60 protein-coding genes, 2 tRNA genes and 1 pseudogene (1 of these 63 only partly in view) are annotated in these 55,236 nt (G+C 59.7%); 23 read left to right on the forward strand and 40 right to left on the reverse strand.

Annotated features, from left to right (window positions below):
• From BFR47_RS08720 to metK, 9 genes are all read right to left on the reverse strand, one after another.
• Positions 1 to 263: IS110 family transposase (locus tag BFR47_RS08720; protein WP_139215138.1), on the reverse strand; the 263-nt coding region annotated here is incomplete at its 3' end.
• Between the two features lie 322 nt (positions 264 to 585).
• Positions 586 to 1,017, reverse strand: a complete 432-nt coding sequence (gene ruvX, locus BFR47_RS08725) for a Holliday junction resolvase RuvX (RefSeq protein ID WP_071472704.1) — start codon at positions 1,015 to 1,017, stop codon at positions 586 to 588.
• Complete coding sequence (locus BFR47_RS08730; protein ID WP_071472705.1) at positions 1,014 to 1,568, reverse strand: YqgE/AlgH family protein; 555 nt, start codon at positions 1,566 to 1,568, stop codon at positions 1,014 to 1,016. Before BFR47_RS08730 ends, ruvX begins: the two co-directional genes overlap by 4 nt.
• A gap of 69 nt (positions 1,569 to 1,637) precedes the next feature.
• A complete protein-coding gene (gene gshB / locus BFR47_RS08735) occupies positions 1,638 to 2,585 on the reverse strand; it encodes a glutathione synthase (protein ID WP_071472706.1) in 948 nt (315 codons plus the stop codon).
• Positions 2,582 to 3,313: a 16S rRNA (uracil(1498)-N(3))-methyltransferase gene (gene rsmE / locus BFR47_RS08740; protein ID WP_071472707.1), complete on the reverse strand. Its 732-nt coding sequence runs from the start codon at positions 3,311 to 3,313 to the stop codon at positions 2,582 to 2,584. Before rsmE ends, gshB begins: the two co-directional genes overlap by 4 nt.
• Complete coding sequence (locus BFR47_RS08745; protein ID WP_071472708.1) at positions 3,291 to 3,995, reverse strand: endonuclease; 705 nt, start codon at positions 3,993 to 3,995, stop codon at positions 3,291 to 3,293. The genes rsmE and BFR47_RS08745 overlap by 23 nt, the downstream gene beginning before the upstream one ends.
• 111 nt (positions 3,996 to 4,106) lie before the next feature.
• On the reverse strand, positions 4,107 to 4,577 hold the full coding sequence (locus tag BFR47_RS08750) for a peroxiredoxin (RefSeq protein ID WP_071472709.1): 471 nt from the start codon (positions 4,575 to 4,577) through the stop codon (positions 4,107 to 4,109).
• Between the two features lie 202 nt (positions 4,578 to 4,779).
• Positions 4,780 to 5,274 (reverse strand): SprT family zinc-dependent metalloprotease, encoded by a 495-nt coding sequence (locus tag BFR47_RS08755; RefSeq protein WP_071472896.1) that lies wholly within the window; start codon positions 5,272 to 5,274, stop codon positions 4,780 to 4,782.
• A gap of 256 nt (positions 5,275 to 5,530) precedes the next feature.
• Complete coding sequence (metK, locus tag BFR47_RS08760; RefSeq protein WP_071472710.1) at positions 5,531 to 6,688, reverse strand: methionine adenosyltransferase; 1,158 nt, start codon at positions 6,686 to 6,688, stop codon at positions 5,531 to 5,533.
• Positions 6,689 to 6,912: 224 nt separating this feature from the next.
• On the opposite strand from metK, the gene tkt reads away from it, so the two are divergent.
• From tkt to BFR47_RS17780, 3 genes are all read left to right on the forward strand, one after another.
• Positions 6,913 to 8,913 carry a transketolase gene (tkt, locus tag BFR47_RS08765; RefSeq protein ID WP_071472711.1) on the forward strand — a complete coding sequence of 667 codons (2,001 nt, stop codon included), beginning with the start codon at positions 6,913 to 6,915 and terminating at the stop codon, positions 8,911 to 8,913.
• 678 nt (positions 8,914 to 9,591) lie between these two features.
• Positions 9,592 to 10,188, forward strand: coding sequence for a Shedu anti-phage system protein SduA domain-containing protein (locus BFR47_RS08770; RefSeq protein ID WP_071472712.1), 597 nt, complete (start codon positions 9,592 to 9,594; stop codon positions 10,186 to 10,188).
• On the forward strand, positions 10,173 to 10,775 hold the full coding sequence (locus BFR47_RS17780) for a hypothetical protein (RefSeq protein WP_139215139.1): 603 nt from the start codon (positions 10,173 to 10,175) through the stop codon (positions 10,773 to 10,775). The genes BFR47_RS08770 and BFR47_RS17780 overlap by 16 nt, the downstream gene beginning before the upstream one ends.
• Before the next feature lie 291 nt (positions 10,776 to 11,066).
• Here the strand turns inward: BFR47_RS17780 and bamJ are convergent, their stop codons facing one another.
• Complete coding sequence (bamJ, locus tag BFR47_RS08775; protein WP_071472713.1) at positions 11,067 to 11,537, reverse strand: BamJ family beta-barrel-assembly machinery protein; 471 nt, start codon at positions 11,535 to 11,537, stop codon at positions 11,067 to 11,069.
• Between the two features lie 208 nt (positions 11,538 to 11,745).
• Here bamJ and BFR47_RS08780 point away from each other — a divergent pair, with 208 nt between their 5' ends.
• Positions 11,746 to 12,216, forward strand: a complete 471-nt coding sequence (locus BFR47_RS08780) for a GlcG/HbpS family heme-binding protein (RefSeq protein WP_071472714.1) — start codon at positions 11,746 to 11,748, stop codon at positions 12,214 to 12,216.
• A gap of 157 nt (positions 12,217 to 12,373) precedes the next feature.
• On the opposite strand, the gene BFR47_RS08785 is transcribed toward BFR47_RS08780, so the two are convergent.
• Positions 12,374 to 15,322, reverse strand: coding sequence for a bifunctional diguanylate cyclase/phosphodiesterase (locus BFR47_RS08785; RefSeq protein ID WP_071472715.1), 2,949 nt, complete (start codon positions 15,320 to 15,322; stop codon positions 12,374 to 12,376).
• A 170-nt stretch (positions 15,323 to 15,492) separates the two neighbouring features.
• On the opposite strand from BFR47_RS08785, the gene BFR47_RS08790 reads away from it, so the two are divergent.
• Entirely contained in the window at positions 15,493 to 15,912 is a 420-nt protein-coding gene (locus tag BFR47_RS08790; protein ID WP_071472716.1) for a YeeE/YedE family protein, read from the forward strand.
• Between the two features lie 2 nt (positions 15,913 to 15,914).
• Positions 15,915 to 16,334 carry a DUF6691 family protein gene (locus BFR47_RS08795; RefSeq protein WP_071472717.1) on the forward strand — a complete coding sequence of 140 codons (420 nt, stop codon included), beginning with the start codon at positions 15,915 to 15,917 and terminating at the stop codon, positions 16,332 to 16,334.
• 178 nt (positions 16,335 to 16,512) lie between these two features.
• On the opposite strand, the gene bcp is transcribed toward BFR47_RS08795, so the two are convergent.
• Positions 16,513 to 16,977 carry a thioredoxin-dependent thiol peroxidase gene (gene bcp, locus BFR47_RS08800; RefSeq protein ID WP_071472718.1) on the reverse strand — a complete coding sequence of 155 codons (465 nt, stop codon included), beginning with the start codon at positions 16,975 to 16,977 and terminating at the stop codon, positions 16,513 to 16,515.
• A 17-nt stretch (positions 16,978 to 16,994) separates the two neighbouring features.
• Entirely contained in the window at positions 16,995 to 17,522 is a 528-nt protein-coding gene (locus tag BFR47_RS08805) for a glycine cleavage system transcriptional repressor (RefSeq protein WP_071472719.1), read from the reverse strand.
• Positions 17,523 to 17,654: 132 nt separating this feature from the next.
• Here BFR47_RS08805 and dapA point away from each other — a divergent pair, with 132 nt between their 5' ends.
• The 3 genes from dapA (at position 17,655) to BFR47_RS08820 (ending at position 22,199) form a co-directional block, all read left to right on the forward strand.
• Positions 17,655 to 18,539 (forward strand): 4-hydroxy-tetrahydrodipicolinate synthase, encoded by an 885-nt coding sequence (gene dapA, locus BFR47_RS08810; RefSeq protein WP_425433999.1) that lies wholly within the window; start codon positions 17,655 to 17,657, stop codon positions 18,537 to 18,539.
• Positions 18,540 to 18,543: 4 nt separating this feature from the next.
• Complete coding sequence (gene bamC, locus BFR47_RS08815) at positions 18,544 to 19,539, forward strand: outer membrane protein assembly factor BamC (RefSeq protein ID WP_245748862.1); 996 nt, start codon at positions 18,544 to 18,546, stop codon at positions 19,537 to 19,539.
• A 311-nt stretch (positions 19,540 to 19,850) separates the two neighbouring features.
• Positions 19,851 to 22,199 carry a DNA polymerase II gene (locus BFR47_RS08820; RefSeq protein WP_071472721.1) on the forward strand — a complete coding sequence of 783 codons (2,349 nt, stop codon included), beginning with the start codon at positions 19,851 to 19,853 and terminating at the stop codon, positions 22,197 to 22,199.
• 68 nt (positions 22,200 to 22,267) lie between these two features.
• Here BFR47_RS08820 and BFR47_RS08825 read toward each other — a convergent pair whose 3' ends face one another.
• From BFR47_RS08825 to BFR47_RS08840, 4 genes are read right to left on the reverse strand one after another with little or no spacing between them, the layout of a single operon-like run.
• Positions 22,268 to 22,519, reverse strand: a complete 252-nt coding sequence (locus BFR47_RS08825) for a hypothetical protein (RefSeq protein ID WP_071472722.1) — start codon at positions 22,517 to 22,519, stop codon at positions 22,268 to 22,270.
• Between the two features lie 3 nt (positions 22,520 to 22,522).
• Entirely contained in the window at positions 22,523 to 23,197 is a 675-nt protein-coding gene (locus BFR47_RS08830) for a M15 family metallopeptidase (RefSeq protein WP_071472723.1), read from the reverse strand.
• A complete protein-coding gene (gene dapE / locus BFR47_RS08835; RefSeq protein ID WP_071472724.1) occupies positions 23,194 to 24,327 on the reverse strand; it encodes a succinyl-diaminopimelate desuccinylase in 1,134 nt (377 codons plus the stop codon). The genes BFR47_RS08830 and dapE overlap by 4 nt, the downstream gene beginning before the upstream one ends.
• A 12-nt stretch (positions 24,328 to 24,339) precedes the next feature.
• Positions 24,340 to 24,690, reverse strand: coding sequence for an ArsC family reductase (locus BFR47_RS08840; protein WP_071472725.1), 351 nt, complete (start codon positions 24,688 to 24,690; stop codon positions 24,340 to 24,342).
• Between the two features lie 270 nt (positions 24,691 to 24,960).
• Between BFR47_RS08840 and BFR47_RS08845 the strand changes: the two genes are divergently transcribed.
• The 14 genes and pseudogenes from BFR47_RS08845 (at position 24,961) to BFR47_RS17985 (ending at position 40,848) form a co-directional block, all read left to right on the forward strand.
• Entirely contained in the window at positions 24,961 to 26,046 is a 1,086-nt protein-coding gene (locus BFR47_RS08845; RefSeq protein ID WP_071472726.1) for a GGDEF domain-containing protein, read from the forward strand.
• A 117-nt stretch (positions 26,047 to 26,163) separates the two neighbouring features.
• Positions 26,164 to 27,861, forward strand: coding sequence for an NAD-dependent malic enzyme (locus BFR47_RS08850; protein WP_071472727.1), 1,698 nt, complete (start codon positions 26,164 to 26,166; stop codon positions 27,859 to 27,861).
• Positions 27,862 to 28,158: 297 nt separating this feature from the next.
• Positions 28,159 to 29,484 (forward strand): trigger factor, encoded by a 1,326-nt coding sequence (gene tig, locus BFR47_RS08855; protein ID WP_071472728.1) that lies wholly within the window; start codon positions 28,159 to 28,161, stop codon positions 29,482 to 29,484.
• A gap of 72 nt (positions 29,485 to 29,556) precedes the next feature.
• Positions 29,557 to 30,180: an ATP-dependent Clp endopeptidase proteolytic subunit ClpP gene (gene clpP, locus BFR47_RS08860; protein ID WP_071472729.1), complete on the forward strand. Its 624-nt coding sequence runs from the start codon at positions 29,557 to 29,559 to the stop codon at positions 30,178 to 30,180.
• Positions 30,181 to 30,261: 81 nt separating this feature from the next.
• The gene (gene clpX, locus BFR47_RS08865; RefSeq protein ID WP_071472730.1) at positions 30,262 to 31,542 is read left to right on the forward strand and encodes an ATP-dependent protease ATP-binding subunit ClpX; all 1,281 of its coding nucleotides are present in this window, start codon (positions 30,262 to 30,264) and stop codon (positions 31,540 to 31,542) included.
• A 136-nt stretch (positions 31,543 to 31,678) separates the two neighbouring features.
• Positions 31,679 to 34,030 (forward strand): endopeptidase La, encoded by a 2,352-nt coding sequence (gene lon, locus BFR47_RS08870; protein ID WP_071472731.1) that lies wholly within the window; start codon positions 31,679 to 31,681, stop codon positions 34,028 to 34,030.
• Positions 34,031 to 34,232: 202 nt separating this feature from the next.
• On the forward strand, positions 34,233 to 34,511 hold the full coding sequence (gene hupB, locus BFR47_RS08875) for a nucleoid-associated protein HU-beta (protein ID WP_483869863.1): 279 nt from the start codon (positions 34,233 to 34,235) through the stop codon (positions 34,509 to 34,511).
• Between the two features lie 118 nt (positions 34,512 to 34,629).
• A complete protein-coding gene (locus tag BFR47_RS08880) occupies positions 34,630 to 36,525 on the forward strand; it encodes a SurA N-terminal domain-containing protein (protein ID WP_071472733.1) in 1,896 nt (631 codons plus the stop codon).
• A gap of 252 nt (positions 36,526 to 36,777) precedes the next feature.
• The gene (gene uvrY / locus BFR47_RS08885) at positions 36,778 to 37,419 is read left to right on the forward strand and encodes a UvrY/SirA/GacA family response regulator transcription factor (RefSeq protein WP_071472897.1); all 642 of its coding nucleotides are present in this window, start codon (positions 36,778 to 36,780) and stop codon (positions 37,417 to 37,419) included.
• Positions 37,420 to 37,425: 6 nt separating this feature from the next.
• The gene (uvrC, locus tag BFR47_RS08890; RefSeq protein ID WP_071472734.1) at positions 37,426 to 39,255 is read left to right on the forward strand and encodes an excinuclease ABC subunit UvrC; all 1,830 of its coding nucleotides are present in this window, start codon (positions 37,426 to 37,428) and stop codon (positions 39,253 to 39,255) included.
• 47 nt (positions 39,256 to 39,302) lie between these two features.
• Positions 39,303 to 39,850 (forward strand): annotated as a pseudogene (gene pgsA / locus BFR47_RS08895) (CDP-diacylglycerol--glycerol-3-phosphate 3-phosphatidyltransferase).
• A gap of 195 nt (positions 39,851 to 40,045) precedes the next feature.
• Positions 40,046 to 40,119 (forward strand) — tRNA-Cys (locus tag BFR47_RS08900).
• A 23-nt stretch (positions 40,120 to 40,142) separates the two neighbouring features.
• Positions 40,143 to 40,229: transfer RNA gene (locus tag BFR47_RS08905), tRNA-Leu, on the forward strand.
• 460 nt (positions 40,230 to 40,689) lie between these two features.
• Entirely contained in the window at positions 40,690 to 40,848 is a 159-nt protein-coding gene (locus tag BFR47_RS17985; protein WP_175514084.1) for a hypothetical protein, read from the forward strand.
• Here the strand turns inward: BFR47_RS17985 and BFR47_RS08915 are convergent.
• From BFR47_RS08915 to BFR47_RS09010, 23 genes are all read right to left on the reverse strand, one after another.
• A complete protein-coding gene (locus BFR47_RS08915; RefSeq protein ID WP_071472736.1) occupies positions 40,845 to 42,545 on the reverse strand; it encodes a hypothetical protein in 1,701 nt (566 codons plus the stop codon). The two genes, BFR47_RS17985 and BFR47_RS08915, sit on opposite strands and share 4 nt — an antisense overlap.
• A complete protein-coding gene (locus tag BFR47_RS08920; RefSeq protein WP_071472737.1) occupies positions 42,532 to 43,101 on the reverse strand; it encodes a baseplate complex protein in 570 nt (189 codons plus the stop codon). The genes BFR47_RS08915 and BFR47_RS08920 overlap by 14 nt, the downstream gene beginning before the upstream one ends.
• Entirely contained in the window at positions 43,098 to 43,988 is an 891-nt protein-coding gene (locus BFR47_RS08925) for a hypothetical protein (RefSeq protein ID WP_071472738.1), read from the reverse strand. Before BFR47_RS08925 ends, BFR47_RS08920 begins: the two co-directional genes overlap by 4 nt.
• Positions 43,985 to 44,500, reverse strand: a complete 516-nt coding sequence (locus BFR47_RS08930; RefSeq protein WP_071472739.1) for a DUF4376 domain-containing protein — start codon at positions 44,498 to 44,500, stop codon at positions 43,985 to 43,987. Before BFR47_RS08930 ends, BFR47_RS08925 begins: the two co-directional genes overlap by 4 nt.
• Positions 44,500 to 44,673 (reverse strand): hypothetical protein, encoded by a 174-nt coding sequence (locus BFR47_RS17990; RefSeq protein ID WP_175514085.1) that lies wholly within the window; start codon positions 44,671 to 44,673, stop codon positions 44,500 to 44,502. Before BFR47_RS17990 ends, BFR47_RS08930 begins: the two co-directional genes overlap by 1 nt.
• A gap of 12 nt (positions 44,674 to 44,685) precedes the next feature.
• Positions 44,686 to 45,669 (reverse strand): phage tail protein, encoded by a 984-nt coding sequence (locus BFR47_RS19115; protein WP_083399079.1) that lies wholly within the window; start codon positions 45,667 to 45,669, stop codon positions 44,686 to 44,688.
• Between the two features lie 191 nt (positions 45,670 to 45,860).
• Complete coding sequence (locus BFR47_RS08940; protein ID WP_071472740.1) at positions 45,861 to 46,427, reverse strand: phage tail-collar fiber domain-containing protein; 567 nt, start codon at positions 46,425 to 46,427, stop codon at positions 45,861 to 45,863.
• Positions 46,424 to 46,990: a phage tail protein gene (locus BFR47_RS08945; RefSeq protein ID WP_071472741.1), complete on the reverse strand. Its 567-nt coding sequence runs from the start codon at positions 46,988 to 46,990 to the stop codon at positions 46,424 to 46,426. Before BFR47_RS08945 ends, BFR47_RS08940 begins: the two co-directional genes overlap by 4 nt.
• Positions 46,983 to 48,167, reverse strand: a complete 1,185-nt coding sequence (locus tag BFR47_RS08950; protein ID WP_071472742.1) for a baseplate J/gp47 family protein — start codon at positions 48,165 to 48,167, stop codon at positions 46,983 to 46,985. The genes BFR47_RS08945 and BFR47_RS08950 overlap by 8 nt, the downstream gene beginning before the upstream one ends.
• Complete coding sequence (locus BFR47_RS08955) at positions 48,164 to 48,490, reverse strand: DUF2590 family protein (protein WP_071472743.1); 327 nt, start codon at positions 48,488 to 48,490, stop codon at positions 48,164 to 48,166. Before BFR47_RS08955 ends, BFR47_RS08950 begins: the two co-directional genes overlap by 4 nt.
• Complete coding sequence (locus BFR47_RS08960; protein ID WP_245748863.1) at positions 48,480 to 50,441, reverse strand: phage tail tape measure protein; 1,962 nt, start codon at positions 50,439 to 50,441, stop codon at positions 48,480 to 48,482. The genes BFR47_RS08955 and BFR47_RS08960 overlap by 11 nt, the downstream gene beginning before the upstream one ends.
• A gap of 17 nt (positions 50,442 to 50,458) precedes the next feature.
• The gene (locus tag BFR47_RS19435) at positions 50,459 to 50,629 is read right to left on the reverse strand and encodes a DUF6890 family protein (RefSeq protein ID WP_425434001.1); all 171 of its coding nucleotides are present in this window, start codon (positions 50,627 to 50,629) and stop codon (positions 50,459 to 50,461) included.
• Between the two features lie 17 nt (positions 50,630 to 50,646).
• On the reverse strand, positions 50,647 to 50,910 hold the full coding sequence (locus BFR47_RS08965) for a putative phage tail assembly chaperone (protein ID WP_071472745.1): 264 nt from the start codon (positions 50,908 to 50,910) through the stop codon (positions 50,647 to 50,649).
• Entirely contained in the window at positions 50,907 to 51,161 is a 255-nt protein-coding gene (locus BFR47_RS08970; RefSeq protein WP_071472746.1) for a hypothetical protein, read from the reverse strand. The genes BFR47_RS08965 and BFR47_RS08970 overlap by 4 nt, the downstream gene beginning before the upstream one ends.
• Positions 51,094 to 51,699 carry a hypothetical protein gene (locus BFR47_RS08975; protein ID WP_071472747.1) on the reverse strand — a complete coding sequence of 202 codons (606 nt, stop codon included), beginning with the start codon at positions 51,697 to 51,699 and terminating at the stop codon, positions 51,094 to 51,096. Before BFR47_RS08975 ends, BFR47_RS08970 begins: the two co-directional genes overlap by 68 nt.
• 10 nt (positions 51,700 to 51,709) lie before the next feature.
• Positions 51,710 to 52,081: a D-Ala-D-Ala carboxypeptidase family metallohydrolase gene (locus tag BFR47_RS08980; protein WP_071472748.1), complete on the reverse strand. Its 372-nt coding sequence runs from the start codon at positions 52,079 to 52,081 to the stop codon at positions 51,710 to 51,712.
• Positions 52,078 to 52,281: a TraR/DksA family transcriptional regulator gene (locus BFR47_RS08985; RefSeq protein ID WP_071472749.1), complete on the reverse strand. Its 204-nt coding sequence runs from the start codon at positions 52,279 to 52,281 to the stop codon at positions 52,078 to 52,080. The genes BFR47_RS08980 and BFR47_RS08985 overlap by 4 nt, the downstream gene beginning before the upstream one ends.
• Positions 52,282 to 52,286: 5 nt before the next feature.
• A complete protein-coding gene (locus BFR47_RS08990) occupies positions 52,287 to 52,742 on the reverse strand; it encodes a phage protein (RefSeq protein ID WP_071472750.1) in 456 nt (151 codons plus the stop codon).
• The gene (locus BFR47_RS08995; protein ID WP_071472751.1) at positions 52,739 to 53,863 is read right to left on the reverse strand and encodes a DUF2586 domain-containing protein; all 1,125 of its coding nucleotides are present in this window, start codon (positions 53,861 to 53,863) and stop codon (positions 52,739 to 52,741) included. Before BFR47_RS08995 ends, BFR47_RS08990 begins: the two co-directional genes overlap by 4 nt.
• 2 nt (positions 53,864 to 53,865) lie before the next feature.
• A complete protein-coding gene (locus BFR47_RS17795) occupies positions 53,866 to 54,081 on the reverse strand; it encodes a hypothetical protein (protein WP_139215140.1) in 216 nt (71 codons plus the stop codon).
• Complete coding sequence (locus tag BFR47_RS17800) at positions 54,078 to 54,527, reverse strand: phage virion morphogenesis protein (protein ID WP_139215141.1); 450 nt, start codon at positions 54,525 to 54,527, stop codon at positions 54,078 to 54,080. Before BFR47_RS17800 ends, BFR47_RS17795 begins: the two co-directional genes overlap by 4 nt.
• Entirely contained in the window at positions 54,524 to 55,021 is a 498-nt protein-coding gene (locus BFR47_RS09005) for a phage tail protein (RefSeq protein ID WP_071472753.1), read from the reverse strand. Before BFR47_RS09005 ends, BFR47_RS17800 begins: the two co-directional genes overlap by 4 nt.
• Positions 55,018 to 55,236, reverse strand: partial view of a head completion/stabilization protein gene (locus tag BFR47_RS09010; RefSeq protein ID WP_071472754.1) — the 3' end only. Its footprint extends 240 nt past the window's final position; only the last 219 of its 459 coding nucleotides appear in the window; its start codon lies beyond the right edge, outside the window; it ends in the stop codon at positions 55,018 to 55,020. The genes BFR47_RS09005 and BFR47_RS09010 overlap by 4 nt, the downstream gene beginning before the upstream one ends.

Consider the following 55,236-nt stretch of genomic DNA (forward strand, 5'->3'; position numbering starts at 1 on the left):
TTTTTGTTACCTTTGACGAACGGCTTGACATGCTGGGGCGGTAACAGCATGACTTGATGCCCTAGCTGTTGCAGCGTTCTCCCCCAATAATTGGAGCCGCTGCAGGCTTCCATGGCGATGGGCACCTGAGGGTGCTGACTGAGCAGCTCCAGTACCTTGTGCCGGGCGACCTTGCGGTTGAACACCGCCTTGCCAGCTTGATTAATGCCACAAACCTGAATCACATTCTTTGCCAAATCGATACCAATAAGCGTAATGTTCATAGTGGACACCTTTTGTGGTTATTTGAGCTTCAACCCAAATATGGCGCATCGCGACGCCGGTTACACAAGAGGTGTCCATCTCATCATCCCTGGGGGCCCTTTGCCCTCCTTGGTTGAGCACGGAGTTGACGGTCAGTATCTGACAGGGCTGCACAGCAGCTTCACGAAGTGGCAGCGGGGATTGCCGGAGTCGACCGTCAAATGCCAAGGATGGCATTTGCTGAGCGCCCCATGGATGGGCTTGAAGCGTGTCGGCGGAGCGTAATCGCGCTGCTGCTTCGCATGACGGTCATTCTCAATGAGTTGTGACTAAAAGGCAGGCTTATGGCTTACAGCTACCCGAAGGGTCTTCCATCCAGGACTCCAGGATCAACTGGGCCGAGACCGCATCCACCGCATCTTTACCCAGCGCCTTGTAGCCACCGGCTTCAAACAGGAGGGCACGGGCATCGGTGGTGGTCAGGCGTTCGTCCTGCAGCTCGACCCTGATGCCGAAGCGACCGTGCAGGCGGTTGGCAAACTTGCGGGCACGGCGGCTGATGTCCTGCTCGGTCCCGTCCATGTTGAGCGGCAGCCCTACCACCAGCAGATCCGGTTGCCACTCTTTCAGCAAGGCCGCAATCTGATCCCAGTTGGGTACCCCTTCGTTGGCCTTCAGCGCCAGTAGGGGACGGGCCGAGGCGGTGAGCTGCTGGCCTACCGCCACCCCGATGCTTTTCATGCCGTAGTCGAAGCCCAGCAAGGTCAGGCTCATGCGTGACCCACCTGAGACGACAGATGACGGGCGTCTATGCCGAGGCGGGCGATGGCTTGCTGCCAGCGCTGGGCGAGGGGGGTATCGAAGATCAGCCCGGTGTCGGCGGGAATGGTCAGCCAGCTGTTTTCTGTCAGCTCCTGCTCCAGTTGCCCCGGAGTCCAACCCGCATAGCCGAGGGCAACCAGGTAGTGTTCGGGCGCCTGTTCGGTGCCGAGCGTCTGCAATACGTCCGGCGAGGTGGTGATCATCAGGTTATCGGCCAGCAGCTGACTGGAGCTGAACCCTTCCACCGGAGTGTGCAGTACAAAGCCCCGGTCGGCCGCGACTGGCCCGCCCTGCAGTACCGGCTTGTCCATCTCGGGCACATCGTCCGGCTGCATCTCCAGCTGATGCAACAGTTCATGCAGCGGCATATCGATGGGAATGTTGATCACCAGCCCCATGGCGCCTTCGTCGTTGTGTTCGCAGATATAGGTCACGGAGCCGGCGAAGAAGGGATCCTTGAGGCTGGGCATGGCGATAAGAAAATGATGTTGCAGTGAGTCCATGTCATCTCGTCTTGGGTCGGTAACGGCCCCGCCGGCACAGGGCTGGCGGGGGCGGTCAGGGTCCTGCTGTCAGGACAGGCGTTTTTCGATGGCGTCCATCAGCATGCCGGAGATGTTCACCGGAAAGGCCGCCTCGATTTCCCGTACACAGGTCGGGCTGGTGACATTCACCTCGGTCAGTTTATCACCGATAATATCCAGCCCTACGAAGATCAGGCCTTTTTCCTTGAGTATCGGGCCCAGGGCCTCGGCGATGCGGCGATCGCTGTCGCTCAGGGGACGGGCTTCGCCCCGGCCTCCGGCGGCCAGATTGCCGCGGGTTTCACCGCCCTGGGGAATGCGTGCCAGGCAGTAGGGAACCGGTTCGCCATCCACCACCAGCACGCGCTTGTCGCCGTCCTTGATGGCGGGCAGATAGGCCTGCACCATGCAATAGCGGCTGCCGTGTTCGGTGAGCGTTTCGATGATCACCCCCAGGTTGGGATCGTCCTCTTTCACCCGGAAAATCGAGGCGCCACCCATGCCGTCGAGCGGCTTGATGATGATATCTTTGTGCTCCTGATGAAAGGCGCGGATATCACTGGCCTTGCGGCTGACCAGGGTGGTGGGGGTGTGTTCCGAAAACCAGGCGGTATAGAGTTTCTCGTTGGCGTCCCGCAGGCTTTGGGGCTTGTTGACGATCAGGGTGCCTTCGCCCTCGGCCCGCTCCAGCAGGTAGGTGGCGTAGATATACTCGGTATCGAAGGGAGGATCCTTGCGCATCAGGATCACGTCGAGCGAGCTCAATGGCTGGCGCACGGCGTCTTCCAGGGTGAACCACTGGCTGGCGTCTTCCTTTACGGTCAGCCGGGCCATGTGGCCGAAGGCTTCCCCGTCGCGCAGGCTCAGGTCACTCATCTCCATATACCACAGCTCGTAGCCCCGGTGCTGGGCTTCCAGCAGCATGGCGAAGCTGGTGTCTTTCTTGATGTTGATGGACTGGATGGGGTCCATCACGATACCCAGTTTAATGGTCATGCAAGATCTCCAAATCGGCATTGCAGGGCGGTGATGGCGGTCAGCGCCGCGGTTTCGGTTCTCAGTACCCGGGGGCCGAGTAGTATATCAATAAAGTCGTGCTCACGGGCCCGGGTTATTTCTTCATCGGACAGACCGCCCTCTGGCCCCACCAACAGTCTGATGCCGGCTTCGGGGGCGGGCAAGGTGCCGACGCTGTATTTGGCTCTCGGATGCAGATTGAGCCTGAGATCGGTGGTTTCTTCTGCCAGCCACTGCTCCAGGGCCATGGCCGGGCGGATCTCGGGAATGCGGTTGCGGCCACATTGCTCGCAGGCGGCGATGGCGATGCTCTGCCATTGCTGCAGCTTCTTTTCCAGCCGTTCGCCGGAGAGTTTGACGCCGCAGCGGCTGGAAAACAGCGGGGTGATCACGTTGACGCCCAGCTCCACCGATTTCTGGATGGTGAATTCCATCTTGTCGCCGCGGCTGATCACCTGCCCCAGATGAAAATGCAACGGCGACTCGCTGTCGGCCGCCTCGAAGTCGCCGACCCGCACCCGGACCGATTTCTTGTCCGCCTGCAGGATTTCGGCCTGATACTGGCCGCCCTGACCGTTGAACAGCACCAGTTGCTGACCGGGCTGCATGCGCAGCACCCGGCCGACATGGTTGGCACCGTCTTCCGACAGTGCCAGCTCAAGGCCGCAAGACAGCGCGGCGGGCTCATGGATTCGGGGTATACGCATAATGTTCGCATTGCTCCTTCACAAAGGGGTTGCGGTTGCCCTGGATAGTGCCGATACGATGATCCCGTTCACACTCCCAGTCGCTGGCCGGATACTGCCGGTTCCAGACTTCAAACAGCTTGAGTTGCTGCGCGGCAATTTTCAGTTGGTATTGCTGTTGCATGTACAGGTAGGTGCGGGCGATGGCCCCCCGGCTTTCCATGGGAGGCTGCGCCTTGCGGCCCTTGAAGTCGACCAGCATCTGACAGCGACCATACTGGTTCGGCTTGCCGTTCCATTCGGAAAAACGGTAATTGGAGCGGTCGCCGTTCACCTCACCCACCGCCGGTACCAGATTATGCAGATCGCCCTCCATCTGCTTGAACAGCGTATCGTTGCGGGTGCAGTTCTTGCGGCCCCCCTGTTGCCAGCATTGGCGCTGATGACCGAACTCCCAGGCCGGGACCACGTGTTCCCATTCGACACGGCTGGCCCGTTTTTGCTGTTTGCGGACCTGGTAGCCGCAGCGTTCCAGATCCGGTATCAGCTTCTTGCCGGTGACGTCGATGGGGCAACCGCAGTAAAAGGTCACCGGGTAATCGTTGTAAATATCGGGGGCGACTTTCTTGGCCTGACGAAAGGACAAGGCGTCCCCATGGGCCAGCCAGGAGCTGAAGCCCAGAAGTAGAATGAGATAGCGCACGACTCGTTATTTATTATGGTGTAATGGCGGGGCAAGCTTATCATCCGGGACCGGGGCGGGGAAAGGGCTGGTGGCGGGAAGCGGGGACCGAAAGGGGTCCCCTGGGTACCGTTACAGCAGGGCCAGCATGGCCTCGGCGGAAGACACCTCGAACTTGCCCGGCGCTTCTACCTGCAAGGCGGTGACCACGCCATTGTCTGCCACCAGCGCAAAACGCTGGGCCCGCAGGCCACCGAATTCACCGGTGTCTTTGGCCAGCCCCAGCGCCTGGGTAAAGGTACCGGCACCGTCGGCCAGCATGGTGATGGCGCCGGCATTCTGGGCCTGCTGCCAGGCGCGCATCACGAAGGCATCGTTGACCGACAGGCAATACAGGCTCACGCCCTTGGCCTCGAACTGGTCAGCCAGCGCGACAAAACCGGGTAAATGGGCCTTGGAGCAGGTGGGCGTAAAGGCGCCGGGTACGGCGAAGATAACCACCTTCTTGCCGCCAAAGAGCGCGGTGCTGTCGGCCTCGGTCTTGCCGGCGTCGGTGATAAAGGTAAAGCTCTGTGCGGGCAATTGTTCGCCAATCTTGATCATGGGACTTTCCTTCTGGTGGTGTCGGTCACGGATAAGTCATGCAGCATAACAGACATGGTGCTGTCGTCATTCCCGCGAAGGCGGGAATCCAGGGCTTGTGGCGCAGAACGGCCAGGCTGCGAGTCGCCAGCAAAGGCACTGGACCCCCGCTTTCGCGAGGGTGACGAGAAAGACAAACCAGCCCCAGAATCCACATCGGTTATTAGATCTTACTTAACGACAACAGTGTATTGCAATGCAGGCATTGATAGCGCTGCTTGCCACGCTGAATATTATTATGACGGCGCTGGCTCAGTCGATGTTGACGACAGTCGCACTGGTAGCCGAACGTCGGCGCCACCTTGGCGGTGTCCAGTCGATGCCGGGTATGCGGCTGAAGTCCGAACACCGACTGCATGATGTGCTGCCATTCCTTGCCGTGCGGCCTGACCTTGCCGTAGCAGGCAAAAGCGACCAGATGCGCCACTTCATGGGGGATGATGTCCGTCATGAAGTCGGTCTCGTTGTCGGCCAGCAGCACCGGGTTGAAGCGCAGCTCCCAGCGTTCCAGCCAGGCCGAACCGGCGATGCGGCCGCGCTGGTTGAAGTTGACGACGGGGAACGAAAATTCGCGGTCCAGTTTTTGGCCGGTGAGGGTGAGGCAGTATTCAACACGGTCCAGTACCTGTTGGCGCAGTGTTTGGCTTGGCTGGTTCATGGATAAGATAAACAGATGACAGTTGGCTGCATGCTGTGCGGGACTTTGCACTGGAAGATGCCATTCAGTGTGAAAGGAGGACAAAGGGTGCCGCTCCAGCGACCGTCACATGCCATGGATGGCATGTGCGAGCTCACAAGGAAGTGCTTGTTGCGTGTCGCTGGAGAGGTTCCTTTGTCCGATGACATCATGAGGCTCAGCAAACAATCTGTATGAATAGGTAAAAAAAGGGGAAGCGTTTGCTTCCCCTTGATGCTTACTTCAGGCCGGCGGCGTCGCGCAGCAGTTCGGCCTTGTCGGTCGCTTCCCAGGGGAATTCGTCCCGACCGAAGTGGCCGTAGGCGGCGGTGGACTGGTAGATGGGACGGTTCAGGTCCAGCATCTGGATCAGGCCATAAGGACGCAGATCGAAGTGCTCGCGCACCAGGGCGTCGATCAGCTCCTCGGACACCTTGCCGGTGCCGAAGGTTTCCACGCTGATGGACGTCGGCTCGGCCACGCCGATGGCGTAGGACACCTGAATTTCACAGCGGTCGGCCAGACCGGCGGCGACGATGTTCTTGGCCACGTAACGGGCGGCGTAGGCGGCGGAGCGATCCACCTTGGACGGATCCTTGCCGGAGAAGGCGCCACCACCGTGACGAGCCATGCCGCCGTAGGTGTCGACGATGATCTTGCGTCCGGTCAGGCCGCAGTCACCCATGGGGCCACCGATAATGAACTGGCCGGTCGGGTTGATGAAGTACTTGGTGTTCTTGGTCAGCCACTCGGCCGGCAGCACCGGCTTGATGATCAGCTCCATCACCGCTTCGCGCAGGGTCGCCTGATCGATGTCCGGGCCGTGCTGGGTTGACAGTACCACGGCGTCGATGGCCACCGGCTTGCCGTCTTCGTAGACGAAGGTCACCTGGGACTTGGCGTCCGGACGCAGCCAGGGCAGTTCCTTGGCCTTGCGCACATGGGTCTGGCGCTTGACCAGGCGATGGGCGTAGGTGATGGGCGCGGGCATCAGCACGTCGGTTTCGTTGGACGCATAACCGAACATCAGGCCCTGATCGCCGGCACCCTGGGCATAGGGGTCGGCATCTTCCCGGTCTACGCCCATGGCGATATCCGGAGACTGTTTACCAATGGCGTTGAGCACGGCGCAGCTGTCGCCGTCGAAACCCATCTCTGAGCTGGTGTAGCCGATATCGCGCACGGTGCGACGGGCCAGCTCTTCGATATCGACCCAGGCGCTGGTGGAGATTTCACCACCCACGATCACCATGCCGGTCTTGACGTAGGTTTCGCAGGCCACGCGCGCCTTGGGATCCTGCTTGATGATGGCATCCAGCACCGCATCGGAGATCTGATCGGCAATTTTGTCCGGATGACCTTCGGATACGGACTCGGAGGTAAACAGTCTGGCCATGATTCTTTCCTAACTTTAATTAATCTGGGGTGTAATGACGCGCCATCATGGCGGTATTAACATCTGGATGGCTATTCTAGAGAGGCACCGCACCGATTGCCAGTAAAAAGTCGTCTGCACATCTTGTTTGCCCGCGGGAGATTAGATTTGCGCCATCTGGCAGTCTTTGGGACAATACCGGCGTTTCTTCACCCCTTTCAAGTTAATGTTCTCAGGAGATGTCGATGCCTTCTCGTCAAGTGCTGGCCAATGCCGTGCGTGCACTCAGTATGGATGCGGTACAGAAAGCCAATTCCGGTCACCCTGGTGCCCCCATGGGTATGGCGGATATCGCCGAGGTGTTGTGGCGTGATTACCTCAAGCACAACCCCGGCAACCCCAACTGGGCCGACCGTGACCGCTTCATTCTGTCCAACGGTCACGGCTCCATGTTGCTGTACTCCCTGCTGCACCTGACCGGTTATGAACTGTCCATCGACGATCTCAAACAGTTCCGCCAACTGCACTCCAAGACTCCGGGTCATCCCGAGTACGGCTATGCGCCGGGTATCGAAACCACCACCGGCCCCCTGGGTCAGGGCATCACCAACGCCGTGGGCATGGCCATCGCCGAAAAATCCCTGGCCGCCCAGTTCAACCGCCCCGGCCATGAAGTAGTAGACCACCACACCTACACCTTCCTGGGCGACGGCTGTCTGATGGAAGGTATCTCCCACGAAGCCTGCTCCCTGGCCGGTACTCTGGGTCTGGGCAAGCTGATTGCCTTCTGGGATGACAACGGCATCTCCATCGACGGTCACGTCGACGGCTGGTTCAGCGACGATACCCCCAAGCGTTTCGAGTCTTACGGCTGGCAGGTAATCGCCAACGTGGACGGCCATGACAGCGCCGCCCTGGCCGCCGCCATCGACGCCGCCCGCGCCGATACCGCTCGTCCGACCCTGATCTGCTGCAAGACCGTGATCGGTTTTGGCTCGCCCAACAAGGGCGGCACTCACGACTGTCACGGTGCCCCCCTGGGCGAGGCGGAAATCGCCGCCACCCGTGAACAGCTGGGCTGGAGCCATGCTCCGTTTGAAATTCCTGCCGACATCTATGCCGACTGGAATGCCAAAGACAAGGGTGCTTCCGCCGAAGCCGCCTGGAACGAGCAGTTCGCCGCCTATGCCGCTGCCTATCCGGAACTGGCTGCCGAGTTCAAGCGTCGCGTTAATGGCGATCTGCCGGCCGACTGGGCTGCCCAGAGTGCCGACTTCATCAAGACCCTGCAGGCCAACCCGGCCAAGATTGCCACCCGCAAGGCGTCCCAGAATGCCCTGGATGCTTTCGGTGCCATTCTGCCCGAACTGCTCGGCGGCAGCGCCGATCTGGCCCCCAGCAACCTGACCATGCACAAGGCCTCTCAGCCGATCAGCGCCGAAGACGCCAGCGGTAACTACCTGCACTACGGTGTGCGCGAGTTCGGCATGAGCGCCATCATGAACGGCATCGCCCTGCACGGTGGTTTCGTGCCTTACGGCGGCACCTTCCTGATGTTCGTGGAATATGCCCGCAACGCCCTGCGCATGGCGGCGCTGATGAAGCAGCGCTCCATCTTCGTTTATACCCACGACTCCATCGGTCTGGGTGAAGACGGCCCGACTCACCAGCCGGTGGAGCAGATTGCTTCGCTGCGTCTGACCCCGAACATGAGCACCTGGCGCCCCTGTGATCAGGTTGAGTCTGCCGTGGCCTGGAAACATGCCATCGAGCGCAAGGACGGCCCGACCTCGCTGATCTTCTCCCGTCAGAACCTGGGTCAGGTCGATCGCACCGACGCCCAGCTGGCCGATGTGGCCAAAGGCGGCTATGTGCTGAAAGACTGCGCCGGCACGCCCGAGCTGATCATCATCGCCACCGGCTCCGAAGTGGAACTGGCGGTAGCCGCTTATGAGCAGCTGAGCGCCGACGGCAAGCAGGTACGAGTGGTGTCTCTGCCTTGTACCGATGTGTTCGATGCCCAGTCTGCCGAATACAAGGAAAGCGTGCTGCCCGCCGCCGTGACCAAGCGTCTGGCGGTGGAAGCCGGCATTGCCGACTACTGGTACAAGTACGTAGGCTTCGGTGGTGACATCATCGGCATGACCACCTTCGGCGAGTCGGCTCCGGCCGGTGACCTGTTCAAGCTGTTCGGCTTCACCGTCGACAACGTGGTAGAAAAGGCGAATGCCCTGTTAGGCAAGTAAGTTGGCCTAAAGCCCGAGCGTTAACCTTTTATGAAAAAACCGGCTGCGGCCGGTTTTTTTTTGTGCTTGAAGGGGAGGGGAACTGCACCGTCTTTTGTAGCGGCCGCTTCTGCGCAGCATAACGTAAGTTATAAACAAATGATCTCTTTCATCTGGGCGTAAAGGTCGGACAAAGGGCCCGCTCCGCCGACACGCTATAAATACATCCGTGTACGCTCTCTGTTTCATCCCTGAAACAGAAGGTCGGCGGAGCAGATCCCTTTGTCCTCCCTGATGCTCCTGAATGGCCTGTTGGCAGAGGCCGCCGCATACGGCGGTATTTCCGTGGTTTTTTAATTGCACTTCACCGTTACTCCGTCCAAAATGGTCTCATTTGAAGTTAATTCGTATGTAAATTAATGAATAGGAAGTAGCGGTCTGAAAGCCTGATTTTTTATACCGTACCTTTTATGGCTCAGCTAAAGTGCTTGTATTGCTGCAGTCACTTGCTTATATGTGCTCGGTGATATTTTAAAAGACTTTTATTATCAATGGGTTGTAGCTGGCTTGTCCGTTGATACCGAGCACGACCAAGCAGAAATATGAGCATGAGCGTATATGCGTAGTATTAAAAATGTTAGGCCCTGGACCTAGTTTTTAGGTGATTGCTCTGCATAAGTTAAGGTGTAAGTAACAGTTATGAATAATGCTCAATTTTGTACTCTCGTCGAAAATGGAATAGAAAAATTCTCCGTGCTAATCCAGCTTGATGAATCTGAGCAAAGTTTTCAGAGGTGCTTAGAAGAGCACTCATCTCTGTTTCAAGCGTTGGGATATACGAATGCGATACCTCACCCCGTGATAGAGAGCGAAACTCTAGGAGACTATATTCCTGATTTTATTGTTCAGCGCGACGATGGGCTTTGGCAGCTGCTTGAGCTAAAGCGCCCTGATACGAAAGTGCTCAAAAATAGGACACGCAGGGACTCATGGTACGCTGAGATGCAGAGCTACCTTTCCCAGTGCATAGATTATATAGAGCAACTAAGGGAGCAATCCGTACGTTCAAAGTTCGAGCGACGTTATGGGGTCACGATGCATCTTGGCTTCCCAGTTGCGATAGTCGCAGGACTCTCAGAGCAAATTGACCAGCTCAGGGTTGTCAGAATGTTAGATCGCTTCAAAGAGAATATATCACTAGTAACCTGCTGGCGTCAATGCAAGCGTGGTACTCGGCAAAGTACCCGCAATCCAATCAGTGGTCAGGATCAACAATTGCGTTGCTTTATCAACTAGACCCCTTTGAAAGGGAAAATGGTTGTGTTTTCGATGTGGGTTGGGAGCGGGATAAGAACAGGATTTCTTTGTTTCGAAAATCAGAAGATATCCTTGCTCTTCGCATAATTGATGCTGACGGTCTCAGTATGACCAGCGACTTTATATCACCAGATAAGACGGTAGATAGGTCTGTATCTTTAATGGTAAGCATTTTCCCTGTAGATGATATTCTTCGAGTAGTTCTTGAAGCAGATGGATTACAGATTGTCGACATCCGAAGCTCAAACTTAAATATGAATCTTCGTATGCCTGCTCCCACAACTTTGGGGAATGATATTGAAGGTTCAGGCTCCGCCTACTTCGTCAATGGCATGTTTTTTACTCGCACCCCAACTTTATCTATGAGCGAACGAACAAGGTTTAGAGAGTATATGCAGGAAAAATGTTACCACCATAAGGAAAGCCATGTAAAAGCTATCAAAGGAATAAGATTTGGGGCCAATCAATTCATGTATAACATTGGCCATCCTCACTTTGATCCAGAACACAGGTTCGCGACTGACATGGTGCAGAGAGACGATGACTCCAGGCCAACTGCATGCTGAGTAATAAGACCGGACAGGTCAAGCGCCAAGGCAAGCCCAGCTACAATGCGCACGCCTAACAAAGCCAGGCACAGCGACAGCTTTTCCGTTGCGGCTTCGCCTCCACTACAAAGCTGCGCGTGTTGGCGGCGTTATACACCTAACTCCGTCCGTTCAGTCACTGAGCCTGGTTAAGCAGAGCTGACAAGCTGATTCGATAAAGGCTTCGGCTGACCAACCGGATGATGCAGGTGGCCAGCCAGGCCCTTTTATTCTTGTACCAGTCGTACGGAGAATAGGGCGCTATTTAAGTTATTCGATCTCCAGTAGTTCCACTTCAAAAACAAGCAAGGATCCCGGTTTTATGGTGCCGGCTGGGCTGTTGCCGTAGGCCAGTTTGGATGGGATGAAAAATTTGAATTTGTCACCCACTACCATCAGTTGTACGCCTTCGGTCCAGCCTCTTATCACTCGATTCAACGGGAAGCTGATGGGTTCTTTGCGTTCTACCGAGCTGTCAAAGACGGTGCCGTCCAATAGCGTGCCATGATAATGCACGGTGACCGTTGAACTGGCACTGGGGTGAACGCTGCCTTCGCCTTTGGTTAATATTTCATACTGCAAGCCGGAAGCGGTTTCCTGCATACCTTCGTTGGTTTTGTTTTCTGCTAAAAACGCGTTTCCTGCTTCGATGTTTTCAAGCGCCGCCTTCTTGTGGTTTGAGTTTCTGATGAAATAAAAGGCCACGACCAGAATGACGACCGCCAGGATGAAAAATTTCATTACTTGTCCTGCTGATGTTGAGATTTTTTGTATTCTAGCACTCGATGCTTGGTGAGGTAATACTCACCCCGTTAAGTATCTGAACATATTGATGCTTTGGCCTGGAGGCAACACCGATAACTCCCTCGAATTAGGTAATGAAACGGTAATGCAGCGTCAATAAGGAGTGGGTATAGTGACCCGGACATGTACCACGGAGAGACAAGTGATGAAAAAATATCTGGCGTTACTGGCTCTGGCCAGCCTGGGTGTTCAGGCGCAGACCGTGAACACCGCCGTGCTCAGTACCGATACCGCCCAGCAGATGGTGACCGCAGGGCTCCGGCAGTGCGCCGAAGACGGTTACCACGTGACCGTGGCGGTGGTGGATCGCTCCGGTGTGCTCAAGGCCCTGGCGCGGGATGAACTGGCCGGTCCGCACACGATAGAAAGCTCCCGCAAGAAAGCCTATACCGCCGCGTCTCTGGGGGAGAGCACCGCCGAGCTGGCGGATCTCATCGCCGATAAACCAAACCTGGCCGGATTGCGGGACATGCATCCGGATATCCTGATGCTGGGCGGCGGACTGCCGGTGCGCGTCGGCGACCAGCTGGTGGGCGGGATTGGCGTGGGCGGCGCTCCGGGTAGTCATCTGGATCAGGCCTGTGCCGAGGCGGCCATCAAGGCGGTATTGCAGTAACAGCGCCGGCACAGGATGAGGTGAGGATAATCATAAGGCCCCTGGCGCGCTGACCAGCTTCAGGGGCCTTTGTTAGGGACCTTTGTTGTCATCTCTGCCTTCGCGGAGATGACAGATGCTGCACGGCGGAGATGACTCGGGCTGAATAACGGTGCCGTTACTGCGCTGCCAGCCAGCGCAGCAAGTCGGCTTCCGGCATGGGGCGGGCCCGCAGATAACCCTGATAGGCCGGGCAGTTCAGCTCGGCCAGGGTGGCCAGCTGGGGCTCGGTTTCCACGCCTTCAGCCACCACGCTCAATTGCAGCGTATTGGCCAGCTCCAGCAGGCAGGCGATGATGGCCTTGTCCTGGGGCCGCTGGTCGATATGCTGAATAAAAGAGCGGTCCAGCTTCAGTTCATCCACCGGCAGCTCGCGCAGGTAGGCGAAGGAAGAATAGCCGGTGCCGAAGTCGTCTATCGACAGATTGACGCCCAGTGCCTTGATTTGCGTCATGCGGTTGCGGCTTTCCTGCAGGTTCTCCAGTATCACGCCTTCGGTCACTTCCAGGGTCAGGTTGTGGCGACAGGCTGGGTACTGCAGCAGCAACCGCGACAGCCGGGAGACAAAGTGGGTGCTGTGAAAATGCCGGGCGCTGATGTTGACCGCCACCCGGCCCGGTGCGTGCCCCCCGGCCTGCCAGCTCTGGATACGGCTGCAGGTCTGCTGCAATACCCAGTCTCCGATATCGCAGATCAGCGAGGTTTCTTCCGCTATCGGAATGAAGTGGCCGGGCGGTATCGGTTTCTTGCCCGGCGGCAACCAGCGTAACAGCACCTCGACCCCCAGCTGCCGGTTGTCTTGCACCTGCTGCTGGGGCTGAAAATACAGCTCCAGCTCATTGTTGGCCAGAGCCTGTTGCAGGGCATTGGAAATACGCAATCGCTCCTGCACCTCGTCGGCCATTTCCTGGTTGAAGAACACATGGCTGCCGGGGGCGATGCGCTTGGCGATGTGGTTGGCGGTATCGGCCTGGCGCATATATTCTTCCAGGCCCAGGCTGGCCACCGGAAACAGGCTGATGCCGATGCTGGCACTCAGATACAGGCGCAGGCTGCCGAGCTGGAACGGCAACAAAAACTGTTCACGCAGGCTCAGGGCCAGCTGTTCGGCCCGGGTCTTGGCACCGATGTAGCCATGGCCCAGATCGGGACACAACAACACGAATTCATCGCTGGCGATGCGTGCCAGGCTGGCGCCTTCTATCTGACCGGCAAAGGTATTCAGCCGCTCGGCCACCTGCACCAGCAGGTCGTCGCCGATGGCATAGCCGAGTGAATCGTTGATATTCTTGAAGTCATCCAGATCGAGCAGCAGCAGGGCTCCCCGGCTCGATTCATGCTCGGCCAGTGCCACCGTATGGTTGATATGTTCAACCATGAAACGGCGATTGTGCAGTCCGGTGAGTTCATCGCAATAGGCCATTTTTTCTATGCGTTGCTTGTCGGCCTTCTGCTCGGAAAGATCTTCGACACAGCACACATAGTGCATGATGCCCAGTCCGTCCCGAACCCGGGTCAGGCGCAGATTGACCGGCAGCTCCTGACCATCGGCGCGCAGCAGACGCTGCTCCCCCTGCCATCGGCCATGCTGCTCCATGGCATGGATAATGATTTCTATCGTGGCGCTGTGGGGATCATCGGCCCTCAGGCTCAGCACCGAGCGGCCGGACAGTTCTTCACACTCGTAGCCGCTGATGTGGGCAAAGGCGTTATTGGCCCGCTGAATCTGCATTCGGCTGTCGGTGATGAAGAGCCCTTCCTGAGCATCAAAGGCCGCCGCCGCCACCATCAGTGCTTCTTTGTCCCGACGGCGCAGTAACTCGTCTCTGACTCTGCTTTCAAGCTGCTCCAGCAGACGCTGCAGGGCGGCGGTCTCGGTCAGGGGTTGCTTGAACAGTAACGCCAGTATGCCCAGAGGCTGCCGGTGCTCGTCTTTGATCGACAGGCCGATATAGGCCTGCATGCCCTTTTCCTGCAGCAGCTTGTCGCCGGGAAATTGCTCGGCGATATGGCTGCGATGAATGCAGATATTCGCCGTAGGTTCGCGGCTGAAGTGGCAAGGCGTGCCGGCCAGATGATAGCTGAACGGCGGTTGCAGCTGACCGTCCATCTGGCAGGACACCACTCTGACCTGGTCCTTCCGGTAATGTTGCAGTCCCACCAGGGCGATATCGGCCCCGCATAGCGTGGCCAGCTGTTGTACCAGCTGGTTGAAAAAATCCTGGCCGGTATGACGTGACAACAGCGGCGTCAGGTGGCCGATATCGATATCGGCAGGGGGCACCGGCAGGGAGGGAGTGTGACTCAAGGCGGCCAGGCGCGTGGCAACCGCAGAGACGAACTGCATATCCGACGCTGTCACCGGTGCCCGCTGCCGGCGGTACTCCAGGCTCAGCAGTCCCACCAGTTCTTTATCGACCAGCAGGGGAACATCGAGCCGGTGCTGGATTTCATCTCCCGGCAGATAAGAGAAGGCACTGAGCAGGGGTTGCTGGCTGCAGTGACTGTAACTCAGGCCCCCGCGTTGCTGCAGGGTGCGCAGGTAGCGACGCTCGGCCTTGACCGGCTGTAACGAAAAGGACAGCCCCTGGCTGTATAGCGGACGCAGCAGCTCTTCTGCCGGGTAATGGCGCCACAGGATCACCCGGTCGGCGCCCTGCTGGCTGATCAGGGTATCGACAAGCTCCGGCAGTTGAGCCGACAGCTGGGGGGCATCCTGCGCCCAGCCCCGCTGGAGTTGCCATTCCAGCAGGCCGAGCCGGTCTTCGTGCCGGACCTGCGCCATTTCGGCACTGAGCAGCCAGTGGTGGTTTTCGGTCGGAGCCAGGTGACACTGCCAGCGCCGACCGGCGATGGTCAGGCCGATGCTGGCCGCTTTTCCTGCCGTGCACAGCCGTTCCAGCTGGCAACGGTCGTGCTCATCCAGCTGGCAGAGCAGCGAGCGGGTTCTGTCGGGCAGGCGAATATCGTCGGCGGGGAGTGCGGTTAACGGCGTGAGGCAGAACTGCGGATCCAGGCTGAAAAAACACAGGTGATGCCGGGGGCGGTTTAATGCAGGCAACTGCATGATGCTCTCTTCCTTGTTAGTACACGCTTGCCGAATGGCGCCCATCTTGACGGCTGAGGGCGGTGTTGTAAATAACGAAGGGCAGATTGATTAACATCTATATATAAGAGTTTCCTAATTAAACGGGCTGTTGTATTGTTGACCAAACCTTGCCGGATTGGAGTGGTGCCATGACCATAGTGAATTTTACCCCCTGGAGTGCCTTGCTGGGGGGCATGCTGATCGGTAGCGGGGCCTTGTTGTTACTGCTGGCCGGAGGGCGCATTGCCGGTATCAGCGGCATCGTCGCCGGTATCGGCGCCCAGCCGGACAAGGGCTGGCGCATCGCCTTCGTGGCCGGGCTGATACTGGTGCCGCTGGTGCTGTTTGGTTCCGATTGGGTGACGGCGCCGTCACTGGAGCGATTTTCCGTGTTCAGGCTGGCGCTGGCCGGGTTGCTGGTCGGCATCGGCAGCCGTCTCGGCAACGGCTGCACCAGCGGGCACGGTATCTGCGGCATGGGCCGCCTGTCGTGGCGTTCTGTGGTGGCGACGCTGATATTCATGACCGCCGGTATCGTTACCGTGACGCTGCTGGGCGTGGGAGCATAAGTATGTTGATATTGATTGCACTGTTATCGGGTGCCTTGTTCGGCCTGGGACTGGTGGTATCGGGCATGATAAATCCGGTCAAGGTACAGGGCTTTCTCAACCTGTTCGGCGACTGGGATCCCAGCCTGGCGCTGGTGATGGGCGGGGCGCTGGCGGTGTTTGCGCCCGGTTACTGGCTGTGGCGCCGGCAAGGACGCCGTCACTGCGTACTGGGTACCGAGTTGCCCAGGGTACCGGCGCCGCTCATCGATAAACGGCTGATAGCGGGTTCAGCGTTGTTTGGTATCGGCTGGGGGCTGGCGGGCATCTGTCCCGGCCCCGCATTGGGGCTGGGGGCCAGCCTGCAATGGCAGGCCGGGCTTTTCATCGCCGCCATGGTCGCCGGCTTCTGGCTGGTAGGGCACTTCAACAAGCGGCCCTGAAATAGATTGTCTGACCTGGGTTTAAAGAGGGAACAGGGTTGAATGAGGCGAGTATATCGGGCAGAGGGATCTGCTCCGTCGACCTTTCGTTTCAGGGATGAAACGGAGAGCGTACATGGACGTATCTACAGCGAGTCGACGGATCTGGCCCTTTGGGCGAGTGCTTGTGGGGCAAGAATTACCCGTTCAGGTAATCCATCACCACCTGATGGTGATCCTTGGTCTTGAACTTGTCGAACACCTTGGCCACGGTGCCGCTTTCGTCGATCAGAAAGCTGATGCGGTGAATGCCATCGTATTCCTTGCCCATGAACTTTTTCAGACCCCAGACGCCAAAGGCGTCGGCCACGGCGTGGTCTTCATCCGACAGCAGGGTAAAGTTCAGTTCGTCTTTTTCCTCGAATTTCTTCAGCCGGGCCACCGGATCCGGGCTGATGCCCAGCACCACCACATTTTGTGCTTCAAGCTCGGCACGGCTGTCGCGCAGGCCGCAGGCCTGTACCTTGCAACCCGGGGTCATCGCCTTGGGGTAGAAATACACCAGTACCTTCTGGCCGCTGAAGTCGGCCAGGCTGACCGGCTTGCCGTTCTGATCGTGCAGGGTAAAGGCGGGGGCGGGGCTTCCTGCGGGTAAATAGGTCATCGACGGGCTCCTTGAATTTATTTGCGTTTGAGGCGAAGGCTGTGGCGCTCGCATTCCAGCTCCCGGCATAACCGGTCGACGGCCGCCTCGGCCTCGTCATCGGCCAGCTGCTCGGGCAGGTTAAGCTGAAAATGCGCCTGAAACTTGCCGGACTCGCTGCCGGACAGGGTCTGGCTCTGCATGGCCTGAATATCCCAGCCGCAGTCGCTGAAGAACTGGGTGCAGCGATTGACGATGCCGGGCCTGTCGGCCAGCACCAGCTCCACATCGGCGCTCAGGGCATAGCTCGGCTGGCTCAGCACCTGGGTGCGTTTCATCATGGTGATCAGGGCCTGACTCTGGCCGAACAGCGGCAGCGTGGTCTCGAGCCGGGTGATCTGGTTCCAGCTGCCGGACAGCAACAGGATAAAGGTGAATTCATTGCCGAAGATACCGAGACGACTGTCGACGATATTGCAGCCGCAGTCGGTGACCTGGCGTGCCACTTCGTTCACGATGCCGGCTCTGTTTTCACCAATGGCGGTGACCACAAGATGATGAGTCATCTGGCTATCCGAAAATGTCGGTGGAAGAGGGACGCCATGGTAGCACAAATTGCAAGGGGCTCCAGCGCCTCTCTTGTATTCCACTGGGGCCGCCACTACCATAGCCCGACTTGAACCTTAACGGAATTTACTATGTTCAGCGGTAGCATAGTGGCTTTGGTCACGCCGATGACGACGGCGGGCGAGGTGGACAACGACAGCCTGCAACGGCTGGTGGATTACCATGTTAGCAGCGGCACGGCGGCCATTGCCGCCATGGGCACCACCGGCGAGTCGCCGACTGAGCACCGACGAACACCTGGACGTGGTGCGGCGGGTGGTGGAGTATGCCCAGGGGCGCATTCCGGTGATCGGCGGCTGCGGCTCCAACAATACCCGCCAGCCATTCGCCTGAGCCAGGCGATGGCAGAGATGGGCGTGACGGCGGGGCTGTCGGTGACGCCTTACTACAACAAGCCTTCCCAGGCTGGCCTGCTGGCCCATTACACCGCCATTACCGATGCCAGCAGCCTGCCGCAGATCCTCTATAACGTGCCCGGTCGTACCGGCTGCGATCTGTTGCCGGACACCGCAGGGCGGCTGGCGGAACTAGATCCCGTTATCGGTATCAAAGAGGCCAGCGGACGCCTCGACCGGGTCAGCGAGCTCAAACGCTGCTGCGGCGAGGATTTTCTGTTATTCAGTGGCGACGATCATCTGGCGCTCGATTTTGTGCGTCTGGGCGGCCATGGTGTGATTTCGGTCACCGCCAATGCGGCGGCGGCCGACATGGCCGAGCTGTTCCGGGCGGCACTGGCCGGCGACTGGACGCAGGCCGAAGCCATCAACCGGCGCCTGTTGCCACTGCATCAGCAGTTGTTTTGTGATACCAATCCCATACCGGTGAAGTGGGCCTGTGCCGAGCTCGGGCTCATCAACACCTCAATGCCGCGTTTGCCCTTGATCCCCCTGGACGTTTCGGGGCAGGAACAGGTAAGGGAAGCGTTACTTAAAGCGGAGTTAACAGGGCGTGGATAAAACGTTGAATTCAAAAAAAATGGTACTAGGGCTGCTGGCCATGAGTGTGCTGGCCGGCTGCAGCAACCCCGAGACCCGTGCGCAGGCGAATCGGGGATTTGACTACGAAGATGCCAAGCTGAGAACGACCCCGTTGCTGATCCCGACCGGACTGGAAGCACCGGACTTCAACAACGAATACGTGATCCCGGCTCCTACCGAAGGGTCCATCGGTGGTGTCACCGGCAAGGCGGTGGATGTGCGTCCTCCCACCCAGGTATTGCCGCTGGTGCGCGGTACCGAAGTCATGGACAACGGCAGCGGGCTCTGGTTTTACCAGCAACGACTGGATCAGCCTCTGGAGCAGGAGCTGAACCAGGCGCTGGACGCCTTCTTCAAGGGGAAAAAGGCCGAGTTCAGTCAGTCCGCTCAGGGCTGGCGCAGCGATGGCCGGGCCATCGGCAACGAAAAGCAGCAGTTCAGCTGGCGCTTGACGCCGGATGCGGTTCGCCGGGCGGTGGCGGTTCAGGTCAGTGCCGAGGGCGATGACATCGTTCTGGCACAGGACCGGCAGCGGGCAGAAGCGGCGATGCTGAATGCCTTCTCGCTGTCTTATCAACGCGAACTGACCAAGCGCCAGGAACTGCTCGACCGCAGCCCCATCAACCTGACTCTGGATCAGTCCGAGGCCCGCTTGCTGACCGATGAAGGTTACGACCGGAGCTGGAAGCGACTGATCACCCTGTTGCCGCAGCTTGGTTTCGAGCTGACCAACCGCCAGCAGGCGCTGGGCTATGTCGATGTGGAATTCGACGGTCTGAGCAAGGGCAAGTGGCGTGACCTGAAACTGACGGCGCTGGATATTCCCGAGCAGCAATACCGCATTCAGCTCGGCGATCTGGGTGAACAGAGCAGCATTACCCTGAGTGACAAGAACAAGGCGCCGGTGTCTGCCGACGTTCTGAGCCAGCTGGCGCGTACTCTCGGCGAAGCCTTTCAGCGTACCGATCTGATCCGCTAATCCCTGACCGGCTTTGCCCAATATGACAGGCCCTGCATTGACGGGGCTTTTTCATGTTTGATTGTCATGTCAATTTCGAACAAAGGGTCCGCTCCACCGACTCGCTCAAGCATCCCTGTGACGCTCAACACATGACATCTGACCGCCAGGAATGGCGGGAATGCCGGAACGGCAGGAGCATTTTTCGGCCCGGTCATGTGATGGTCGCTGGAGCAGATCCCTTATTCGGTGTTGCCTCTGGATCCAGAATCCAAAAGATGGTCTGGGACTGGTCTCATCCCTCAGGTTCCCTTAAGGGGTATAATGCCGTCATGACCGACATCGAACAGGGTTTTATCCTGACCCGCCACAGCCGTGATCGGGCCGGCAGCACCGAAATCATCTATTGGCTCTGTACCGCACAGGGACCGGTACGCTTGCTGCTGTCCGGTGAACGGCCGTTGCTGATGGTGCCCACCGAACGGCGGGAGGCGGTGCTGGAGACTCTGGCGCAGGCGGGTATCGAGGCGCAGTGGGCCGACCCCGGTTTGCACACCCTGGAACATCAGCCGGTGGCGGTGCTGTATTTTACGACCATCGCCGATCACCGGGCGGCGGCGGAACGCTTGCGGCGTGACGGCATCGGCGTATTTGAAGATGACTTGCGGTTGCACGAACGCTTTCTGCTCAGTCGTTTCATCCGGGGTTCGGTGGCCTTTATCGGGCAGCCGAGCGCCGCCGTCGGTTATCGCCAATTCAACCAGGTCCGGCTCAAACCCGGCGACTGGAGCCCCTGTTTTCGGGTGCTCTCGCTCGACATCGAGTGTTCGGCCCGGGGTGAACTCTATTCCATCGGCCTTTACGGTGAAACGCTGGCGCGGGTGCTGATGATAGGCTCGCCGGAGCCGGCGGACACCGACGTTCGCTGGGTGGCGGATGAGCCGGCGCTGCTGCGGGCGCTGGAAGAGGAGCTGAACGGCCAGGATCCCGATATCATCATCGGCTGGAACCTGGTCGGCTTCGATTTTCGGCTGCTGCTGCAGCGGGCGGCGCTGCACGGCCTGCGGTTGCGGCTGGGGCGGGGCGGCGAGGCGGCTTTTCTGCGGGAGTCGACCCACACCGGTCAGGTGTTTCTGACCCTGCCCGGACGGGTGGCGATAGACGGCATCGAGGCGCTCAAGACCGCCTGTTACCAGTTCGACAGCTTCAGCCTGGAAGCGGTATCCCGGCAACTGCTGGGGCGGGGCAAGCAGACCGAAGACGTCGAACACCGGCTGGCGGCCATCACCCGGGACTTTCGGCACAACAAGCCCAAACTCGCCGCCTACAACCTGGAAGACTGCCGCCTGGTGTGGGATATCTTCGAGCACACCCGGCTGCTCGATTTCCTGCGGCTGCGCAGCCAGCTCACCGGGCTGGAGCTGGACCGGGTCGGCGGCTCGGTGGCCGCCTTTACCCAGGTGTATCTGCCACACCTGCACCGGGCCGGTTTCGTGGCGCCCAATCTGCCCGCCGGTGGCGGCCTGGCCAGCCCCGGCGGCTATGTGATGGACTCCAGGCCCGGGCTCTACCGCCATGTGCTGGTGCTGGACTTCAAGAGTCTGTATCCCGCCATTATCCGCACCTTCAGGATAGATCCGCTGGGGCTGGTGCTGGGATTGAAGGAAGATGATGCCATTCCCGGGTTTCGCGGCGCGCAATTTTCCCGCCAGCAGCATTTTCTGCCGGCCATCATCGAACGGTTGTGGCAGGAGCGGGATCAGGCCAAGCGGGAGCGGGATGCGCCGCGCTCTCAGGCCATCAAGATCCTGATGAATTCCTTCTACGGGGTACTCGGCTCCGGCGGTTGTCGCTTCTACGATACCCGGCTGGCGTCGTCCATTACCCTGCGTGGCCACGAAATCATGCAGCAGACCGCCCGCTGGATCGAGGACGAAGGCCACGAGGTGATCTACGGTGATACCGACTCGGTGTTTGTACTGCTGACGGGCCATCACGACGAAAGCACGGCAAGCCAGGAGGGGCAGCGGCTGGCCGCCCTGATGACCGGGCAGTGGCGGCAACGGCTGGCGACGGAGCTGCGACTGGACAGTTGCCTCGAATTGCAGTTCGAGCGCTATTATGCCCGTTTTCTGATGCCGACCATTCGCGGCCAGGAGCAAGGCTCCAAGAAGCGTTATGCGGGCCTGAGTATCAGCAATGGTGTCAACGAGCTGGTGTTCAAGGGGCTGGAAACGGTGCGCTCCGACTGGACGCCGCTGGCGCAGGCCTTTCAGACCGAGCTGTACCGACTGGTGTTTGATGACCGGGATCCGAGCGATTTTGTTCGCCAGACTCTGGCCCAGACCCTGGCCGGGGAACGGGATGCGGAGCTGGTGTATCGCAAGCGCCTGCGTCGGCCGCTGGCCCAGTACGTGAAGTCGCAGCCACCGCAGGTGCGGGCGGCGCGGCTGGCGGACGAGCACAATGCCCGGCGTGGCGTGCCCTTGCGTTATCAGCAGAAAGGGGTGATCCGTTACCTGATCACGGTGAACGGCCCCGAGCCAGTGGAATACCGGCATTCGGCCATCGATTATCAGCATTATGTCGACCGCCAGCTCAAGCCGGTGGCCGACGCCATACTGCCCTTTGCGGGCCTGAGCTTCGATGCCCTGATCGGGCAGCAACTCGGGTTGTTCTAGGGGGAACAGGAATTGGTGATTAGGGATCAGGGATTGGCGGTTGGGAACTGGCGGTCAATCCCCAGTCCCTAATCCCTAGTCCCTTTTTTCTTATCATCCTTGTCGTCTTCTTTCTTTTTGTTTTCGTCGTCGGCATGGTATTCGCCGGGGGGCACCCCCCAGTTGTCCTTCTTGCTTTCTTCGGTGTCCCAGTCTTTCAGATTCATCTTGTCGCGGTTTTTCTTCACCGACTTTTCAATCTGCTTGGTGTCCTTGAGGGCGCCGACGAACAGGCCGACGACAAACAGCAGGGGCAGGGCAATCCAGAGCCAGGTGCTCATGGCTTATTCCTCGGTTGTGGTGGTGATGTAGCGGGCGAAAATCTCGTCCAGTAAGTTAAGGATATGCGCTTTTCCCGCTATAGGCTGCAGTCGCAGGGCCTCGGCCACCAGAGGTGGTGTCAGCTGGCTGGCACAGCCTTCGGCCAGCGGCCGGTAACTCAGGTGCCAGGGCTCTATTGCCACACCGCCAAGGTCTCGGTGATAGGGCAGATAAAAACCGAAGCGGGCCATGTTGGCGGCCAGCCACCGGCTGAGCGGATGGAAATAGCCGCCGGGCTCATACTCCCAGGGCTCGAGTTGCAGCTTTTTCCCCGGGGGCAGCAGGGTCGGATCGTAAACGTCCAGATCCGTGCCCCAGTGGTGGCGGCTGGTGCCGGGCAGGGCGCTCCAGTGCAGGATGGCGCGCACACGCTCGGGTTCACTCAGGGACAGCGTATCCAGTGGGTGGCTGTCGGCATCCAGCAGCGGCCGGCTGCCGTCGTACTTGCCGTTCCAGATGGTCAGTTGCCGCTCGAAGCTGCGAAAGCTGGAAGCCGGCATCAATTGAAAACCGGCTTCGGCCGCCGCCGCCTGCATGGACATGAAGGCGCCTCTGGCGTCGGCCTGCAGCCGGTGACCCGGTTCGTTCAGCGCCACCAGATGAGTATCGCTCAGGCCAAGCAGGCAGAGCGGGTTCATGCCAGCAGTCGCTCCAGAATGCCTTCATACATGTCGGTGAGCAGCTCCAGATCGGCAATTTTCACGCATTCGTTGAGCTTGTGAATGGTGGCGTTGACCGGACCCAGTTCAACCACCTGGGCGCCGGTCTGGGCGATGAAGCGGCCGTCCGAGGTGCCACCGGTGGTCAGCAGCGCCGGCTCCTGATGTTTGACGGCCTTGATGGCTTCCACGGTCGCTTCGACCAGATCGCCCTTGTCGGTGAGGAAGGGCTTGCCGTTGAGCAGCCAGTCGATGTGGTAGTCCAGACCGTGGGCGTCGAGCACGTTGTGCACCCGGGCCTTGATGGTGTCTTCGTTCAGCTCGGTGCTGAAGCGGAAGTTGAACTGTACCTTGAACTCGCCCGGGATCACGTTGGAGGCACCGGTGCCGGCGTGCAGGTTGGCAATCTGGAAGCTGGTGGGCGGGAAAAACTCGTTGCCGTTGTCCCATACCGTATTGGCCAGCTCACTCAGGGCCGGGGCGGCCTTGTGCACCGGGTTGTCGGCCAGATGCGGATAGGCCACATGACCCTGTATGCCCTTGACCACGAGGTCGCCGGTGAGCGAGCCGCGGCGGCCGTTCTTGACCACATCGCCGACTTCACTGGTGGAGGAGGGCTCGCCCACCAGGCACCAGGTGATCTTCTCGTCGCGGGCTTCCAGGGTATCTATGACCCGGGTGGTGCCGTTGATGAAGGGGCCTTCTTCATCGCTGGTGATCAGGAAGGCGATGGAGCCCTGGTGATCCGGGTGTGCGGCGATGAAACGTTCGGTGGCGACGATCATGGCGGCGAGTGAGCCTTTCATGTCGGCGGCGCCGCGGCCGTGCAGGTAACCGTCGATGTCGGTGGCCTCGAAGGGCGGGGTGTGCCATTGATCCAGCGGGCCGGGCGGTACCACATCGGTATGACCGGCAAAGCAGAACAGCGGACCTTCGCTGCCCCGGCGGGCCCACAGGTTGGTGGTGTCTTCAAACACCATGGTTTCCAGCTTGAAGCCCAGGGCGGCCAGACGGGCGCCCATCAGCTCCTGGCAGCCTTCGTCTTCGGGGGTGACGGAGGGGCGGTTGATCAGGTCCCGGGTCAGGGCCAGCACGGCAGAGTCAGTCATTCTAATCCTTGATTATTTATTGAATAAGCGGGAGTACAGTTCGGGTTTGAAGCCCAGGTGCAGCTCGTCGTCCATTGCCAGCAGCGGACGCTTGATCATCGCCGGATGGGTCTGCAGCAGGGCGGCGGCGGTATCCGGGCCCAGGTTGGCCTTGTCGGCCTCCGGCAAGGCACGGTAAGTGGTGCCTCTTTTATTGAGCAGTTGCTCCCAGCCGAGCCGCTCCAGCCAGTGTTGCAGTTCGGCCGGATCCAGTCCGTCGGCCCTGTGGTCGACAAAGTGATAATCGATGCCGTGTTGATCCAGCCATTTACGGGCCTTCTTTACGGTGTCACAGTTTTTGATGCCGTAGAGTCTGATGGTCAAGATGGGAGTCCTGTTAATGCTTGGGCTTGATACAGTGAGCAGAATTCTGTCACTTAACCCCGGCCCCTGCAACTGGCTGCCCGGAAACAGCGGAACCCCGGCCGATGCGATGATTTTTACCCGGGGGAAATATACACTGGCGCATCGTGCGGGCTTTGGGTAGTGTTGGCGTTTTTTTGGTTCCTGTCATCGTCGCTCCGATGCCATTATCGGCATAACCCGGGCGCGTTATCGGTTTGCTGTTTAACGATTAAAGAAAAGGGGAATGGGTTGGAACTCAAGGAATACTGGAGTGACCGCAATCACTCCCGGGATTTTAAGCTCATCCGTATCGGTTTTGTTGCCATTCGCTTTCGCTGGCTGGTTACCCTGCTTATTATCGGCATCGCCGGCTGGATTGCCGTCGACTGGTGGGTGCTGGATCCGGCTCATTTCAAGCTGCTGTGGAAGGTCCGTCTGATCACCGGTGTGATGCTGACCCCGCTGTTGCCGCTCAGTTATTTGTGCAAGCTCGACCGCCGCTGGATGGTGATGTCGCTCCATTCCCTGCTCGGCATTCTGCTGCTGTTCAATTTTGTCAGCCTGTGGAGCTTCCGGGACGGGGTGCCGATTCCGGTGGGCTACGTGGCTTTTCCCTATTTTCTGCTGGCGCTGCTGGCGGTATTGCCACTACCGATACGGTCCGGAATACGGGTGGCGGTGGTGGTGACGGTGGCGGTATTGGCGACCGATTACTGGCTCGATTCCCGCAGCCTGGACAACGGCGAGCTGCTTGATCGTATCTGGCTGTTATTGTGTTTCAGCCTGGCGATGATCTGGGTACAGACCGGGCAGTTGCGCATGTTGCTGGACCTGTACCGGGAGTCCACCCGGGATCCCCTGACCCGGCTGATGAACCGTCGGCTCTTTGTGCGCCAACTGGAAGATACCCGCCAGCACAGCAGTGCCGAACGTCCCTATACCCTGATCCTGCTGGATCTGGATCGCTTCAAGCGCATCAATGATGATCATGGGCACTTGATGGGCGACGAAGTGCTGGTCAGCGTGGCCAATACCATCATGGATATCTTCGGTCAGGACGCCACCGTTGCCCGCTACGGTGGTGAAGAATTCATGGTGCTGCTGGACAATACCGGACTGGAACAGGGTGAGCGGCAGGCCGAAACCCTGCGACTGGCGGTGGAGTCCCAGCCGGTGGAAAACCCCCTCGATGAAAGCGAAGTGATGGTGACGATCAGTGGCGGTGTGGTCGAGGGCCGCCTCGACAGCGACCTGACCGAATTGCTGCGCCAGGCCGATGAGGCGCTGTATGCAGCCAAAAGCAAGGGGCGCAACTGCGTGGTAGCACATCGATAGCCGAATGGCTATTGCGGATGGTGGTTTGGAAAAGGGGCTTGGCTTATACTGCGAGCCAGCCCCCACAACCCAATCATCGTTTCCCTCACAGGGACCAAAACTTAAGCGAGATGTCTTATGCCCCAAGAGCATCAGGAAAAACGTGCCCTCTATGTACCCTATGCCGGTCCGGCCCTGCTGGAAACCCCGCTGCTGAACAAAGGCAGTGCATTCAACAAGGAAGAGCGGATTGCGTTCAACCTGGACGGTTTACTGCCCCATAATATCGAGACCATCGAAGAACAGGTGTCCCGGGCATACAAACAGTACACCTCTTTTCAGAACGATCTCGACAAGCACATCTACCTGCGCAATATCCAGGATACCAACGAAACCCTGTTTTACCGCCTGGTGCACGATCACCTGAGCAAGATGATGCCGATCATCTATACCCCGACCGTCGGCAAGGCCTGTGAGGAGTTTTCCAATATTTACCGCCGGGCCCGGGGGCTGTTTATTTCCTACCCGGACCGGGATCGGATCGATGACATTCTGCAGAATGCCACCAAGCGTAACGTCAAGGTCATCGTAGCGACCGACGGCGAACGCATTCTGGGCCTGGGCGATCAGGGCATCGGCGGCATGGGCATTCCTATCGGCAAGCTGTCCCTGTACACCGCCTGTGGCGGTATTTCTCCGGCCTACACCCTGCCGGTGGTACTGGACGCGGGTACCAACAATCCTCAGCTGCTGAAAGATCCCATGTACATGGGCTGGCGCAACCCGCGGGTCACCGGCGAGGAATACGAGCAGTTCGTGGATGCCTTCATCAAGGCGGTGAAGCGTCGCTGGCCCAATGTATTGCTGCAGTTCGAAGACTTTGCCCAGAAAAACGCCATGCCGGTGCTCAATCGCTACAAAGACGAGCTGTGCTGTTTCAACGATGACATTCAGGGGACCGCCGCCGTGACCCTGGGGTCGCTGATCGCCGCCTGTCAGGCCAGCGGCAGCAAGCTGTCCGAGAAAAAGGTCGCCTTCCTCGGCTCCGGTTCGGCCGGTTGCGGTATCGCCGAACAAATCGTGGCGCAGATGAAGGCCGAAGGCCTGAGCGACGCCAAGGCGCGTGAGCGGATATTCATGGTGGACCGTTTTGGTCTGATCACCGACAACATGCCCAACCTGGTCGATTTCCAGCGTCCGCTGGCCCAGTCGCTGGAAAATCTGCAGGACTGGACCGTGGCCGGCGAGAACATTTCGCTGCTGGAAGTGATGCAGAACGGCAAGCCCGATATCCTGATCGGGGTATCCGGTCAGCCGGGTCTGTTCACCGAAGAAGTGATCAAGACCATGCACGCCCATTGCGAACGGCCCATCGTGTTTCCGCTGTCCAACCCCACCTCGCGGGTGGAAGCGACGCCGGAAGAAATCATCAACTGGACCGACGGCCAGGCGCTGGTGGCTACCGGCAGCCCCTTCGCCCCGGTGGAGTACAAGGGCAAGCTGTTCGAGATTGCCCAGTGCAATAACTCCTATATTTTCCCCGGTATCGGCCTGGGCGTGCTGGCCTGTGGCGCCAGACGGGTGACCGACGCCATGCTGATGGCCTCAAGCCGGGCCCTGGCGGCCTGCTCGCCGCTGGCCCAGGACGGTAACGGCGCCTTGCTGCCGCCGCTGGAAGAAATCCAGCAGGTGAGCCGTCAGATCGCCAAGATGGTGGCCAAAACCGCCCAGTTGCAGGGCCAAGCACTGCAGATTTCCGACGCGGCCCTGGACGAGGCAATCGAAGCCAACTTCTGGACCCCGGAATACCGCAAGTACCGTCGCGTCTCCTTCTAACGCGAGCGAACGCCGAAGATGAAAACAAGGCATGCCACGGCATGCCTTGTTTGATCCTGTGGTGCAGGAGAACACGATTTTGTGGCGGCTTTCTTGTTGAAAAGCACGAGTTCGTCCCCATATTGCTTAACCTGAGCCGTAGTGACGCTCGACGCTGCATTGTTGCCTCGCTATAATGCCGCGTCTGATTTGCCGCGAAGACACCTGTCTTCACCAGGATTCAAGGAAGCAGCCCGGGCTGTTTTAAACCAATCACAGGGTCAGCACCACGGTGCTGAAGAACATTGAGGTAATAGAATGCAAGTTTCTGTAGAGACGACTCAAGGCCTGGAGCGCCGTCTGACCATCACCGTACCTGCCGACAAGGTAGAAGGCGAAGTGAATAGCCGCCTGCGTCAGCTGGCCAAGACCCGTCGCATCGATGGTTTCCGTCCTGGCAAGGCGCCGCTGACCGTTATCAAGAAAATGTTCGGTTCCTCTGTAGAAGCCGACGTGGCCGGCGAACTGATGCAGCGTAACTTCTTCGAAGCGGTGATCAGTGAAAAACTGAACCCGGCCGGCATGCCCACCATGGAGCCAGCCGCGCTGAAAGCCGGTGAAGATTTCACCTTTACCGCTACCTTCGAAGTGTATCCGGAAGTGGAAGTGAAGGGTCTGGACGCCGTGAGCGTAGAAAAGCCGCAGGCCGAAGTACAGGATGCGGATCTGGACAAGATGATCGAGACCCTGCGCAAGCAGCACGCCGACTGGGTTGCCGTTGAGCGTGAAGCCACCACCGACGACCGCGTGACCATGAACTTCGTGGGCTCCGTGGATGGCGAAGAATTTGAAGGCGGCGCCGCCGAAGACTTCGTACTGGTTCTGGGCTCCGGCCGCATGATCCCCGGTTTCGAAGACGGTCTGATGGGCAAGAAAGTCGGTGACGACTTCACTCTGGAAGTGACTTTCCCCGAGGAATATCACGCCGAAAACCTGAAAGGCAAGCCAGCCCAGTTCGCCATTGCCGTGACCAAGGTTGAAGCCCAGCAGCTGCCCGAGCTGACCGAGGAATTCGTTCAGCGTTTCGGCGTGGCCGACGGCACTGTCGACGGTCTGAAAGCCGAAGTACGCAAGAACATGGAACGCGAACTGGCTCAGGCCCTGAAAGCGTCCGTGAAAGAGCAGGTGCTCGACGGTCTGCTGGAGCAGAACCCGGTAGACGTACCCAAGTCCCTGATCGACAACGAAATCGAGACCCTGCGCAAGCAGGCGCTGCAGCGTTTCGGTGGTATGGACCCGAAAAATGCTCCGCAACTGCCGGCCGAGCTGTTCCAGGAACAGGCCGAGCGTCGCGTGCGTGTCGGTCTGCTGCTGGGTGAAGTGATCAAGCTGAACGAGATCAAGGCCGATGATGCCAAGGTACAGGAAATCATCGCCTCCATGGCTGCTGCCTACGAAGATCCGTCCGAAGTGGTTGCCTACTACAACGAAAACCAGCAGATGCTGGAAAACGTGCGCAACCTGGCCATCGAAGATCAGGCCATCGAGTTCGTGCTGAGCCAGGCCAAGGTGTCTGACAAGCAGGTGAGCTTCGACGAAGTGATGAACAAGCCGGGCGTGGCGCTTAATAAGCATTTGACTTAAGCATCAAGCTCTTGCGTATAATGGCCCCAGTGTGAGTGCACTTGGGCCATTTTGTTTTGGGGACAATATCTTATGTCAAACAATCATAATCCGATGATGGACGGGCCCCTGGCTGCCCTGATCCCCATGGTGGTGGAACAGACTGCCAAGGGTGAACGTTCCTACGATATCTATTCTCGCCTGCTGAAAGAGCGGGTGATCTTCCTGACCGGCCAGGTCGAAGACCACATGGCCAACCTGATCTGTGCCCAGCTGCTGTTTCTGGAGTCGGAAAATCCGGAGAAAGATATCTACCTGTATATCAACTCCCCGGGCGGCTCGGTCACCGCGGGCATGTCGATCTACGACACCATGCAGTTTATCAAGCCGAATGTCAGCACCGTGTGCATGGGCCAGGCCTGCTCCATGGGGGCCTTCCTGCTGGCCGGTGGCGCCGCGGGCAAGCGCTTTGCCCTGCCCAACAGCCGGGTGATGATCCATCAGCCGCTGGGTGGCTTCCAGGGCCAGGCGTCGGACATCCAGATCCACGCCAAGGAAATTCTGTATATCAAAGAAAAGCTCAATCGTCTGCTGGCCGAACACACCGGCCAGGAGCTGTCGATTATCGAGCGCGATACCGACCGCGACAACTTCATGTCCTCCGAGCAGGCCAAAGAATACGGTCTGGTCGACGAGGTGCTGTTCAAGCGCGATTGAGCAAAGCGGGGTGGGGTGCTGTACACTCTTTGATAAGAGTTAGTAGGCACTCCCCAGCCTGTACGCATACGAGGTGACTGAATGACAGACAAACGCAAGGGCGAAGGGGATGGCGGCAAACTGCTGTACTGTTCTTTTTGCGGTAAAAGCCAACACGAAGTACGCAAGCTCATTGCCGGCCCTTCCGTCTACATTTGTGACGAATGTGTCGAGCTGTGCGAAGACATCATTCGGGAAGAGATCAAGGACATTTCGCCGAAGCGACAGGGCGATGCCTTGCCGACGCCACACGAAATCCGCGCCAACCTGGATGACTACGTTATCGGCCAGGATCATGCCAAGAAAGTGCTGGCGGTAGCGGTATACAACCACTACAAGCGGTTGCACAATGCCGGCGCCACCGATGGCGTCGAGCTGGGCAAGTCCAACATCCTGCTGATTGGCCCCACCGGGTGCGGCAAGACCCTGCTGGCCGAAACCATGGCCCGGTTGCTGGATGTGCCCTTCACCATGGCGGATGCCACCACCCTGACCGAAGCCGGTTACGTGGGGGAAGATGTCGAGAACATCATCCAGAAGCTGCTGCAGAAGTGCGACTACGATGTAGAGAAAGCCCAGCGTGGCATCGTCTACATCGATGAAATCGACAAGATTTCCCGCAAGTCCGACAATCCCTCCATTACCCGTGACGTTTCGGGTGAAGGAGTGCAGCAGGCCCTGCTGAAGCTGATTGAAGGCACGGTGGCTTCGGTACCGCCTCAGGGCGGTCGCAAGCATCCGCAGCAGGAATTCCTGCAGGTAGATACTTCCAAGATCCTGTTCATCTGTGGCGGCGCCTTTGCCGGTCTGGACAAGGTGATCGAGCAGCGCATGGACAAGGGCACCGGTATCGGCTTCGGTGCCGAGGTCAAGGCGAAGGACGACCGTTCTACCCTGAGCGAAATCTTTACCCGGGTCGAGCCCGAGGATCTGGTCAAATACGGCCTGATCCCCGAGTTCATCGGTCGTCTGCCGGTAGTGGCGACCCTGACCGAACTGGATGAAGACGCCCTGGTGCAGATCCTGTCCGAGCCCAAGAACGCGCTGACCAAGCAGTATGGTGCCCTGTTCGCACTGGAAGACGTGGAGCTGGAGTTCCGTGATGACGCCCTGCGCGCCATTGCCCACAAGGCGATGGAACGCAAGACCGGTGCCCGTGGCCTGCGCTCCATCGTGGAGGCGGTTCTGCTCGACACCATGTACGACCTGCCGACCCAGAGTGAGGTCGCCAAGGTGGTGGTGGATGAAACCGTGATCAAGGGTGAATCTGCCCCTCTGCTGATTTATCAGAAAGGGGAGACTCAGGCGGCTTCTGGCGACTGAACGCGGTTTTTTTGACCGATCAAAAGGGGCTTTATGCCCCTTTTTCGGTTTTTGCGTGTCCGGTGATTGAATATGATGATCTCGCCCCCATATACTGCCCAAGCGCTAATAATTGCATTCAAGCCGAGAGGACACTATGACCCTAGAGCGTTCCGAACGCATCGAAACCCCCGTTCTGCCTCTCCGTGACGTGGTGGTATACCCTCATATGGTGATCCCGCTGTTTGTGGGACGGGAAAAGTCTATCCGCTGTCTCGAGGCGGCGATGGAGCAGGACAAGAAGGTACTGCTGGTCGCACAGAAAGAGGCGTCCACCGATGATCCGCAGGCTGATGATCTCTATCAGATCGGGACCATCGCCAATGTACTGCAACTGTTGAAACTGCCCGACGGCACCGTCAAGGTGCTGGTGGAAGGCGGTCAGCGTGCGCGTATGGACCAGTTGCGCGAGCAGGACGGCTACTTCGTGGCCGAGGCTCAGTATCTGGAAACCGAAGCCCTCGACGAGCGCGAGCAGGAAGTACTGGTTCGCTCGGCCATTACCCAGTTTGAAAGCTACATCAAACTCAACAAGAAGATCCCACCCGAGGTACTGACCTCGCTCTCTGCCATCGAAGATGCGGCGCGGCTGGCCGACACCATGGCCGCCCATATGCCGCTGAAGCTGGAAGACAAGCAGAAGGTGCTGGAAATCGTCCAGGTTGGCGAGCGGCTCGAATACCTGATGGCGATGATGGAGTCGGAAATCGACGTGCTGCAGGTGGAGCGCCGCATTCGCGCTCGCGTCAAGAAGCAGATGGAGAAGAGCCAGCGCGAGTACTATCTCAACGAGCAGATGAAGGCGATTCAGAAAGAGCTGGGTGAGATGGACGAAGTGCCCGATGAATTCGAGGCGCTGCAGAAGAAAATCGAAGACGCCGGCATGACCGACGAGGCGCGGAAAAAGACCGACGCCGAACTGGCCAAACTGAAGATGATGTCGCCGATGTCGGCGGAAGCCACGGTGGTCCGCGGCTACATCGACTGGATGGTCGCCGTGCCCTGGAAGAAAAAATCCAAGGTGAAGAAAGATCTGGCCAAGGCCGAAGAGACCCTGGATGCGGATCACTATGGCCTGGAGAAGGTCAAGGAACGCATTATCGAGTACCTGGCGGTGCAGAGCCGGACCAGCAAGCTCAAGGGGCCGATTCTGTGCCTGGTGGGACCGCCCGGGGTGGGCAAGACCTCGCTCGGCCAGTCCATCGCGAAGGCCACCGGCCGCAAATACGTGCGCATGGCGCTCGGCGGCGTGCGCGACGAGGCGGAAATCCGCGGTCATCGCCGTACCTACATCGGCTCCATGCCGGGTAAGCTGATCCAGAAAATGGCCAAGGTGGGTGTTCGCAACCCGCTGTTCCTGCTCGATGAAATCGACAAGATGTCGTCGGACATGCGTGGCGATCCGGCCTCGGCACTGCTGGAAGTACTGGATCCGGAACAGAACCACAGCTTCAACGATCACTACCTGGAAGTGGATTACGACCTGTCGGACGTGATGTTCGTGGCCACCTCCAACTCCATGCATATTCCGGGTCCGTTGCTGGACCGGATGGAAGTGATCCGGCTGTCCGGCTACACCGAAGACGAAAAACTGAACATCGCCAAGAACCACCTGCTGTCCAAGCAAATCAGCCGTAACGGCCTGAAAGAAAGCGAAGTGGTGGTGGAAGATTCGGCCATTATCGGCATCATCCGCTACTACACCCGGGAAGCCGGGGTACGTAGCCTGGAGCGGGAAATTTCCAAGCTGTGCCGCAAGGCGGTGAAGGAAATTCTGCTCAATAAAGAGATCAAACAGGTGGTCATCAACCAGGACAACCTGAAGCAGTATCTGGGTGTGCATCGTTTCGATTACGGCAAGGCCGAAGAGCATAACCAGATAGGGCAGGTGACCGGTCTGGCCTGGACCGAAGTGGGCGGCGACCTGCTGACCATCGAGGTGGCCAACGTGCCCGGCAAGGGCAAGCTGGCCTATACCGGCTCGCTGGGTGACGTGATGCAGGAGTCCATTCAGGCGGCGATGACGGTGGTGCGCTCGCGATCGGAAAAATGGCGCATCAATGCCGACTTCCACGAGAAGCGCGACATTCATGTGCACGTACCGGAAGGGGCCACCCCCAAGGACGGTCCCAGTGCCGGTATCGCCATGTGCACCGCCCTGGTGTCCAGCCTGACCGGCAACCCGGTGCGGGCCGATGTGGCCATGACCGGAGAGATCACCCTGCGCGGCGAAGTACTGCCGATCGGCGGCCTGAAAGAAAAACTGCTGGCAGCTCACCGGGGTGGCATCAAACGGGTCCTGATTCCGAAGGAAAACGAACGGGATCTGGAAGAAATTCCGGACAACGTCAAACAGGATCTGGAGATTCATCCGGTGCGCTGGATAGAAGAAGTGCTGGAACTGGCGCTGGAACAGCCGCCTGAAGGCTTTTCCGCGGCCTCTGCCTGAGCTTTTTGAGTGCAAGTCATGGTTTCTGACTTGTCAGCGGCCATGACTCGCAGTAGCCTTGGATCGAATTTTATCTGGCGGTCTGGCGGCAGGGATTGTGCCGGTGGCCAGTGGAGCGGACACGAGATGCTGTCCACTTCCTTACATCAATAACGATATCGAACGGTTGCGTCTGCTGACCAACGTAAAAACGACAAGGGGAATGACTGTGAATAAATCTCAACTGATCGACAAGATTGCCGACGGCGCCGACATCACCAAGGCCGCTGCCGGCCGTGCACTGGATGCCTTTGTTGATTCTGTTACCGAGTCACTGAAAGAAGGCGATCAGGTGTCGCTGGTTGGGTTTGGTACCTTTGCCGTGCGCGAACGCGCTGCCCGTACCGGCCGTAACCCGCAAACCGGTGCTGCCATCGAGATTGCTGCCGCCAAGACGCCTGCCTTCAAGGCAGGTAAAGCGTTGAAAGACGCCGTCAACTAAGCGACGCTTTTATTGGACTTACAGGTCCGGCAGGTCATGATCCGAAAGGCGCATCAAAGGGGTGCGCTTTTTTTTCGGGTAAGGCGGCACGACCGTCTATCGGGAGTAACGACGAGTTATGTATTTTGACAAACTAAGGGCGGGTGCCCAGAGCACCGTCTCCAAAGTCATTCTGGTGCTGATTATTCTGTCTTTCGCCCTGGCCGGGGTGGGCAGCTATGTCACTAGGCCGGTGGCGGAAGTGGCCGCCGTGGTCAACGGTGACGACATCAGCGCCCAGGCACTGGAAAATGCCTATCGCAACGAGCGGGCCCGACTGGAAAGTCAGCTGGGTCCCCAGTTCAGTCAGTTGCTGGGAGATCCCCAGTATGTGGCGCAGATCCGGCGCTCGGTGCTGGAGCAGCTGGTCGAACAGCGGCTGATCGACCAGAAGGTGGATGAACTGGCCCTTTATGCCAGCGACGAGCAGGTGCGCAACGCCATTCGTGCCCTGCCGGAGTTTCAGCAGGACGGCCGCTTCAATAATGAACGTTACCAGCAATTGCTGGCACGCAGCGGACTGAGTGCCGAACAGCTGCGTGACAACATGCGCCAGGATCTGAGCCGTCAGCTGCTGCTCAATGCCCTGTTGGGATCGGGTTTCACTCTGGAAGCCGAAGCCGGCTGGCTGGACCGCCTGAACCGCCAGCAGCGGGACGCCGAACTGGTTCGCCTGCCCCTGGCCGATTTCAGCACCCGGGTGGAGCTGACGGATGACGAGGTGACCGCCTACTACGAGCAACAGCCCCAGCAGTTCCAGCGGCCCGAACAGGTGAAAGTGGATTATCTGCTACTGGATGCCAGCGCGGTGTCGGCCGACGATATCGACGAGCAGGCGATTGTCGATCAGTACCAGGCCAACCTGGCAGCCTATAGTCAGCCGGAGCAGCGCAAGGTTGCGCATATCATGGTGAACAAGGGCGATGACGCACGGCAGAAAATCCAGGCCATTGCCGAGCGGTTGAAGGCGGGCGAGTCTTTTGCCGAGCTGGCCCAGGCTGAGTCGGATGATGTGTTCTCCGGTGGCAAGGGCGGCGAGCTGGAGTGGATGGAGCAGGGTACCCTGGATCCGGCCTTCGACCAGGCGGCCTTTGCGCTGACCGAGGTGGGTGAGGTGTCCGATGTGGTGGAGAGCGATTTCGGTTTGCATCTGATCACCCTGCTGGACAAGCGTGACAGCAAGACCAGGCCGCTGGATGAAGTGCGTGCTGCCATTGCCGAGCGTCTGGCGCAGGAGCAGGCGGCAAATGCCTTCTACGAGCAGGAGCAGCGACTGGCCGAGCTGGCGTTCGAGTTTCCCGACTCGCTGGACATGGCCGCCCAGGAGCTGGGCCTGACCGTCACCTCGACCGGCTACTTCTCCGCACAGGACGCGCCGGCCGAGATCAACGACCCCCGGGTACTGACGCAGGCGTTTTCCGGTGAGCTGCGCAGCCAGGGCATGAACTCGGAGCTGATTGAACTGGGCAACAACAAGGCCGCGGTCATTCATGTGACCGATTATCGTCAGGCGGCGGTACGTGATCTGGCCGAGGTTCGCGAACAGGCCCGGGAGCTGGCACTGGCGGCCAAGGCCCGTGAGCTGACGGCAGAGGCGGCGGCAGAATTGCAGCAAGCCTGGAGCGCCGGTGAGCAACAGCAGTGGCTGGCCGAACATGAGCTGGCGATCACCGAACTGAAGGACGTGACTCGCAACAGCGAGCAGGACCCGACGGTGCTGGAGGCATTGTTTGCCATGCCGGAGCCAGAGCAGCAGCCGAGTCTGCGCGCCCTGGAACTGGCCGGTGGCGATCAGATGGTGATCAAGCTGAACCGGGTGACCACCCCGGAAGCGCCTTCCGAGATGCTGGCACAAATCCGCCAGGGACAGAGTGGCCTGCAGGGGCAACGTGAATATCAGAGTCTGATTGCCGCGCTCAAGGCGGCGGCCAGCATCGAGTATCGTCGTCTGGAAGTCCAGAGCGACCACTTCTGATAGCATTCAATAAAACAAGGCGCTTCGGCGCCTTTTGTCTTGTTTTTGACCAGTTGCCGTTTGTCTTGTACCGCCCTGTTGCCAATATGTATCTGATTTGATAATAAAGAGTGCGCGATTGGCGGGGGCCGTCGGTTGACCGCATTCATCGGCGATGGTGGTCATTTTCTTTTTGACGCTATCTCCGCTATGATGCCAGCCGCGGACAAAGTGTTATATGATAAGCAGGTTAACGCAGTCGGAGAGCATCTTTTGATTAACGTATTCCTGGTTGATGACCATGAGTTAGTGCGCACAGGGATCCGACGCATACTAGAAGACGTCAAGGGAATGAAGGTACTGGGCGAGGCCAAGAGCGGTGAAGAAGCCGTGCAATGGTGTCGTGAGCAGCATCCTGATGTTGTATTGATGGACATGAACATGCCGGGTATCGGTGGCCTGGAAGCCACCCGCAAGATATTGCGCTTCAATCCGGATGTAAAAATCATCGTCCTGACCATTCACACCGAAAACCCGTTTCCCACCAAGGTGATGCAGGCCGGGGCCTCCGGGTACCTGACCAAGGGGGCCGGGCCGGAAGAAATGATCAACGCCATTCGCCTGGTACACAGCGGGCAGCGTTATATTTCGCCGGAAATTGCCCAGCGCATGGCGCTGAGTCAGTTTTCCAACGAAGAAAACCCGTTCAAGCAGTTATCCGAGCGGGAGCTGCAGATCATGCTGATGATCACCAAGGGGCAGCGCGTCACCGATATTTCCGAGCAGTTGAACCTGAGCCCCAAAACGGTGAACAGCTACCGTTACCGGCTGTTCAGCAAGCTGGATATCAACGGTGATGTGGAACTGACCCATCTGGCGATCCGCTACGGCATGCTGGATGCAGAAAAAATCTGACGGCCGATGAGCTCAGCGTTTGATGCCAAGGCCTTTCTTCAGGTGGTGACCGAACACCCCGGCGTTTATCTGATGTTTGATGAGGCTGGGGATATTATCTATGTCGGTAAAGCCAAAAACCTGAAAAAGCGACTGTCTTCCTACTTCCGCACCCAGGTCAGCGGTGAGAAGACCCGCGCCCTGGTGCGCCAGATCTGCGATGTACAGGTAACGGTGACCCACACCGAAACCGAAGCCCTGATCCTGGAACACAACCTGATCAAGCAGCATCTGCCGCGTTACAACGTGCTGCTGCGAGACGACAAATCCTACCCCTACATCATCATCAGCGATCATCGCCATCCGCGTATCGGCCTGCACCGGGGGGCGCGCAAGAAAAAGGGCGAATACTTCGGACCTTATCCCAACGGTGCCGCGGTGCGGGAAAGCCTGCATCTGATGCAGAAGCTGTTTCCGGTGCGCCAGTGCGAAGACAGCGTCTATGCCAACCGTAGCCGTCCCTGTCTGATGTATCAGCTCAAGCGTTGTGCCGGTCCCTGTGTCAGCGGTCTGGTCAGCGACGAGGAGTACGCCCATCAGCTGCAGCTGGTACGGTTGTTTCTGCAGGGCAAGAACCAGCAGGTGCTTAACGATCTGGCCGACAGCATGGAGCAGGCCAGTCAGGCGCTGCGCTTTGAGGATGCGGCCCGGTTTCGGGATCAGCTGCAGGCCTTGCGCCGGGTACAGGAGCAGCAGTTTGTCAGTGGTAACGTGCTCGACGACCTCGATGTGATCGGGCTGGCAGTGGCGCGCAGTCAGGCCTGTGTGCAGGTGCTGTTCATTCGCCAGGGCAAGGTGCTGGGCAGCCGCAGCTATTTTCCCAAGATGCCGCCGGACACCGATGCCGAAGAAATACTGCAGAGTTTTGTGCTGCAATTTTATCTGGCCGGTATCGGCGGTCGGGAAGCCCCTGCCGAAATCCTGATCGATCGCAGCCTGCCCGACGAAGCCGTGTTGAGCGAGACCCTGAGTCAGCATTATGGTCGCCGCATCAAATTGCGCAGTCGCACCCGTTCCGAGCGTTCACGCTTTATCAAGCTGGCCCGTACCAATGCCGATACCGCCCTGGCCAGCCGGCTGGCCCACAAGAGCACTCAGCGGCAACGGTTGCTGCAGCTGGAAGAGGTGCTGGGCTGTCCGCCGATTGCTCGCATGGAATGTTTCGATATCTCTCATACCATGGGCGAGAAAACGGTGGCCTCCTGTGTGGTATTCAATCAGGAAGGGCCGCAGAAGAGTGAATATCGCCGCTTCAACATCAACGGCATTACCCCTGGCGATGACTATGCCGCCATGGAGCAGGCCCTGAGCCGGCGTTTTCACCAGGCCGACACCGATAAACTGCCCGATATACTCTTTATCGACGGTGGCCTGGGGCAACTGGCTCGGGCCGAAGACGTCATGGCCCGGGAGCTGGCCGACAGCCCGCGCCAGCCGCTGCTGATAGGGGTGGCCAAAGGCGTGACCCGCAAGGCGGGACTGGAAACCCTGATCATGGGGGGCAGCCACGAGGAGCGGCACCTGCCGGCGGACATGCCGGCGTTGCACCTTATCCAGCATATTCGAGATGAATCCCACCGCTTTGCCATTACCGGGCACCGGGCCCAGCGCGGCAAGGTGCGCACCACCAGTACCCTGGAGTCCATTCCCGGTGTCGGTGCCAAACGGCGACAGGCATTGCTGAAATATCTGGGTGGCATTCAGGAGGTAAAACGGGCCGGGGTGGATGAACTGGCCAAAGTCCCCGGAATAAGCCCGGCACTGGCAGAAAAAATTCACGATGCGTTGCATCACTGAGCTCCATCATGCACCATGTAATGGCATGATCCACTGGCCTGAAAATAATGATAAACATTCCTAATTCTCTGACGTTTTTTCGACTCCTGCTGATCCCGGTATTTATCGTATTGTTTTATCTTCCGCTGGACGGTGCCTATTTCTGGGCCGCTCTGGTGTTTACCCTGGCGGCGATAACCGACTGGTTTGACGGCTTTCTTGCTCGCAAGCTGGAGCAGAGTACCCCCTTTGGCGCCTTTCTGGATCCGGTGGCCGACAAGGTGATGGTGGCGGCCGCCTGGTGATTATCGTCGAGGATTACAGCAGCCCGCTGGTCACCATACCGGCCATGATCATGATAGGACGGGAAATCATTATTTCGGCCCTGCGCGAGTGGATGGCGGAAATCGGTCAGCGCTCTCAGGTGGCGGTCAGCTGGATTGGCAAGTGGAAAACCACCATCCAGATGCTGGCGCTCATCGGCCTGATCTGGCAGCAGAGCCTGTACATGATCTGGGGCAGCTACTTGCTGCTGTATATCGCCACCGGCCTGACCCTGTATTCGGCCTACGACTACCTGAAGGCGGCCTGGGGTGATCTGACCCGTTCGGTCTGAGTTCCGAAGCGCTCAGGTCCGACCCCGGATGGGGCAGGGCAAGAGGGCGCCGCGAGTAGACTCGTGAACAGACAGTACGCAAAAACAGGCATTTGCGCATAAAAAAACGTGCGAACAAATCAGAACACGCAGATTAGAGTTGACTGGCAGACGCCGGTCATTAGAATGCAGTGTTATCTGAAAGACCTATTTTATGGCGCGTTAGCAAAGCGGTTATGCAGCGGATTGCAAATCCGTTCAGTCCGGTTCGACTCCGGAACGCGCCTCCACTTCTTCCTTAGAAGCGTCTGCTGCCCGGATGGTGAAATCGGTAGACACAAGGGATTTAAAATCCCTCGCTGGTAACAGCGTGCCGGTTCAAGTCCGGCTCCGGGCACCATTATAAATCAAGCACTTACGTCAGTCCTGACGGTTTACACCTCTCCAGTAATTATCCCAAGTGGCGACAAAGTGGCGACAGCCGTTTAGCTGTGGCGACAATGGCGACGACTCATCCAGCGTTGAACCAAATTGAAATTTTAAATTTTCATGATCGCAGTCGTAGCAAGGCTTGCGGCGGTTAGTCTGATTGACCGTTTTTCTGTTTTCCCCACGTAATCGGTAAGACCTCCAGCACTGGTGCGGGTTTGCCTGCCCAGCTCCTGTTCTACTGCCACCCTGATTCCTTCATTTCCGTGCAATTCCCTTCAATCTTTGCAGATCCTCAGATCGTCCGCTGATCCCAGTGGTGGCGGGGCGTAGCCGTGGTTTTTGCACACCCGCAGAATTTCCAAAATTTTAAAACACAAAGCGCGAAGGCGGGCGCGGAGGAGCGCGATTTCCGTGAGGTGCTGGCGTGCGTGTACGGATTACGTGGCGACGTGCTGATGGGTGACGTGGGCCAGCACAGGCGGCGCCAGTCAGCCGCTGGCGGCGTTGATGGTGTGTGGGGTGATGGTAGCGAGGGTAAAGCAAGGCGGCCGCTGTGGGCCGCCTGGGTGGGGCAGGGCTGGGGTTAGCCGGTGAAGCTTTGCAGGTTGGTCTTGGTGGTGCCGATAGCGGTGGCGTGACCGGCCACCTGGCCCTGCACGTTGGGCGGGGTGTTGTGGTTGGGGTGGGTGTGGCTATCCAGTTTGTTCAGGGCATCCTGTACGTTGGCCATCATGCCGATCATCAGCGTCAGCATGTTATGGGTGCCGTTGCCCAGCACGATGCTGTTGCCGAGGATGGTCTGGGTCTTGGCCTGGCTGCTCTTGTTGCCGGTGATCTGTTCCGTCGTGTTGCCCTGAGTGGTGCGCTGCTCGTCGCCGGTGATGGTGGTGGTGCTGTCGCCGCCAATGCTGTGCTGATAGTTGGCCCCGGTCACGTCGACTCGTTCGCCGGCGGCGACCAGGTGCAGGTTGGCGAGGGTGGCCAGTTCGAGGTCGTCACCGGCCAGCAGCTCGATGGCCCCCAGCGCCTCAATCAGTTTGCGGCCGGCCACTTCTTCGGTGCTGTGCTGGGCCACAGTGGTGTGATGGTTGCCAAAATGGCTCTGGTAGTCGTCGGCCTCTTGCTGCAGCTGGGCGGCAATGTGGTGAATGGTCTGGTCTGTGGCCAGGGTGTGGTTGCCGGCATTGTCGGTGCGCTGATACACCTCGCCCCGCTGCTGGGTGAGCTGTTCGCCGGGCTGGATGTTTGGCAGTGACCAGCCGGATCCGAGCACGGTACGGATGAAGGGCTGATCGGCACGGCCAAAGGCAAAGCCCAGCTCGACCAGGGTGCCTTCTACCGGGTACTGGAATTGCCCCTGTTCGGGGCCACCGAACAGCACGGGTACCGGCACAGCCATAAATACCGGTACTTCTGTATCCGGCTTGCCGTTTTCATCCAGCTGCTGCACGTCCACGGCATAGCGGGGGCGGAAGGGGTCGTTGCGCTGTCCGGCACTGGCCCGATCGCTGGCGGCGGTGACGATGCCGAAGGTGGGCAGATGAAAGCCGGCGGCCAGTTCGGGAAAGCTCTGCTCTACCTGCCGCTGCTGGGCGGTTTTCTGCTTGCCCTGCCAGCGCAGGGTCATGTGGGTGCCGTCAAATTCCACCTGGGTGATGGTGTGGCCGTTGACCTTGGCGCCCGGGCGCATTATGGGCGACATGGGCAGGGTGAGGCTGTTGCCGCCGGCCTGTTGGCTGCTGGCCTCGGCGTCGAGTGTTACCGGGCGAGCAGGCCAGCGGGAGTGCCGATAGCTGCCGGCGTAGATATTACCGTCCGGTTGCTGGTACCAGCAGAACTCGGGAATGTTAAAAGCGCGGCCGGCGTTCTGCAGCAACTGGGCACCGGTGCCGGCAGTGGTGAAGTTGGGAATAGGGGTGTCGACGTACTCGGCCTCGGGCAGCACGAAGTTAAGCCCGGTTTCGTCGGCCAGCCGGGTGATCACCTGGCGAAAGGTGGCGTGCTGCAGGCTCATGGTGATGCGGGTACCCAACACAAAGGCCAGCTCCTTGACCAGCAGGCGGGTGTGGCCGTTGTCGGCCGGCTCGGCCCGGGCCACGATGCCGGTAAAGTAACGCTGCAGGCGGGTGCCGTAACCGATATCGAAATGCACCATGGCGCGGGGCTGGGCGCTGCCTTTTACGGTAACAAAGCCGCGGCCGGCGGAAGACAGCTCCAGCATCCATTTATCATCGACAAGGTGTATATCTTCGCCGTTGAGGGTCAGGCGTTTATTCAGCTTCATTCGGTTGGTCTCCCTCGGTTTTGTCTCCCAGTGCATCATCCATGCGCTTAAGGAATTGTTCGGTGCGGGTCAGCTCCGGCTCGGCACCTTGTTCGGCATTGGGCGGCGGGGTCACGGCCGTGGTGCCTTCGGTGGCCTGGCCGATGGTCGCGTTGGGTTTGGGCGCCCGCTGTTCGCGTTTTTCCGGCACCGACAGGTGTTCCCGCAGGGTAAAGGACACCCGCCAGGCCAACAGGCCCTCTTGCTCCGGGGCCATGATGCGGCCGGCAAACTTTACCTGGTAGATCTTCACCGCTTCGGCCAGTTCACAGCCGATGCGGTAGATTTTGCGCTCGTTGCCTTCGCCTTTTTCCTGTGCCAGTTCAAACAGGCGGGCGAGGGCCAGCTGGTCGGCAAAGGGGATCAGGCCCGTTATCTGCAGTTCCTTGCCCTTTTCTCCCTGCTCGGCGCCGCTGGTACCGGAAGTCTGGCCCGAGGTGTCCTTTTCCTTGAACTCCATGCTCAGGGTGATGCGGGGCGACTTGAGGCGGAGTAATTCACCATCGAGGGCGATCATGGCAGTAGCTCCTTGAAAAACGTCAGCGGCTGGGCCGACACCAGCAACACCGCCGCGGTATGGGCATGCTCAAAACCGGGCAGGCCGCCGGTTAAGCTCGCCGCCACGGTGGAAGGGGAACCACTGGCCTGCAGGCCGTAAAGGGTACCGCTTAGCCCGGCTTTCAGGTTGGCCAGTTGCTGCCGTTGTTGGTCGAGCCAGGCGGCCCGCTTGCCGGCCAGGGCGGTGAGCTTGGCGACGGGGTTGTGGGCATCGCCAGCCAGTGATTCCAGTTGAGCCAACTGAGCGCCGAGGGTGGTGACAGCCGGGCGCAACGGCGCATACTGGTGCCGACCCGGTACCCACTTGGGGGTGATACCGGTGGCCGGGGTTTGCATGCGGGTCTGGGCATGCTGTTGCTCGGCCTGGGCTCGACGGGTACAGGTGCACAGTTCGGGGATGGGCAGAAGGGCGGTGATCTGCTGCAGACTGCTGGCGAACTCGGCCAGGGTGGCGGCGGTGATCAGCAGCCCCTGCACATGCAGGGTGCCGGTTGGCCGGTGTGGGTCGGCGGTATCCTGCAGTTTGTCGGCCAGTCGCTTGGCTGCGTTGCCCGGGGCGAGGTAATGGCCGCTGTCTTCCACCTGACCTACGCCGTAATCGTAGGGGGTGACGGTCAGGCGGTGGCCACCGACCAGCAGTTGATTGAGCTGGTCGCGCAGATGCAGCAGGCCGGCGGCTTCACCGCTCAGGGCATGAGGTGCAAAGCTCACGGCGCCGGCGGCGGTATTCAGGGTGCCGATGGCTTGCTGTTGGGCGGCGGGCAGTCCGGTCAGCACCGAACCGGCGGCAGTTTCAATACTGGCCGCACTTGGCGGCCAGGTCAGGGTGGTCTGGGTCCAGCTCATGCGGTTACCTCTGCCGGCCAGCCGACGGGATAGGCCTGCACCTCCTCAATGGTGGTGAGGGCGCTCACATCAGCTTTCATGGTGCGCTGCCGGTCGTGAATGCGGCCACCTTGCTGGACGATAGCGGCATACAGTTCGCGCAACTGGTCCAGGGTCATGGGTTGGTCGTTGTTGTCGGCATCGGTCCAGTAATCGAGTGGCATCACTCCGGCCATCAGCACGGAGATGATCCGCGCCCGACTGGCGGCGTCGGTGTCCCAGTGGTGGCCGTCGTGCTCTACCGGAGTCTGTTCCTGCTGGTCGCGCCATGTGTTGATTTCGGCGTGTTTGGCTTTCTGATGACGATTGATCGCAACCGGGTCCAGCCGCCAGCTTGCTGTTGTCTCGTCCCACACATCATCCGGGCCGGGAGCAAGCTCGGTTTCGGTGTCGGGAATAGGGCCAAGTTCGGTGATTTTGCGCTCGGCCTTGGTTTGCTTGTTGTAGACGGTTTTACCTTTGTGGTTTTCCACTAGTGACCAGGCGCCGCCCTTGAACAGAGCACCTGATCGGCGGAAATAGTCGGGGGCGGAGTGGTGGTGGCATGACCAGGCACCAGCCAGTTACCCTGATCTAGGGGGTCGGGATCGGCCTTACCCATTCCTGCCAGTCCGCCTGTGACGGGATGGTAGTGATAAATGTCCATTATGTTCTCCCGTTAGTATTTAATGCAGTAGAGAAAAGCTACGTTACGGGGGCGCGTTTCGTCTCCACCTCTCAAACCTGCCATATCACCGTCTGAACGCACATACGCTTGCGTATTGTTGTCAGATGCTTGCTTTTTGGTAGAGTTGGTGCCGTGAGTCCCATGTTCTTTGAACTCGTCTTCCTGCCAACTCCCCAATGCACGCCCAGCGTCAACGCCTCTGCTGTCATCCCAACCCCGGACGAATTCACCACGCAAGTCGGGTATGTTAAATGTGGTTGAGCCATTGCCGGCACCAAAGGTGGTACCGATGGCGGCGAACAGGGCAGAGTAGGTGGTGCGGCTGATGGCGGCACCGTTGGCCTTGAGCCAGCCGTCAGGCGGTGTCGCCATGGCAAAAGCTGCCACCAGACCGGGTTCGTCTATGCCGGCGGGTTTCCCGGTGACTTCATTCCAGTTTGGCCAGCGGGTAGCCTGTGCCGGTTTATCGGTAACTTCACTCCAGGGATGCGAGTGGTTGCTGGGCGTGAAGGTTGAGGGTTTGCCGGTGATGCTGCTCCATGAGTGGGCATGACTGTCCGGCGGATAGGTGGCGGGCTTGCCGGTCACTTCCGCGAAACTGGGCCAGCGGGTGGCGGTGACGGGCACGCCGGTGAAGTTGCCCCAGTCCAGGTAAAAGCTGGGGAGCTGGCCATTGAACTTGGCGGAATCCGCGGCCTTGCCGGTTTTATCCAGCTTGCTGCTGTTTAGCGCGTTGTAGGCGTCGGCCACGGCCTTACCGCTGGCGTATTTGGTAGCGCCGCCGGTGGTGTCGGTGTAGCTGTGGCTCCAGCCCCAGTTTTCCAGTTTATCCAAGCCCACCTGCTCTTTGGTGTGGGCCTGAGGGCGTTGTTCGTGCCACCAAAGGCCGCCCCGGCCGCGCAGGTCGGTCACGGCGCCATTGGCGGCAAGTGTGGCCAGTGGGGTCACGTAATGGGGATAACCGGCTTCATCCATGTAATCGGCGAGCGGGGTGGTACTGGCCCGGATCTCTACTTGCGTATGCCAATCAGAAAGCAGGGTACCGGCGTGGTACACATCGGCGTACAGGGTGGCCGGGCGCTGGCTCACGGTGATCGACTGCTCGGCGGTCAGCTCGGTGCGCAGGCCGGCAATGTAGCCGAGGCCCGCTGCCACGATGAATTCATTCACGCCCTGGCCGGGACGCACGGCAAAGCCATCAGCCAAAAAGGCGGCGGACCCGTAGTGATCGTGGGCCTGTTGGCGAATGTCTTCATCCAGCCCGAGCAGACGGGCGGAAAAGTCGAGTTGCCAGGTGCTGGCATCCACCTGGGTGTTGGTGGCATCGGCGGCGCCAGATATTCCATCAGCATCGACTTCACTAGGCTGTTGCCGGGCTGGCTGTTGCCTTGATTCTTCAGCTTATCTTCGGCGGCTTTGTGCACCACCATGGCCACCAGACCGCTGGCCTTGTGCACCAGGTACATGGCGTTAAAGGTGAAGTCACCGATACGAGTATCCATGATGATGGAATAGGCCACGCCGTTGGCGTTGACCTTGCCGCGCTGATCCACCGGCTGGCGGTGTACGATTTGCGCCGGCGGGGGCAGGCCGGCGGCGCGGTTGATGGGGGCGGTTAAGTCCAGCCCCGGAACATGGGCCAGTACAAACTCGTCGGGAATGACCGGTTGGGCGCCCATTTGCAAGTCTGCCAGGTGCTGCTCGAAGGCGAGGGTAATGGCGGTTTGGCTCATCCTAATTTGGCTCCAAAGTTTTGATAGCTGCCGCTGAAACGGGCGGCATGCAGGCGCAGCGGTTGCGGGTAAACCACCTGAAAGCGGTAGCGGCGACAGGTGCGGCCGTAGTGCTGGATCAGCACGTTGAGCAACTGCTGGTTGCCGGCAAGCTCCATGTCGGCCAACTCAATGGTGATCACGTCCCAAGGCTGATCGGGCTGGCGTTCGTGTACTTCTACCCAGCCGATGCCGAGGCGCTCGAAAATACGCTTGAAGCCGGCGGACTCGCCGGCGTCACGGGCGTTGGCAAAGGCGTATTTCACCCGCTTGCGATACAGAGCCACCGGCTCGTTGCTGAACCGTTGAATGCCTCTGTCCCAAGCAATTAGGTTGAGCATGGCTTCGCTGCATTCGAGCGGGTCCAGCTGCTGCAGCGGGATCAACAGCCAATGCCACAGCCGCCGCCAGAAGGCGTGCAGGCCCTTGCTCAGAAAATGCGGCTCTTTCAGCCCGTTGCCGTCCATCCACCAGGGGGCCTTGTGTTCGGGCAGATCCGGGGCCTGTTGCTGATGTTTATTCATGAATATTCACCGTGAGAGAGGAAAGGCGCGGAATAGCCCTTTCGCTGTCGATATCCGGTTGGTCAAAGCTCAGGCTCTGAATGTCGGGCAGCAGGGCATGCAGTTCGGCGCCCAGCCGGCTGAAGCTGAAGCGGCCGAACGGGGTGGTGCGGGTGATCGTCGGGTAATCGGCGGTTTCCCGAAACGCCGCCCGTACCATGGCCTCGGCTTCGGTTTGCAGCAGGGTTTTGGCCTGATCGCCGAGAAAGGCGCGGGGCCAGATGTTGAGGGTGATGGCGTGCAGGGTATCGGGCAGGGCGAAGCACTGCAGATCATCCCCGTGGCCGTGGTTGCCGTCGTGGCTCACATGCTTGTTTAGCTTGTCGATCAGGGCCTGGGGCGTGCTGCCGACTTCCATCAGGATGTAAGCGTTGGCGGTGCCCGGGCCGCGCGGGGCGTCGTGCTCGAAATAGATGTTATCGGAACGAATGCCGGCCACGGCGGCGAGCATGGATCGGTACACCGCATCGATGTGATAGCGGCCCACCACCGAATACTGGTTTTGAATGCGCAACCCCAGGGCGTCGTCGTCTTCTTCGTCGTCGCCGGGCTCGGTGATCCAGTCCACCGGGTTGGCCACCCGCTCGATGCCGTTCACCGAAGTGGGCAGTATGCAGAAGTAACCGGCGGGCAGGTTCCAGGCGCTGCCGGCTTCGGTGGCTTCGCACACCACAAGGCCGGTGGCCAGCCCGGCGGGAATGGTCACGGTGTCGGTCACGGCCAGGGTGTAGCTGCGGCCGTTGATCCGCTCTGTGGTCACTCGGGTGCCGGCTTCTATGGTCACGGCGGTGGCCGGGTCTTGCTTGAAGAACTCCACCAGTCCCCGGGTGGCCTTGGCACCTTTGCGCTCCAGCCCCACGTCCCAGGCTTTCAGATCCTGATAATAACCGCGTGCGGTGGCGGCAAACAGGTTGGGCAGCACATGACCGATAAGCAGGCTGTTGAGCAGCCACATGGCCGGCTTGACCACAATGGCCCGCTGCAGTCGCCAGAACGGGCTCATGCGGCTGTCGTTGGTGATGACGGAGCCGGCGGTGGTCACTTCCCGGGCCAGCTCTTGCTCGACTGCCTCGATGGTGGTCGGAATGCCTTCGGCGGCCATCAGCCGGGTAAAGTCTACCTGGGGGCGGGGGCTCACAGTGTCACCTCCAGATCGCCAAACTCATAGGTGCGGGCGGTCAGCAGATAACGGTCTGCCGCTTCTTCGCGCAGCTCGGCGGTGCCGGGCACCAGCCGCCGGTCCTGCTCGACCAGGATGCGGATTTGGGTGCGCACGTCGGCGCGCAGCACCGGGCTGCGTTCGCCAATCAGCGCACGGGCCAGCCCGGACTCCAGCACGGCGTGCTTGATGTCTTGGCCGATACTGTGGCGGTTGTCGGTAGTGATTGGCTGGGCGCCGGCATCCAGCACCAGGCCGAAGTCTTCGACCAGCAGGTCGATGTATTTACGCTCAGAAGCCATGTTGTAGTTCCTCCCATTCGGCCAGAGCCTGTGGATCCATGCCTTGCTCGGCTTTGATGTGCACGTCGCCAAACTGGACGGTCTTGCCGCTGTTCTGGCTGGCAACCCTGGCCATTTGCGGCATGAGTGGCGGTGACGGGGCCTTGACGGTGTCGGGGGTGCGGCTGGCGGCCAGTCGCTGGTTGATACTGTCCTGACCGGGTGACAGGGCGCGGGCCAGATTGGATTGCTCTATCGGTGCGCCGCTGTAGCTGCGGGTCACTTCCTGAGTGGCCCGGGGCACGGTGGGCGCCGAGCTGCCCATGTTGATGTTGATGCCGGGGATCAGGTTTATCTTTTCAATCAGCCAGTCCAGGGCGCTGCCCAGCAGGTCGAACGGGCTCAGGTTGCCGAGCATGTCCATGAAGGACTGCCATTTCAGTTGCGCCGCATCGAGAAGCCCCATCAGCGTGGTAAAGGCTTCGCTTTCCATGATGCTGGCTTTGAGGCTGTCCCAGTTGCGGGCCAGCCAGACGGCACCCACGGCCAACAGTGCCAAGGCGGCGATAATCAGGAAGAAGGGGCTGAACACAAAGGCCATGGCCACGCCCAAGGCGCTAAAGGCACCGGTCAGCAGAAAGGTGCCGGCGGCGGCAACGGCCTGAATGGCCATCCAGGCAAGCTGGGCGGTTTTGGTCAGTACAAAGCCCAGACGCAGCAGTTTCATCAACCCGATCAGCCCGCTCATGGCGCCGCCATAAAAGGCCATGATGCTGCCGCCAATCCCCATGATCAGCGTCCAGCTGGCGGCCACAGCCGTCAGCGCGGCAAAGCCGATGGCCGCCCAGGTGACTATTTCGGTGAGGTTCGGGAACAGCTGGGTCCACTTCACCAGCACCGCCATGCCATCCACCAGACTGCCAACCAGCTCGTTGATGGTGGGCAGTACGCTGGCCCCGGCACCGGCCCGCAGGGCAAACCACACCGCGCCCAGTCGCTCCCATTGATCGGTCATGGCGCCGGCCATTTGAGTGGCCTTGTCCATGCCCGTTTGCCTGCCCACGTTGTTGATGCTGTTGGCCAGACCGTCGATATCCGGCAGCATCTGCTTGATGAGCGCCACCGCCTCGTCGGAGCCGAATGCTTTTTTCAGGGCGTCCGACTCGGCCACGGTGAGGGTGTCGCCAAACTGATCTTTCAGCTTTTGCAGGATCTCAACCATGCCCAGGGCGTTGCCGTTGCCGTCCACAAAGCTCATGTTCAGCTTGTCCTGAGCGCCGGCAATGCCGTTCAGGAACGACTTGTATTTGGTACCAGCCTCAGACCCGGACATGGTGGCTTGCAGAGTACCGAGCACCGCCATCTGTTCGGCCATGCTGGCCCCGGCGGCGGTACCGGCGGCACCGATGCTGGTAAAGGCGGCACTCATCTCGGCGCCGGTGGTCTTGAAGGACTCCACCGCCTGGGCGGTCTGGCCGGCAACCATGGCGGCAAAGTTGTCTTTGCCCATGGCGTCGGCTTGTTTTTTGAAGGTACCGTACATGGTGCCCATGTAGGCGGTGATGGTGGCGGTGTCGGCCTTGGTGGCGGCGGCCAGCACGGCAGACGACTTGGTAATACCGGCCAGTTCCTCGCCCGACAGGTCGCCCATCGCAGACTTGATATCGTAGGCGGCACCCACGAACTCGGTAGCCGACTTGCCGAACTCGATAGAAAACTCGGTGGCGGTCTGGCTGAGTTGATCCAGGTCTTCCTGCACCACGCCCAGTGATTTCACTTCCCCCAGCACCCGATCCATCTCGATGGCGGGCATCAGCGCCTGATACAAGGCAACGCTAGACGCGGCCAGCCCGGCCGCACCACCGACCATTCGATCCATGCTTTGGCGGCCCAGTTCGCCGGTCTGTTGGATTTGCTGGTTAATGCCCTGAATCGGCCGGGTGACTTTGTCTACCAGGCCGACCGTGAGCATTAATTGTTCCAGGTGTCTCATGTGCCGTTAAATGCCTTTGCTATGCCTGCCGCGATGGCGTGAGAAGTGTTGTCCCAGTGCTGCTTGTTCAGCCAGATAGCCCGGGCCAGGGCTTCTTCATCGTCGGGCTCATGGGGCAGATAGTGGCGGCGTAACGTCAGTATCTGCTCCAGCTGGTTGTGCTCGATGGCCCTGGCCCGGCGGGTTAGTTTTTTACCGAGATTTCCAGCTCGGGAATGAAGGCTTCGTTAACCTTGGCGGCCAGCTTGAGGCCGGCGCCGGGCATGGCCAGCAGCTTCGCCAGGGCGTCTTTGCCGTCGGTGGCCACGATGCGGTTTAGGTAGTTGTGGGCCGGGGCTACCTTGTCGTCCATGGTCAGCTCGTTGATGTACTTGTTGTATGCCTGGGTGGTGGGTTCAAACACCAGCTCGGCGCCGTTTACAGTCAGGGTGATGGTTTGTTTGCTCATTTCTGCAGTCTCTCCAGTTTTTCATCCAGGCGGGTAAAGCCGCCGTCTATGCGTTGTTCGAGTCGATTAAAGCCTTCGCTCAGTTCGGTCTTGGTGGCGTAGTTCTCGGCCACATGGGCGCGATGGTTGGCCATGTCCACCTGTTGCCGGCTGAGGCGGCCAAACAGGCTGGTCAGCACCGGGCTAAGGATGCCGATCAGCAGGCCGGCCGCCGCGATGGCCAGACCCAGCCATTCCGCTACTTGTGCCAAGTGCGCCTCCCGTGAGTTGTTCCAGTTTTTTCTGTTTTTCGGCGCTGCCGCGTGAGCTGCCCAGCCAATAGGTAACGGCGGCCAGAAAGGCGGTCACGATTTGCCCGACCAGGTAGAACACCACCTCTTTCGATCCGTCGGGCACCGACCAGGCCATCAGCGCGATGGTCAGGGCCACCACCATCAGAGCCAGCAACAGGGTCAGGCGCTCGGGCATCCAGTGTTCCCGGTGGCTTTCCCGGGCGTGCTGAATGTCGGCCAGCTCGGTCTGTGCCTGGGCCAGCTCCAGCTCCTGCAAACGGATATTGGCCTGGCGGATTTGCTCCCGTTCTTCATGGGCCCACTGCTGCAGCGTGAGCGCGGCCTCGGGGTTCTGGGTCAGTTCGCGCAGCACCGCATCTGGGCGATTGTCGGTACCCAGAGCCCCGGCTATCTGGGCGCCGATACTGGCGGCCATGCCCACAGGGCCACCCAGCAGGGGTGCCACGGTCCCGGCGATGCGGCCCACGGTGCCGGCAATGTCTTTCCAGTTGCTCATGACCGATTCCTCAGTTCTGGCCCCAACGTGCCGGGGACTCGCGCACGTCGATGTGGGTGAAGCTGTGGTAACGGCCAATGCCGTAGCAGCCGGGGTAGGTGCGCTCCAGGTAATCGGCGACTTTGGCGGGGGCGATGCCCGTGACCTTGATATCCGCCGCCTTGCCGAGCTTGTGCACGCTGTTGCGGGCACCGCCCACTTTGCGGTTGTGGTTGTCACACCGGCAGGCGCTGGTGATGCTCACCGCCCGGTTGCCCAGATCGGCCCGCAGTTGCTCCAACACGCCGAGCAGTTCGGCATCCACCGCATCAAAGCCGCAGCCGCATTTGCAGGCGAATTCCCGGCGTTTGAAGTGCAGTTGTTCAAAGGTGTTCTGGCTCATCGTCTTTTCTCCATCAGGGTCTGGCAGCCGATGCACAGCCGCACACCGGGCAGGGCGACGCGGCGACCTTCGGGAATGGGATCGGCGCATTCTTCGCAGTCGTGTCGGCTGGTGCCGTGGGCGGTGTGGCCGGTCTGGGCGGCCAGCTGCTTGCCCAGCAGCCAGTCGTTCAGTTCATTGGCGCGGTCGATAACATCCATGGCGGTTACCCAATCAGGTGACGAGTGTCGTCACGGGACAGGTAGGGCACGCCGTTGATGCGTACAAAGTCGGGGCTGGTGATGAAGCCCTTGATCTTGTGAATGCTCTTGTCGCCGCCCTTGGTGTCGATATCGAGCAGGTCGGACAGCAGCAACTTCACGCCGAAGGCTTCCACCTTGAGTTCATCGGTGCCGGTGTTGGCGTAATAGAGCACGTCGTGGGGCTCGATACCGCGCCACGAACCGGCGCTTCTGGCGGCCTGGCTCAGCAGGTTGAAGTTCTTGGTATCCAGCTCGTATTCCACGTCGGCGGTGACGTCGCCGTCCACATAGCCGTCGGTAATGCCCCGGGTCTGGGTCACGGCGGTGCTGTCGTTAATGGTGAGGGTGGCTTTTTCGACGTGGATCATGGCACCGAGCAGTTCCACGTCGAAGTTCATGCCGGAGATGCGGCGGCTCATTGGCTGTCTCCCGGGTTGCTGAGGTCAAGGATGATGTTGATGCCAATCTTCTTGGGGCAGTCGTAGGGCTGGGCCAGGGTGTAAATGGCCACCTCGTACTTGCTCAGCCATTCGATGGCGATATCGCCGTCATCAGGCGGCATGATTTCACCGGGGAAGGTCATGCCGGCAATGGTCACCGACTTGCTCATGGCCCGCAGATCACGCATGAAGAACAGCTTGGCGGCGGCCACACTGGCCGGGGTGCTGTTGAGTTGGCGATCACCGATGCGGCTGATGGCCCGGATACGCAGCTTGCGGGCAATCTTGTCGGTCACCCGGCGGTTTTCGACCACCTGATAATCACCGCCTTCCACGTCCAGCATGTTGCCGTCGGCCCAATAGACACCGTCGTAATCCGGGAACCACCAGGGCACCGACAGACGCGCGGCTTCCAGGGTCTGCAGGGTGGCCAGGCTGAGTTCGGCGCCGGTGCTGTCGACCGGATCCGGGCCCAGTGCCACCAGGGCACCGGTTTTCACTCGCATCGGGGTGTCGGCCACGGATACCGCCCGGTTGCACAGGCGACCGGCCAGGACGCCGGCGTTGTTGCCGTGCAACTGGGGCACCAGCATGACGCCATCGGCGGCAATGCCGTTGGCGAGCGTGGCCATGGTGGCCTCGTAGGCGGGCCAGTCCTGAGCGTCCACGCCATCGGCCACAATGCCGTTCACGGCCAGCATCATGAACTGCCAGCGGCCCCAGGTGGCGATCAGCTGGTTGCGTAATGCCTGGGCGGCGTTGATTTGCTCGGCGGTGGTCACCGGTTCGAGCAGCACCACCGCTTCAAACGAGGCGGTGCGCTGGGCGGCCAGTACCGCCTCGGTCCACTCTTCGCCCAGGGCCAGCACATGGGCGTGAGCGCTCCAGTTCTGGCCGGCGTTCTGCATTGCGGCCAGCAGGTTGGCTTTGAGCGGGCTGTCTTCCACTCCCAGCAGTTCATCCAGTTTTGACTGGGTATTGAGTGACAGCAGCTTGCCGTTGTTTTTGGTGGCCTGGCCCACAAACAGGAAATGGCGTTCCACCTCGTCGGTGGGCCCCTGCATCTGGTTCAGGTTGTTGATCTGAATGGTTGGGATCATGGTTAACGTCTCCGGTTAAATTCGGCGGCCAGGGCATTGATGACCAGTTGAGGATCCAGCTCCAGAAAGGGGCGAGCCGGCACCTTGATTTCCCAGCTGGTCTTGCCGGCTCGTTTGTTTCTCTTTTCGGCGATCAGCATCTTCAGGGTCTGGCCTGCCTGCTCGAAGCTCATGTTCTTCTGTATCCAGGCCAGCCCCGGCTTGCGGGTGCGCTTCACCTTTTTACCGACGGTGATGCTGTACCCGAGTTGCCGTAGCAGCCGCGCCTGGTGGCGGGTAGCCGGGCCGTCCTGATCAGCGGCGTCCTTTGCCTTGTTGCTGCGTTTTCTGGCTTTGGCCTTGGTATAAATTTCGGGCAAACCGTACTGATGCTTGAAGGCGTTTTGCGCGGCCTTTTTGTTTTTCCAGCCGGCGGTGCCTCATTCGGGTTGGCCTGGGTTTTCAGGCCGCGGCCCATCTTGGTGAGCATTTTCTTGCGGCCCTGTTTACGCTTGGGCCAGGGCCTGCCATCCGGGCCTTGCTGGGCTTTCAGGTTGGCCTTGGCATCTTTCACGGCCTGGCGCATCACCTTGTCCAGCAGGCGCTGCCGACGGGCAGGCGGCAGCATGGCCAGCTTGAGCCGGTCGGAGACGGATACGGCTCCTTTCAAATCAAACGCGATCATGGCTGACCTCCCAACGGAAAGGGCCCGTCCTGGTTCACCCATAGCTGGCCGGTTTCGGCCACCCATACTTCATAGGGCGCAACCCGATAACGCTGCCCGCCATAGGCGATGGGGCCGGCGGCGTCCGGCTGCAGATAAAGCGGTTCGCTGAAATGCACGCTGATGGTCAGATCGGCAGTGCGGTCGTCTATCGGCTCCACGTCGTATTCCGGCTCGGGCAGCTCGAATTGCTCCCGCTCGGTGTCGTGGTCCTGCAACCAGGCGGCCACGGTGGCCAGCACCAGGGCCGGATCCAGCTCCTTGAACGGCAGTTCTTCAATCAGGAACACCGCCTGATAGTCCAGCCGGGCCAGTTGCAGGCCGTTGCCGCCGTGCCTGGGGGTAAGCCGCAGGGTGCCGTTCTGCATCCAGGCATCAAAGTCCTTGTGGCACTTGGCCGGCAGCAGGGTCTTGATGGCTCCGCTCAGTGCCTGCAGGTAATAGCTCTGGCTCATAGCAACTCAATCCCGCAGCGGTGCACGCCCTTGATGGCCCGTATGTGCTGCTGGCTTTCAGCCAGCAGGGCGGCGCGGGTATCACCGCTTTGGGTAGCCTGGTTGTTGCCGGTGTCGCGTTGGCTCAGGCTGCCGGCTTCGGTGACCAGATCGGCCTTGGCCCGGGCAAACACCGCCTGGCGGTAGAGGGCGGTCAGCATGTTCTGAGTGCCTAC

This window comes from Oceanisphaera psychrotolerans, from assembly GCF_001870485.1.
GTDB lineage: Bacteria > Pseudomonadota > Gammaproteobacteria > Enterobacterales > Aeromonadaceae > Oceanimonas > Oceanimonas psychrotolerans.

What these genes read in the sequence shown, in the direction of transcription:
- clpP (WP_071472729.1), top strand. Translation starts at nt 29,557, where the DNA reads ATGTCAAACAATCATAATCCGATGATGGACGGGCCCCTGGCTGCCCTG.
- tig (WP_071472728.1), top strand. Translation starts at nt 28,159, where the DNA reads ATGCAAGTTTCTGTAGAGACGACTCAAGGCCTGGAGCGCCGTCTGACC.
- BFR47_RS08830 (WP_071472723.1), bottom strand. Translation starts at nt 23,197, where the DNA reads ATGAACCCGCTCTGCCTGCTTGGCCTGAGCGATACTCATCTGGTGGCG.
- BFR47_RS08995 (WP_071472751.1), bottom strand. Translation starts at nt 53,863, where the DNA reads ATGATCCCAACCATTCAGATCAACAACCTGAACCAGATGCAGGGGCCC.
- BFR47_RS08920 (WP_071472737.1), bottom strand. Translation starts at nt 43,101, where the DNA reads ATGATCGCCCTCGATGGTGAATTACTCCGCCTCAAGTCGCCCCGCATC.
- dapA (WP_425433999.1), top strand. Translation starts at nt 17,655, where the DNA reads ATGTTCAGCGGTAGCATAGTGGCTTTGGTCACGCCGATGACGACGGCG.
- BFR47_RS08960 (WP_245748863.1), bottom strand. Translation starts at nt 50,441, where the DNA reads ATGCTCACGGTCGGCCTGGTAGACAAAGTCACCCGGCCGATTCAGGGC.
- lon (WP_071472731.1), top strand. Translation starts at nt 31,679, where the DNA reads ATGACCCTAGAGCGTTCCGAACGCATCGAAACCCCCGTTCTGCCTCTC.
- rsmE (WP_071472707.1), bottom strand. Translation starts at nt 3,313, where the DNA reads ATGCGTATACCCCGAATCCATGAGCCCGCCGCGCTGTCTTGCGGCCTT.
- BFR47_RS08955 (WP_071472743.1), bottom strand. Translation starts at nt 48,490, where the DNA reads ATGGCTTCTGAGCGTAAATACATCGACCTGCTGGTCGAAGACTTCGGC.
- BFR47_RS08780 (WP_071472714.1), top strand. Translation starts at nt 11,746, where the DNA reads ATGAAAAAATATCTGGCGTTACTGGCTCTGGCCAGCCTGGGTGTTCAG.
- BFR47_RS08825 (WP_071472722.1), bottom strand. Translation starts at nt 22,519, where the DNA reads ATGAGCACCTGGCTCTGGATTGCCCTGCCCCTGCTGTTTGTCGTCGGC.
- BFR47_RS08770 (WP_071472712.1), top strand. Translation starts at nt 9,592, where the DNA reads ATGAATAATGCTCAATTTTGTACTCTCGTCGAAAATGGAATAGAAAAA.
- BFR47_RS08945 (WP_071472741.1), bottom strand. Translation starts at nt 46,990, where the DNA reads ATGAATAAACATCAGCAACAGGCCCCGGATCTGCCCGAACACAAGGCC.
- BFR47_RS08880 (WP_071472733.1), top strand. Translation starts at nt 34,630, where the DNA reads ATGTATTTTGACAAACTAAGGGCGGGTGCCCAGAGCACCGTCTCCAAA.
- BFR47_RS08985 (WP_071472749.1), bottom strand. Translation starts at nt 52,281, where the DNA reads ATGGATGTTATCGACCGCGCCAATGAACTGAACGACTGGCTGCTGGGC.
- clpX (WP_071472730.1), top strand. Translation starts at nt 30,262, where the DNA reads ATGACAGACAAACGCAAGGGCGAAGGGGATGGCGGCAAACTGCTGTAC.
- hupB (WP_483869863.1), top strand. Translation starts at nt 34,233, where the DNA reads ATGACTGTGAATAAATCTCAACTGATCGACAAGATTGCCGACGGCGCC.
- uvrC (WP_071472734.1), top strand. Translation starts at nt 37,426, where the DNA reads ATGAGCTCAGCGTTTGATGCCAAGGCCTTTCTTCAGGTGGTGACCGAA.
- bamJ (WP_071472713.1), bottom strand. Translation starts at nt 11,537, where the DNA reads ATGAAATTTTTCATCCTGGCGGTCGTCATTCTGGTCGTGGCCTTTTAT.
- BFR47_RS08795 (WP_071472717.1), top strand. Translation starts at nt 15,915, where the DNA reads ATGTTGATATTGATTGCACTGTTATCGGGTGCCTTGTTCGGCCTGGGA.
- BFR47_RS08965 (WP_071472745.1), bottom strand. Translation starts at nt 50,910, where the DNA reads ATGAGCAAACAAACCATCACCCTGACTGTAAACGGCGCCGAGCTGGTG.
- BFR47_RS08730 (WP_071472705.1), bottom strand. Translation starts at nt 1,568, where the DNA reads ATGGACTCACTGCAACATCATTTTCTTATCGCCATGCCCAGCCTCAAG.
- metK (WP_071472710.1), bottom strand. Translation starts at nt 6,688, where the DNA reads ATGGCCAGACTGTTTACCTCCGAGTCCGTATCCGAAGGTCATCCGGAC.
- BFR47_RS08790 (WP_071472716.1), top strand. Translation starts at nt 15,493, where the DNA reads ATGACCATAGTGAATTTTACCCCCTGGAGTGCCTTGCTGGGGGGCATG.
- BFR47_RS08755 (WP_071472896.1), bottom strand. Translation starts at nt 5,274, where the DNA reads ATGAACCAGCCAAGCCAAACACTGCGCCAACAGGTACTGGACCGTGTT.
- BFR47_RS19115 (WP_083399079.1), bottom strand. Translation starts at nt 45,669, where the DNA reads ATGGATGAAGCCGGTTATCCCCATTACGTGACCCCACTGGCCACACTT.
- gshB (WP_071472706.1), bottom strand. Translation starts at nt 2,585, where the DNA reads ATGACCATTAAACTGGGTATCGTGATGGACCCCATCCAGTCCATCAAC.
- dapE (WP_071472724.1), bottom strand. Translation starts at nt 24,327, where the DNA reads ATGACTGACTCTGCCGTGCTGGCCCTGACCCGGGACCTGATCAACCGC.
- BFR47_RS08980 (WP_071472748.1), bottom strand. Translation starts at nt 52,081, where the DNA reads ATGAGCCAGAACACCTTTGAACAACTGCACTTCAAACGCCGGGAATTC.
- BFR47_RS08915 (WP_071472736.1), bottom strand. Translation starts at nt 42,545, where the DNA reads ATGAAGCTGAATAAACGCCTGACCCTCAACGGCGAAGATATACACCTT.
- BFR47_RS08940 (WP_071472740.1), bottom strand. Translation starts at nt 46,427, where the DNA reads ATGAGCCAAACCGCCATTACCCTCGCCTTCGAGCAGCACCTGGCAGAC.
- BFR47_RS17800 (WP_139215141.1), bottom strand. Translation starts at nt 54,527, where the DNA reads ATGATCGCGTTTGATTTGAAAGGAGCCGTATCCGTCTCCGACCGGCTC.
- BFR47_RS09005 (WP_071472753.1), bottom strand. Translation starts at nt 55,021, where the DNA reads ATGAGCCAGAGCTATTACCTGCAGGCACTGAGCGGAGCCATCAAGACC.
- BFR47_RS08820 (WP_071472721.1), top strand. Translation starts at nt 19,851, where the DNA reads ATGACCGACATCGAACAGGGTTTTATCCTGACCCGCCACAGCCGTGAT.
- BFR47_RS08785 (WP_071472715.1), bottom strand. Translation starts at nt 15,322, where the DNA reads ATGCAGTTGCCTGCATTAAACCGCCCCCGGCATCACCTGTGTTTTTTC.
- BFR47_RS08850 (WP_071472727.1), top strand. Translation starts at nt 26,164, where the DNA reads ATGCCCCAAGAGCATCAGGAAAAACGTGCCCTCTATGTACCCTATGCC.
- BFR47_RS17990 (WP_175514085.1), bottom strand. Translation starts at nt 44,673, where the DNA reads ATGGACATTTATCACTACCATCCCGTCACAGGCGGACTGGCAGGAATG.
- tkt (WP_071472711.1), top strand. Translation starts at nt 6,913, where the DNA reads ATGCCTTCTCGTCAAGTGCTGGCCAATGCCGTGCGTGCACTCAGTATG.
- BFR47_RS08805 (WP_071472719.1), bottom strand. Translation starts at nt 17,522, where the DNA reads ATGACTCATCATCTTGTGGTCACCGCCATTGGTGAAAACAGAGCCGGC.
- BFR47_RS08750 (WP_071472709.1), bottom strand. Translation starts at nt 4,577, where the DNA reads ATGATCAAGATTGGCGAACAATTGCCCGCACAGAGCTTTACCTTTATC.
- bcp (WP_071472718.1), bottom strand. Translation starts at nt 16,977, where the DNA reads ATGACCTATTTACCCGCAGGAAGCCCCGCCCCCGCCTTTACCCTGCAC.
- BFR47_RS08975 (WP_071472747.1), bottom strand. Translation starts at nt 51,699, where the DNA reads ATGAGCAACTGGAAAGACATTGCCGGCACCGTGGGCCGCATCGCCGGG.
- BFR47_RS08990 (WP_071472750.1), bottom strand. Translation starts at nt 52,742, where the DNA reads ATGAGCCGCCGCATCTCCGGCATGAACTTCGACGTGGAACTGCTCGGT.
- BFR47_RS08925 (WP_071472738.1), bottom strand. Translation starts at nt 43,988, where the DNA reads ATGAGCTGGACCCAGACCACCCTGACCTGGCCGCCAAGTGCGGCCAGT.
- ruvX (WP_071472704.1), bottom strand. Translation starts at nt 1,017, where the DNA reads ATGAGCCTGACCTTGCTGGGCTTCGACTACGGCATGAAAAGCATCGGG.